The organism is Chloroflexota bacterium (assembly GCA_018829775.1).
GTDB lineage: Bacteria > Chloroflexota > Dehalococcoidia > Dehalococcoidales > RBG-16-60-22 > E44-bin89.
This window is the reverse complement of sequence record JAHJTL010000015.1, coordinates 1-57671: the sequence shown is the minus strand read 5'-3', so window position 1 is coordinate 57671 and position 57671 is coordinate 1. Positions and strand designations below refer to the sequence as shown.

At 48.7% G+C, this 57671-nt stretch carries 55 protein-coding genes; 7 read left to right on the top strand and 48 right to left on the bottom strand.

Annotated elements, in window-relative coordinates:
• Positions 1-191: 191 nt before the first annotated feature.
• Positions 192-1301: an Ldh family oxidoreductase gene (locus tag KKD83_02135; protein MBU2534950.1), complete on the top strand. Its 1110-nt coding sequence runs from the start codon at positions 192-194 to the stop codon at positions 1299-1301.
• A 30-nt stretch (positions 1302-1331) separates the two neighbouring features.
• Here KKD83_02135 and KKD83_02130 read toward each other — a convergent pair whose 3' ends face one another.
• Together KKD83_02130 and KKD83_02125 are read right to left on the bottom strand one after the other, a co-directional pair.
• A complete protein-coding gene (locus tag KKD83_02130) occupies positions 1332-1526 on the bottom strand; it encodes a helix-turn-helix domain-containing protein (GenBank protein MBU2534949.1) in 195 nt (64 codons plus the stop codon).
• A gap of 304 nt (positions 1527-1830) precedes the next feature.
• Positions 1831-3177, bottom strand: coding sequence for an aspartate aminotransferase family protein (locus KKD83_02125; GenBank protein MBU2534948.1), 1347 nt, complete (start codon positions 3175-3177; stop codon positions 1831-1833).
• Positions 3178-3411: 234 nt separating this feature from the next.
• Between KKD83_02125 and KKD83_02120 the strand changes: the two genes are divergently transcribed.
• Positions 3412-4398, top strand: coding sequence for an amidohydrolase family protein (locus KKD83_02120; GenBank protein ID MBU2534947.1), 987 nt, complete (start codon positions 3412-3414; stop codon positions 4396-4398).
• A 69-nt stretch (positions 4399-4467) separates the two neighbouring features.
• On the opposite strand, the gene KKD83_02115 is transcribed toward KKD83_02120, so the two are convergent.
• The 25 genes from KKD83_02115 to KKD83_01995 form a co-directional block, all read right to left on the bottom strand.
• Positions 4468-5286 carry a hypothetical protein gene (locus KKD83_02115; protein ID MBU2534946.1) on the bottom strand — a complete coding sequence of 273 codons (819 nt, stop codon included), beginning with the start codon at positions 5284-5286 and terminating at the stop codon, positions 4468-4470.
• Between the two features lie 107 nt (positions 5287-5393).
• Positions 5394-6485, bottom strand: a complete 1092-nt coding sequence (locus tag KKD83_02110) for an Ldh family oxidoreductase (GenBank protein ID MBU2534945.1) — start codon at positions 6483-6485, stop codon at positions 5394-5396.
• A gap of 48 nt (positions 6486-6533) precedes the next feature.
• A complete protein-coding gene (locus KKD83_02105) occupies positions 6534-7157 on the bottom strand; it encodes a hypothetical protein (GenBank protein ID MBU2534944.1) in 624 nt (207 codons plus the stop codon).
• The gene (locus KKD83_02100; protein MBU2534943.1) at positions 7157-7879 is read right to left on the bottom strand and encodes a 4Fe-4S binding protein; all 723 of its coding nucleotides are present in this window, start codon (positions 7877-7879) and stop codon (positions 7157-7159) included. Before KKD83_02100 ends, KKD83_02105 begins: the two co-directional genes overlap by 1 nt.
• A gap of 119 nt (positions 7880-7998) precedes the next feature.
• Entirely contained in the window at positions 7999-9339 is a 1341-nt protein-coding gene (locus tag KKD83_02095; protein ID MBU2534942.1) for a TRAP transporter large permease subunit, read from the bottom strand.
• Entirely contained in the window at positions 9339-9848 is a 510-nt protein-coding gene (locus KKD83_02090) for a TRAP transporter small permease subunit (protein ID MBU2534941.1), read from the bottom strand. Before KKD83_02090 ends, KKD83_02095 begins: the two co-directional genes overlap by 1 nt.
• An 86-nt stretch (positions 9849-9934) precedes the next feature.
• Positions 9935-10297, bottom strand: coding sequence for a hypothetical protein (locus KKD83_02085; GenBank protein ID MBU2534940.1), 363 nt, complete (start codon positions 10295-10297; stop codon positions 9935-9937).
• 57 nt (positions 10298-10354) lie between these two features.
• Complete coding sequence (locus KKD83_02080) at positions 10355-11128, bottom strand: hypothetical protein (GenBank protein MBU2534939.1); 774 nt, start codon at positions 11126-11128, stop codon at positions 10355-10357.
• Between the two features lie 349 nt (positions 11129-11477).
• A complete protein-coding gene (locus KKD83_02075; protein ID MBU2534938.1) occupies positions 11478-13577 on the bottom strand; it encodes a hydantoinase/oxoprolinase family protein in 2100 nt (699 codons plus the stop codon).
• 18 nt (positions 13578-13595) lie between these two features.
• Positions 13596-15347 (bottom strand): hydantoinase B/oxoprolinase family protein, encoded by a 1752-nt coding sequence (locus KKD83_02070; protein ID MBU2534937.1) that lies wholly within the window; start codon positions 15345-15347, stop codon positions 13596-13598.
• A gap of 535 nt (positions 15348-15882) precedes the next feature.
• Positions 15883-16533, bottom strand: a complete 651-nt coding sequence (locus tag KKD83_02065; GenBank protein ID MBU2534936.1) for a response regulator transcription factor — start codon at positions 16531-16533, stop codon at positions 15883-15885.
• A complete protein-coding gene (locus tag KKD83_02060) occupies positions 16520-18841 on the bottom strand; it encodes a GAF domain-containing protein (protein ID MBU2534935.1) in 2322 nt (773 codons plus the stop codon). Before KKD83_02060 ends, KKD83_02065 begins: the two co-directional genes overlap by 14 nt.
• Before the next feature lie 97 nt (positions 18842-18938).
• Complete coding sequence (locus KKD83_02055; GenBank protein ID MBU2534934.1) at positions 18939-19091, bottom strand: CcmD family protein; 153 nt, start codon at positions 19089-19091, stop codon at positions 18939-18941.
• 30 nt (positions 19092-19121) lie between these two features.
• On the bottom strand, positions 19122-19799 hold the full coding sequence (ccsA, locus tag KKD83_02050; protein MBU2534933.1) for a cytochrome c biogenesis protein CcsA: 678 nt from the start codon (positions 19797-19799) through the stop codon (positions 19122-19124).
• Positions 19800-19811: 12 nt separating this feature from the next.
• Positions 19812-20483, bottom strand: a complete 672-nt coding sequence (locus tag KKD83_02045) for a heme exporter protein CcmB (GenBank protein MBU2534932.1) — start codon at positions 20481-20483, stop codon at positions 19812-19814.
• Entirely contained in the window at positions 20480-21217 is a 738-nt protein-coding gene (gene ccmA / locus KKD83_02040) for a heme ABC exporter ATP-binding protein CcmA (GenBank protein MBU2534931.1), read from the bottom strand. Before ccmA ends, KKD83_02045 begins: the two co-directional genes overlap by 4 nt.
• Positions 21217-22356, bottom strand: a complete 1140-nt coding sequence (locus KKD83_02035) for a DUF2207 domain-containing protein (GenBank protein MBU2534930.1) — start codon at positions 22354-22356, stop codon at positions 21217-21219. Before KKD83_02035 ends, ccmA begins: the two co-directional genes overlap by 1 nt.
• 34 nt (positions 22357-22390) lie before the next feature.
• Positions 22391-24508 (bottom strand): cytochrome c biogenesis protein CcsA, encoded by a 2118-nt coding sequence (gene ccsA / locus KKD83_02030; protein MBU2534929.1) that lies wholly within the window; start codon positions 24506-24508, stop codon positions 22391-22393.
• Positions 24509-24531: 23 nt separating this feature from the next.
• Positions 24532-24927 (bottom strand): cytochrome c maturation protein CcmE, encoded by a 396-nt coding sequence (locus KKD83_02025; GenBank protein MBU2534928.1) that lies wholly within the window; start codon positions 24925-24927, stop codon positions 24532-24534.
• Between the two features lie 86 nt (positions 24928-25013).
• The gene (locus tag KKD83_02020) at positions 25014-25301 is read right to left on the bottom strand and encodes a hypothetical protein (GenBank protein MBU2534927.1); all 288 of its coding nucleotides are present in this window, start codon (positions 25299-25301) and stop codon (positions 25014-25016) included.
• Between the two features lie 117 nt (positions 25302-25418).
• Entirely contained in the window at positions 25419-27713 is a 2295-nt protein-coding gene (locus KKD83_02015) for a hypothetical protein (protein ID MBU2534926.1), read from the bottom strand.
• Between the two features lie 135 nt (positions 27714-27848).
• Entirely contained in the window at positions 27849-28964 is a 1116-nt protein-coding gene (locus tag KKD83_02010) for a NapC/NirT family cytochrome c (protein ID MBU2534925.1), read from the bottom strand.
• Entirely contained in the window at positions 28961-29185 is a 225-nt protein-coding gene (locus KKD83_02005) for a hypothetical protein (protein MBU2534924.1), read from the bottom strand. The genes KKD83_02010 and KKD83_02005 overlap by 4 nt, the downstream gene beginning before the upstream one ends.
• Positions 29182-29913, bottom strand: coding sequence for a cytochrome b/b6 domain-containing protein (locus tag KKD83_02000; GenBank protein MBU2534923.1), 732 nt, complete (start codon positions 29911-29913; stop codon positions 29182-29184). The genes KKD83_02005 and KKD83_02000 overlap by 4 nt, the downstream gene beginning before the upstream one ends.
• A 2-nt stretch (positions 29914-29915) precedes the next feature.
• On the bottom strand, positions 29916-30812 hold the full coding sequence (locus tag KKD83_01995) for a hypothetical protein (protein ID MBU2534922.1): 897 nt from the start codon (positions 30810-30812) through the stop codon (positions 29916-29918).
• 356 nt (positions 30813-31168) lie between these two features.
• Here KKD83_01995 and KKD83_01990 point away from each other — a divergent pair, with 356 nt between their 5' ends.
• Together KKD83_01990 and KKD83_01985 are read left to right on the top strand one after the other, a co-directional pair.
• On the top strand, positions 31169-31819 hold the full coding sequence (locus tag KKD83_01990; protein ID MBU2534921.1) for a response regulator transcription factor: 651 nt from the start codon (positions 31169-31171) through the stop codon (positions 31817-31819).
• Between the two features lie 1652 nt (positions 31820-33471).
• Positions 33472-34179 (top strand): hypothetical protein, encoded by a 708-nt coding sequence (locus KKD83_01985; GenBank protein ID MBU2534920.1) that lies wholly within the window; start codon positions 33472-33474, stop codon positions 34177-34179.
• Positions 34180-34213: 34 nt separating this feature from the next.
• On the opposite strand, the gene KKD83_01980 is transcribed toward KKD83_01985, so the two are convergent.
• From KKD83_01980 to KKD83_01890, 19 genes are all read right to left on the bottom strand, one after another.
• Positions 34214-34876: a DUF1638 domain-containing protein gene (locus KKD83_01980; GenBank protein ID MBU2534919.1), complete on the bottom strand. Its 663-nt coding sequence runs from the start codon at positions 34874-34876 to the stop codon at positions 34214-34216.
• A gap of 103 nt (positions 34877-34979) precedes the next feature.
• Complete coding sequence (locus tag KKD83_01975; GenBank protein ID MBU2534918.1) at positions 34980-36188, bottom strand: homocysteine biosynthesis protein; 1209 nt, start codon at positions 36186-36188, stop codon at positions 34980-34982.
• A 201-nt stretch (positions 36189-36389) separates the two neighbouring features.
• On the bottom strand, positions 36390-37388 hold the full coding sequence (cysK, locus tag KKD83_01970; protein MBU2534917.1) for a cysteine synthase A: 999 nt from the start codon (positions 37386-37388) through the stop codon (positions 36390-36392).
• Between the two features lie 34 nt (positions 37389-37422).
• Entirely contained in the window at positions 37423-38433 is a 1011-nt protein-coding gene (locus KKD83_01965; GenBank protein ID MBU2534916.1) for a ThiF family adenylyltransferase, read from the bottom strand.
• A 48-nt stretch (positions 38434-38481) separates the two neighbouring features.
• The gene (locus tag KKD83_01960) at positions 38482-38925 is read right to left on the bottom strand and encodes an Rrf2 family transcriptional regulator (protein ID MBU2534915.1); all 444 of its coding nucleotides are present in this window, start codon (positions 38923-38925) and stop codon (positions 38482-38484) included.
• Between the two features lie 199 nt (positions 38926-39124).
• Positions 39125-39331, bottom strand: a complete 207-nt coding sequence (locus KKD83_01955; GenBank protein MBU2534914.1) for a 4Fe-4S binding protein — start codon at positions 39329-39331, stop codon at positions 39125-39127.
• Positions 39332-39491: 160 nt separating this feature from the next.
• A complete protein-coding gene (locus KKD83_01950; GenBank protein ID MBU2534913.1) occupies positions 39492-41471 on the bottom strand; it encodes a (Fe-S)-binding protein in 1980 nt (659 codons plus the stop codon).
• 25 nt (positions 41472-41496) lie between these two features.
• A complete protein-coding gene (locus KKD83_01945) occupies positions 41497-42828 on the bottom strand; it encodes an electron transfer flavoprotein subunit alpha (protein ID MBU2534912.1) in 1332 nt (443 codons plus the stop codon).
• Between the two features lie 30 nt (positions 42829-42858).
• The gene (locus KKD83_01940) at positions 42859-43674 is read right to left on the bottom strand and encodes an electron transfer flavoprotein subunit beta/FixA family protein (protein MBU2534911.1); all 816 of its coding nucleotides are present in this window, start codon (positions 43672-43674) and stop codon (positions 42859-42861) included.
• Between the two features lie 48 nt (positions 43675-43722).
• Entirely contained in the window at positions 43723-44001 is a 279-nt protein-coding gene (locus tag KKD83_01935; protein ID MBU2534910.1) for a DUF4342 domain-containing protein, read from the bottom strand.
• Positions 44002-44304: 303 nt separating this feature from the next.
• Complete coding sequence (locus tag KKD83_01930; protein MBU2534909.1) at positions 44305-44520, bottom strand: hypothetical protein; 216 nt, start codon at positions 44518-44520, stop codon at positions 44305-44307.
• A 13-nt stretch (positions 44521-44533) separates the two neighbouring features.
• Entirely contained in the window at positions 44534-45733 is a 1200-nt protein-coding gene (gene nrfD, locus KKD83_01925) for a polysulfide reductase NrfD (protein ID MBU2534908.1), read from the bottom strand.
• A gap of 3 nt (positions 45734-45736) precedes the next feature.
• Positions 45737-46492, bottom strand: coding sequence for a 4Fe-4S dicluster domain-containing protein (locus tag KKD83_01920; protein ID MBU2534907.1), 756 nt, complete (start codon positions 46490-46492; stop codon positions 45737-45739).
• Between the two features lie 52 nt (positions 46493-46544).
• Entirely contained in the window at positions 46545-47171 is a 627-nt protein-coding gene (locus KKD83_01915; protein ID MBU2534906.1) for a hypothetical protein, read from the bottom strand.
• Positions 47172-47223: 52 nt separating this feature from the next.
• Positions 47224-47991, bottom strand: a complete 768-nt coding sequence (locus KKD83_01910; protein ID MBU2534905.1) for a slipin family protein — start codon at positions 47989-47991, stop codon at positions 47224-47226.
• Between the two features lie 35 nt (positions 47992-48026).
• The gene (locus KKD83_01905) at positions 48027-48485 is read right to left on the bottom strand and encodes a response regulator (GenBank protein ID MBU2534904.1); all 459 of its coding nucleotides are present in this window, start codon (positions 48483-48485) and stop codon (positions 48027-48029) included.
• Positions 48486-48633: 148 nt separating this feature from the next.
• Entirely contained in the window at positions 48634-49332 is a 699-nt protein-coding gene (locus KKD83_01900) for a response regulator transcription factor (GenBank protein MBU2534903.1), read from the bottom strand.
• Between the two features lie 21 nt (positions 49333-49353).
• A complete protein-coding gene (locus KKD83_01895; protein MBU2534902.1) occupies positions 49354-50910 on the bottom strand; it encodes a HAMP domain-containing protein in 1557 nt (518 codons plus the stop codon).
• A gap of 39 nt (positions 50911-50949) precedes the next feature.
• Positions 50950-51621, bottom strand: a complete 672-nt coding sequence (locus KKD83_01890; protein MBU2534901.1) for a cache domain-containing protein — start codon at positions 51619-51621, stop codon at positions 50950-50952.
• Between the two features lie 788 nt (positions 51622-52409).
• Here KKD83_01890 and KKD83_01885 point away from each other — a divergent pair.
• Positions 52410-53261, top strand: a complete 852-nt coding sequence (locus KKD83_01885) for a DUF1616 domain-containing protein (GenBank protein MBU2534900.1) — start codon at positions 52410-52412, stop codon at positions 53259-53261.
• A gap of 13 nt (positions 53262-53274) precedes the next feature.
• Positions 53275-54759: a hypothetical protein gene (locus tag KKD83_01880; protein MBU2534899.1), complete on the top strand. Its 1485-nt coding sequence runs from the start codon at positions 53275-53277 to the stop codon at positions 54757-54759.
• Positions 54760-54833: 74 nt separating this feature from the next.
• Here the strand turns inward: KKD83_01880 and KKD83_01875 are convergent, their stop codons facing one another.
• Positions 54834-55343 carry a hypothetical protein gene (locus KKD83_01875; protein ID MBU2534898.1) on the bottom strand — a complete coding sequence of 170 codons (510 nt, stop codon included), beginning with the start codon at positions 55341-55343 and terminating at the stop codon, positions 54834-54836.
• Between the two features lie 270 nt (positions 55344-55613).
• On the opposite strand from KKD83_01875, the gene KKD83_01870 reads away from it, so the two are divergent.
• Positions 55614-57059: a B12-binding domain-containing radical SAM protein gene (locus KKD83_01870; protein ID MBU2534897.1), complete on the top strand. Its 1446-nt coding sequence runs from the start codon at positions 55614-55616 to the stop codon at positions 57057-57059.
• Between the two features lie 90 nt (positions 57060-57149).
• Here the strand turns inward: KKD83_01870 and KKD83_01865 are convergent.
• Positions 57150-57671 (bottom strand): discoidin domain-containing protein (locus tag KKD83_01865; protein MBU2534896.1); only part of this gene is annotated, 522 nt, incomplete at its 5' end.

Below are 57671 nucleotides of genomic sequence, written 5' to 3'. Positions count from 1 at the left end.
GTACGTGAAAGCATTGTTTGTTAGAGTGGGCAACAGATTAGGAAACCGCTGCTCTATCCACCTGAGCTACAGGGGCAAATCAGGCATCACCATTCTAACGGTAAACGTGGTTGATGGCAAATTGGCTTGACTTGCCGAGACCCAGCATCATAAAATCAATCGTACTTTGCACAATAGTTCAAGGAGGTATTATGGCAGAGAGCGAAATGAAGTTAGTGGCCTGGGAACCTCTGAAGGAGTTCGCCAAGGAGGTATTCACCAGGGCCGGTATGCCGCCGGAAGGCGCTGAAGCCGAGGCGGGAGCGCTGATATGGGCCAACCTGCGCGCCGTTGATTCCCATGGGGTGCTGCGCATTCCCTGGTATCTGGATAACGTAGAAAAGGGCGTGATGAATCCAAAGCCCAATATACAGGTTATTAAAGAGACTCCGGCAACAATACTGCTTGATGCTGACCGTGCCCTTGGCCCGGTGGTCACCATCAAGGTGGTGAATATGGTGGTGGAAAAGGCGAAGCAAGTGGGTATTGGCTGGGCGCTGATACGCAACCTGACTCATCAGGGTGCCCTGGGATATTATTCGCAGATGATGGCGGAGAAGGGGATGGCGGGAATTGTGATTGTCTGCAACCCACCGAACATGGCGCCATTCGGTGCTAAAGTTGCCGGTGTGCACAACAGCCCGATTGCCATTTCTGTGCCGGCAAAGCGGCATCGCCCGCTCAATCTGGACATGGCGACCAGCGTGGTCGCGGGTGGGAAGCTCTGGCTTGCCGTGGATAAAAATATGCCTATACCGGAGGGCTGGGCACTGGACAAGGAGGGTAATCCCACCACCGACCCCAGAAATGTCGGCGCCCTGTTGCCCTTCGGTGGTCCCAAGGGCTCGGGTCTGGCGATGATGTTCGAGTGTCTTTCCAGCGTTATGGCGGGGAACCCGGTGCTGGAGCCGGCGCTATTCGGACGTGAAATCGGGCCGCCCGCAGAAGGCAAGAAAGACCAGGCCATAGGTGAGCGACTGAGTTATTTACCCAAACATATTCAGAATAGTGTGGTCGCGGCAATAGACATCAGCACGTTTACCGACCTGGAAAGCTATAAGGAGCATATCGACAACCTTATCGATGGCATAAAAGCACTGCCCAAGGCAGAGGGTTTCAGCGAGATATTTGTTCCCGGTGAACCGGAGGAAAGAGCCTTTATCGAGCGTTCTCGAAGTGGAATTCCTTTACCTGAGGGAACCATCCGCAACCTAAAGGCTATTTCCGAAAAATATGGCGTGGAATTGCCGCCTGGCTTGTGATTTGACGGCTGTCGAAACCACAATTGGCCCTTATGAATTGGGATGTATGCCTTCTCGGCGGAATATCTTCTGAAGCTCGCGGCGAGCCAGCCTGGTTGGCTCGCCGCCTTTTTTCTCCCAGCGTTGCACAGTGGAAAGGCTAACGTTTATCTCCCGTGCCGTATCCTCCTGTGTCCAGCCCTTCTTCTTGCGCAGTACCTTCAGTCTCTCTGAGAGTTCTTCCATATTGACCACTTACATAATAGAAGGTTTCACGTTGTGTAGTACGTGAGAGTATAACATTCGATATGCCCATTTGTCAATACCTGTGACAATTGGCAGGACATATTTTTAGAATTTATTTAGAGGCTCAGAAGTATCAATTCTTGATAAGCAGTAATGGCCGTGAAGACCGTATTAGATGGAAAGCGTTTGATACAAAGCTAGTCAGCTATTAAGGTGTCCGCACCCGGCTTGCCAGCTGTGCACTCAGCCAGTATTTTTAGGCTAGCATAAAGGTTTATAAATTTCGAAGTCGATAATTTTTAAATTAAACTTGAGGGGAGGGGCCGATGAGCTCGGGCCACAGTTCCTCAATCGTTGGCTTGAGTTCAGTCATAACATCGTCAACCGCCTTGACCGCAGTGTCGATTTCCCGCTGAGTCATAGGAGTTGACATAACATATAAACCTCTTGCCGCCGAGAAATAGCCCCTTTCCAGCATCGCTAGGTAGTACAGATGCAGCAGGTCTTTGTTTGTTTCCCTGGCTGACTTGCCGTTAATTACTGGCTGGTCGTGGAAGTGGACGTTCTGTAGCGAGCCAAGTCCGGTCACCTGCCCCTTGATATTAAGTCGCTTGAACACAGCCCGGACGCCATCGGCAAAAGATCCGCCAAGCTGGTTGATATAGTTGATGACATCGGCATTGAGCTGCTCCATTGTAGCAAGGCCGGCAGTGGCGGTGATGGGGTTGGCATTCAGTGTGCCGGCGTGATAGACCTTTCTTATCTCGGGAGAGAACATCTGCATCAGGTCTTCACGTCCGCCGATGGCACCAACCGGATAGCCGCCGCCGATGATTTTGGCCATGGTGGTAAGGTCGGGCTTTATTTTATAAATGCTCTGAGTGCCTCCCCAGGCCAGCCTCAGGCTGATAACCTCATCGAGGATGAACATGACGCCATTATCCTCGGTCACCTTGCGCAGGAGCTCCAGGTAGCCATCGCGGGGTGGAATCATGCCGGCTGCACCCATCGCCCCTTCGACGATGACCGCCGCCAGCCTGTCTTTGTTCTCCACAATGGCTTTCTCCGCAGCCTCCTTGTCATTGTAGGGAACGATGATGGATTCTGCCCGGTTACCTTTCGATAGGCCTGTGGCGTCGGAGGGGAAGACCACGGGGTCGTAGCTGCCGTGGTAGCAGCCATCCGTTTTCAGCAGCAGGTCTTTGCCGCTGAGGCCTCTGGCCAGGCGTATGGCCATCATCACCGCTTCCGTCCCTGAGTTGCCAAACCGTACCTTGTCTACGGAATCGACCATATTGCAGACGAGTTCAGACCAGCGCACCACGGCGGGAATGAGCGCGCCAAAGGCGGTGCCCTTAGCTGCCTGTTCCCTCACTGCCGCCACCACCTTCGGATTGGCATGCCCCAGGATCATTGTGGTGTAACAGTTGTGGAAGTCAATATATTCGTTACCGTCAACGTCGGTAAATCGGCAGCCTTCCGCTTTGTCTATCCAGAAGGGATAGGGGTCGAACCAGATTGAGGTGCGGGTATCACCTCCTGGCATATATCGACGTGCCTTTTCCAGTGTTTCGCTTGATTTCTGCGTTCTTTTTCGATAGGTATCCTCGTATTTCTTGGTAACTTCGGCAAGTAACTGTTCTCGGGACATTTGTTTTCTCCTTTCTGGTTAATCAACCCCGGCTTTTCTCTGTGCTTCAAGACAATGAAATATGTTAACAAATATCTTATAACAAATCATCTTGTCTGACAAATAAAATAACCTGTACCGGGTTTTGCATCATACCCTTTGAATTGCACAGCGAAGGAAATCCTTGACAAAATAGACACGACTGCCTAAAGTGTCCGAAGAACATCTTTATTTTTAACAAACAAGGAGGAACGCATGGCCGAATTCGAAATCATTGACGCTCATATTCACCTGGCGAGAACCCTGGAGGAGGAGAGCAATTACTGGCTTTTTCCGGGGCGCAGGGATTGTGACCGGTATGGTTCGCCGGAGAAAGCCATCGAGTATATGGAGCGGGAGGGCATCTCGAAGATGGCCTTCATGACGCTGATTCCGCGACAATACCGTGGCCCTCTCGTTGAGAAAGTGAAGCTCGCTTCGCTGCCGGAAAAGCAACGACGGGAGGAAGAGAAGAAGATTGGCGAACAGGTAGCGCCCAAAATGCGCGAAATCAATGAATGGGGCTGCGAGGTCGGCAAACGTTTTCCGCAATTGCTGCCTTTCAGCTGCATTTCGCCGGAGCTTGGGGGTGCCGAGGGCATAGTAAAGGAGGTGGAACTGAGGGCAAGTCAGGGGGCGAAGGGAATCAAACTCCATCCCGGCATGTTCGCTTTTTTCCCGGACGATGAGGTAATGTTCCCGGCATATGAGAAATGCCAGGAGCTGGGACTCCCGGTACTGGCCGACTCAGGAGCTTGGCCGACGCCGCATATCCTGGCGGAATATCCTTCTCCGGTGGCAATGGTGGCACAGCAAGCGGCTATTCAATATGGCGAACCGAAGAACTGGTCCAAGGTGGCCGAAGCTTTCCCGCGCCTCAACATCGTCATGGCTCATCTCGGGTCCGCCTGGTGGGACGAGAGGGTGGAACTGGCGCAGAAGTACCCCAATATCTATTTTGATACCTCTCAGGGCTTCTCAGCACCGGACCGCATCCCTTACAGTCCACACAGGGGTCTGGCTGAGGCGGATGTGCCGCGAATCTTCCGCAAAATCGGCATGGATAGAATACTCTTTGGCACTGATTTCCCGGCGCTGGCGCCGCAACCGCAGATAGAACAGATTATGCGCCTGCCCCTGACCGATGAGGAAAAGCAGAAGGTTCTGGCGGAAAACGTCAAACGCGTTTATCGTATTAAGTAATTTTAATCAAGAGAAAGGAGGCAAGGGCGACTTTTCCATAATCCCTTGCCTCCTAGTCTTCTACTAAAGTCAAAGCAGCGACTTCATCTCTGTGATAGCTGTTTTGAGCTTTTCGTAGTTGTTGTCGATAACGTAGCCCAGCATGAAGAGCTGGAAGCCTTCCTTGGCCCATTTGGCCAGCCCCTTGGGGGCAAAACCGCCGATACCCGCCACCTTGCCTGCTTTTTTACAGATACGGGCAATCTCCCGCAGTCTGTCCTCTACTATCGGCGCGCTTGCCGTCTCGGGGCGCAGCATTTTGGGTGGAGTTCCGTAAATATCAAGCACCAGGTCGTTGGTGCCCACAATGGTGCCGGTAACACCATCAAGAGCCAATATGCGGTGCAGGTTGCTTATGCATTCCAAGCTTTCCGTCATGGGGAAAAGCGCGATGTTGTCGTTCACGTATTCGCAGATATCCGAAAACAGCATCTCTGCTAGGTTCTGAGAATCCATTAAATACGGGCTCATGCCGACCCCCGAGCCGCGGTGACCGATGGGCGGGAAGTAACACTGGTTTATGGCGTATATCGTCTCCTCGACGGTGTTCACTCCAGGGACCATAAGCCCGTTGATGCCGGCATCCATGTAGCTCCGGAAGTGGCCGTCTTTATCCTCAGGCCTCATCAGAATGGGCATCTCCAGCTCACGCGAGACGCGAATATACTCAAAGATGGTTTCCTTGTTTACCAGGCTGTGCTCGGTTTCCATCATGATGAAATCGAAGCCGAAATCCTTGAGCGCCTTTACCGTTTTGTCCGGGTCATTCCTCGGCCCGATGGTCTGCCCGAGGACAATCTTGCCTTTCTGCAGTTCCTTTTTGAAGTTGAGCGTAACGTTCAGTGCCATATAAGCCTCCTTCTTCTTTAATCCATACTATGGTATGAATCCAGGCAGCAGTGATATCGGTGGTGCTGCCCTAGCCCATACCAGTGTATTCGCTATCCCGCTGATTTTCAAGTTAGCGGCAGCTTGATGCCAAACCGCTCACCGACTTTACGTAGATTGTCGGCGGTCTTTTCCGGAAGGGGAACGCCGTTCTTGGTGCGCTCTTCATAGGTTCTCCACTCCGGTTCGCCGGGGACGAATATTTCATCGAATCCCTCGGCTTTGGGCAGAGATTTAAGGCCGTCGATCATATTGTCGATGTGTTCTTTGTAACGGTCCACATCTGTGAAGGTGCCGATATCTATGGCGACGACCACACTGTTCTGGATATGCTGGCGGATGCGGTCTGGATTGCCGATCATGCTTCCCATGCCAAAAGGTGGTTCTTTACCCAGAACAACCGGCTCGACCTTGGGGAAATCGACGATGAGGCTGCCCAGGCATTCCAGCATGAGTGACAGCCCGGAACCTTTCGGACCGCCGATGGGCAGCAGAATCCTGGCTTTCCAGGGGTCAGTGGTGGGATTACCTTCTTCGTCCAGCGCCCAGCCCTCCGGTATGGAAGTGCCTTTGTCCTTGGCAACGAGCAATTTTGCCCCGGCGGCAACGCTCGTTGCCATGTCGAGAACAAGCGGGCGGTGGCGTTTTCCAGGTACCGAAATAGCAATGGGATTATTGGCCAGGCCGGGGAATTTGGAGCCGAAGGGCGTCATACTTGTATTGCCGCAGACCCAGGTAAGGCCGGCCATATCGTTCTTCGCCGCCATCAGCGGGTAGTATCCAATAGCTCCCTGGTGGTTTGTCCGGCGAATAAACGCCCAGCCGATGCCCAAATTCCTGGCCTTTTCCATGGCTTTCTTCATGGCGAAGACCGTAACCACGGCACCGAAGGCGTGGTCGGCCTCGATGGAGAGTGCGGCCGGGGTCTCTTTGACAATCTGTATGTTTGGCTTCACTTTCATGTGGCCGATGTCCACGGCTTCAACGTACCAGGGCAGAAGCTGGACCCCGTGTGAGTCCACCCCGCGAAGATTGGCCCAGACAATAACCTCGGCCTCGGTGGCGGCATCCTCCGGCGGCATACCTGCCCGTATTAGTACTTCCCTGGTGAATTCCTGCAATGATTCCCCGGCAATCACTTTGACATTGCTCTGTGCCATAGCACCTCCCTTGATAGCATATGATAAGGTATCTTATCTTCCCGCTACTTACTTGGCCATAGCCGCCAGCAACTTGGCCGCTCGGGCGGGATTGAATACGCCGCAATCGCACTGCTTGGCCAGCTCTTTGGCGGCGTCTTCCGCGCTCTTTCTGCCCGCTCTGACATCATCGGCCACAGAATTTATTCGGGCCGCCGATATCATACCGTGACCGCACATGGTGATGATATCAAGGACATCGTCGGGAGGCAAGTTCTCCGTTTTGCCCCATATCCCCAGTGAGTAGGTGGCGGCGTGGCGATGGATGCCGTTCTTCTGGCACAACCCCTGTACGCGGTCGAAAATGCCGCTGACCACCAGCGATGGCCCCAGGTCAGCTTCCTTGACATCCTTCAGCATATGCGCCGCATCTTCCTCATTGTCGAACACGGCGTGCACTACAGCGCCATCTTTTTTAATATTATTCATAACGTTATCGAGTCCCTTGGCAAACTGGTTCCCATAAAAGGCGTCACCCATGTTCACCGGGTTATGGTGCTGGGCGATCTCCAGGAATTTCCTGAGCTTTGGACCGGAATCAATATTGTTTATGCCGAATGCGGGCATAAAAAGAAATACGAAATCTCCGCCGAGGCTTTCCCTGGTGCCGCTGCGATGTAATGTGTGCGTCATCAATTACCTCCTTTAAACTTGGGACGCCCGAGACCGACGTTGGTCTTCCCGTTGATGCGATAAGGTATGCCCAGTTCATTGAGCATCTTCTCCGCTGGTACCGATTCATCGGGTTCGACGAGGTCGGCCAGGTCCACGCTGCAAACGGTGTCGATTTTCTTGACAGCTTCCTGGAAGGCCTTAAGTACCGCCGGGCCCTTTTCTCTCGGAAACACGCACTCAATTATGGCTGAGAGCGCCTTTTCATTCAGCACATCTTCCCTGATTTTACCCGTCTTGGTGTCTTCCATAAGTGCGGTCACCGGGTTGGCTGGCTCGAATGTAATCCCCACCTTGGCCAGCGCCTGCGCCACCATATCAACGTCGCGAAAGCGGGCGCCGGTTACCGGTCGGCCAAATTCTATGGCGAAGGCAAGCCATCCCGGCTTGAGACGGCCGGTGACCTCGTTGGTCTTTACCTCCTCCGTCCCTCTTCCTGCCAAACCTGTGGACCGGTGAGGCACCGTTGGATTGGAGAACTCGGCGCGTATTTGTCGTGGCCAGGTGGCCGGCTCATCGATAAAGGCATCGACAGAGCAGGACCCTGACCTGAGGCAGATGCCGCACTCCACGCATTCATCCTGGTCGATGACGGCGACATCGTCTTTCATGCTGATGGCGAGCATAGGGCAATATGGAACGCATTCTTCGCAGGCAATGCACAGTTCGGCGTCGATTTTCATTCATAATCCTCCTTTTGAAATTCTGGACTCATCTGATTCCGGTAATAATGCTGGGGAGCCACAAGACCAACTCTGGGAAGATAACGACTATGGTCAACCCCGCCACTAAGACCCTGAACTCACCCGACAATAATGCCGGGAAGCCACAGGACCACCTGTGGCCAGATGGTGATTATAGCTAGCCCCACCAGAATCAGGCAAATATATGGCCAGACACCTCTGATGATATCTTCAACCCTTACCTCTGGCGGAGCCACGCCTTTGAGGTAGAAGATAGCGTGAGCATTGGGCGGGCTTAAGAAACCGGTCTGGTAGCAGACGCAGACGGCGATGGCAAACCAGAGGGGGTCAAAGCCAAGGGACGCGGCCACCGGCGTGAACAGTGGAACGACGATAAATATTGAGCCAATCCATTCGATTAACATGCCCAGGATGAATACTATGAACATCATCACGGCGAAAGAAGCCCACTTGCCTCCGGGCACCGCCGCCAGAACCTGGGTGGCAAACTTGCCACCCCCCAGGTAGGTGAAAACGCTGGTATAGATACTCGCCCCTATAACCAGCAGCATTATGAAGCCGGTTATCCTCATAGTTTCATACGTCGTGCTCTTGAGAACCGGCCAGTTGAATCGGCGGTACATAATGGCCAGGGCGGTGGCGATAAAAGCGCCGACACCGGCGGCCTCGGTGGGGGTGGCTATCCCGGCGAAGATGGTGCCCAGCACTCCCAGGATGAGGAGAATCGGGGGAACCATCTGGAATAACATCCGCAAAATTTTCTGGCTGGTGGGCACGGCCCGTCGCTCCTCCACCGGCAAGGGGGGGCCATCTTGGGGCCTGAACCAGCACCTGATGACAATATAGGTCATATACAGCGCCGAAAGGATAAAACCGGGGACAAAGGCCCCGGCAAATAGCTTGCCCACGGAAATCTCAGCCATAGGCCCATAGATGACTATCATAATGCTGGGGGGTATGAGGATACCCAGGGTGCCGCCGGCGCAGACGGTACCGCAGGCCAGGGACTTGCTATAACCCCGTTGAAGCATGGGGGGCAGAGCAATTATCCCCATGGTGACCACCGAGGCGCCGATGATGCCGGTGCAGGCGGCAAAAATGGTGGCCACAAAGATAGTGGCTATGGCCAGGCCGCCCCTGAGTCCTCCCATGATAAGGTGCATGGTGCCGAAGAGTTTTTCGGCAACTCCGGAATGCCCCAGCATTGTGCCCATAAAGACGAACAGGGGAACCGCCAGAATAACATAGTTGGTCATCGTCTTATAGGTTTGGGCGATAGCCATACCGTAAATCCGGCCTTCTCCCATGAAGAGGAGGCCGAAAACGAAGCCCACTCCGGCCAGTATAAAGGCCAGGGGGAAGCCGGAAAATATGCCTATTGCCAGTATGCCCAGCATCAGGATGGTGACCATCATCGGGCTTATTTCTATGTCTAGCATCACTGCCCCCTGACGATAGTTCTTACGTCGCGAATAAATGTGGTAAACAGTGCCAGTAACAGCAGAGAAAAGGCTACCGGCGTCACCGTCTTGAAGGGATACATAATGTTTCTCCAGGCGCTGACTGAGCTACGCTCGTGGATGGCCCATGACTGCTGGACCCACTCAATCATTGGTGGCATGACCCAAAGCCACAGTGGGAAGACCAGGAGCAAAGTGAGGACGACATCAAGTATCGCCTTACCACGGGGTGAAAAGCGCTGGTAGAACAGGTCCACCCTGACATGGGCCTTCTGGATGAGCACCCAGGCAAACCCCATAATAAACATGGTGCCGCCCAGCTGCATCTCTACCTCCCATGCCCATATCGTTGGCGAATTAAATCCATACCGTAAGACAACTTCGCAAACGACAGCTAATATGAGAAATATCACCAGGAAAGCGGTGAGTTTCCCCGCCCATGTGCAGATAAAGTCAATTCCGTTTAATATGCGTTCCAGAACAGCCATAAAGCACTTTTCCTCTTATATCTACACCCACCCCCACCCCCTACGAGATGGCTTTGGGCGGGGGTGAGTGTCCGAGCATAATCTAGCTACATTTTGGGCGACTGGTACTGTTCAAAGAGCTTCCACGTTTTCTTGAACTCCTCCTGGCTCGCGTACACCTTGTCGAAGAACGGGTCTGCGGCGCGCTCCTTCGCGTACAGGTCATCGGCTATCTCGTAGAATTGCTGCTGCAGTTTATCCGGGAGGACAATAATCTCCAGGCCCGGGTAACTGGCGAAGAACTCGAACGCCTTGGCGTCTTCAATCACCAGGTCGGTGTATGCCATCGGAGCGATGGCGTGGTTGACCGCATCGTAGATTACCTTGAGGTCATCGGGCAGTTTCGCCCACGAATCGGCATTGACCGCCTCCCAGGTTACCGTTGATGGCTGATGTATCCCGGGAACCATGAGGTACTTAGAGATTTCGTAGAAGCCAAGGGCGATATCGGTGGCCGCATTGGAATACTAAAAGGCGTCCAGGATGCCCTTCTCCTGCGCCGCATAAAGCTCGGCACCGGCGATGGTGGTCACCGAGGCGCCAACCCTGGGGTCAGATAGAACATCGGCCCAGAACCCCTTGCAGCGGAATTTCACCCCTTTCCAGGCTTCCAGCGTGCTCATATCAACATTGGACCAGCAGAAATCTTCCGGGGTGGTGACATAGGTATAGCCCGTGTAGCCGAAGTTGAAGGGCTCAAGCACCTCGTACATGTAGTCAAGCCCGCCAGCGTGCTCAAGCCAGGCCACCATTTGCGTGGAGGTAAATCCCATTGGACGGGCGGCGAACAGCGGAGAGGCGGATATTTTGCCAATCCAGGTGTGCATGGTGGAGTTAAGCGCGTCAATGGTGCCGTCGTGGGTGGCATCAAAGGCCTCGTCGCCGTGCATAATGGCGCCAGTCGGGTGAGACTCAATGATAAAGCGACCGTTGCTGGCTGCCTCAAGCATTTCGTTGCGCTTGTAAAGCCATTTCATGTTGTGCATGGGGTCGCTCCACTGAGCTACCTGCACCCATTTAACCACTTTGGCGGGTTGTGCTGGTACTGGGGCTGGGGAGGGAGCTGGTGCCGGTGCTGGAGCTGGTGCTGGCGCAGGCGCTGGAGCTGGTGCTGGGGCAGGCGCTGGAGCTGGTGCTGGTGTTGGTGCCGGTGCCGGTGCTGGGGCAGCACAACTGGCGGCAATTAAACCGCTCATCAATGCTACCACCAGAACCAAAGCTAATATCTGTCTCCTTTTCATTCTCTCCTCCTTAAAAGATTGTGGCTGAATAGAAACCTTCATTGTTGAAAGCTCTCACCCCCTTTATATTTAATATTGGTTATCTCGTCTCAGGGAGATGACATTCAGTCAGCGTGGTCGGTGTGTGGTACAGAGTAGCGTTGAATACAGTGGCTTTCCAGTAGGTCTTCATTATCTGGCTCAATTATGAAACCAGTCCGTTCTAACAAAAATATAGCATTTTACGTTTATTGTCAATACGTTAAATGCCCCATTTCAATTTTTTTTCCATTGGTACAAGTCGTAAGGTTTCTCAAATCATCATCACTGCCCTTTGTGACGGTACCGCGGAAAACTTCGCGGTCTCTCTTTAGATAAGGGTCAGTATCAGGTTTCCGTAACTATCGACTTCAGCCTGGTAGCCCGGATGGATTACCGTGGTCGCGTCTTTGTCTTCCACTATCGCCGGGCCCCTTATAACGTTGCCACACGTCAGCCTGTATCTATCGTAGATAGAGCATTCGGTAAAGCCCTCGATTTCAGTAAAATATACTTTTCTTCTGGTCAATAGCGCCGCTTCAGGGCTCGCCTCTCCTCTCTTTAGCTCCCTGAGCTTGGGTTTGGGTATAAGCCCTGTAGCGGACAGCTTCAGGTTAGCAATCTCCACAGGCTCTTCAGGTGCGCAGTGTCCGTAAGCCCTCTCATGCTCCTTATGGAACAGAGCAGTTATCTCCGCCATATCATTCACGGTTATCTCTTTGCCCGGCACCGGTATCGTCAGTTCATAGGACTGGCCGACATATCTCATATCCATAAACTTCGAGGAAAGCATATCCTCTTCCTTCACACCTTCCTGAATCAGCAGGCCTCTCCCCTGAGCTTCAAAGTCGCTGTAGATTCTGTTCACCTTATCGAGGTCGATTCTATCCACTCGACAAATGTAGGTCATCACGTAATCGTGCCTCAGGTCGGTCATAAGCAGACCCTGCGCGGAAGTTATACCCGGGTTCAGGGGAACAATCACCGTTGGAATCTGAAGCTCTCTAACAATATCGTTGACATGCATAGGCCCGGCCCCGCCGAAAGCTATCAACACATATTCACGAGGGTCGTAGCCTCTTTCCACCGACACAATCCTCAGGGCCCGAATCATGTTAGCGTTGGCTATCTCAACTATACCGGCAGCTGTGGTGACCACATCCTTGCCCAGGGCCTTGGCGCAGTGCTCTTCGAGAGCTTTTTCAGCTGCCGTCTTGTCAAGCTTCATCTCTCCGCCAAGGAAGTAGTCAGGGTCTATTCTGCCCAGGACAACATTGGCATCGGTTACCGTAGGCAGGGTACCGCCGGTCATGTAGCACGCTGGGCCGGGTTCGGCGCCAGCGCTTCGAGGGCCCACCCTCAAAGTGCCACCGGTATCTATCCAGGCGATACTCCCCCCTCCAGCGCCTATTTCAACAAGGTCGATGACGGGAGTTTGCAGCGGGTAACCCGAACCCTTCCTGCCATGGGCATCGGGGGTGATGGCTGCGCTTCCTACCTCATAGTTCGCCGCGAGCTTCGGTCGGCCGCGCTCCACAAGACCGGCTTTAGCCGTGGTACCGCCCATATCGAAGGATATCACTTCTGAATACCCGAGCAGGGTCCCCAAAGCTGATGCTGCGATTACCCCTGCCGCCGGACCTGATTCGACCATTGCAGCGGGCTTATCCCTGGCTACGTTACCCGTCATAACGCCCCCTCCAGACTGCATCACGTAGAGGCCTGATTTGAAGCCTCTCGCAGCGATTTCCTTCTGGAGATTGTCCACATATCTGGCGATTATCGGCATAAGTGCCGCGTTGATGACCGTGGTGCTGGCCCGGAAATACTCCCGAAACTCAGGATTTATCTCCGAGGAGAGGGTCAGATAAACTTCAGGAAACTCCTCTCGAATTATCTCGCCCGTCCTCTTTTCATGTGAAGGATTAATGTATGAATGGAGGAAGCATACCGCTATGGCTTCAACACCGGTTTTCCTGATTTGCTTTACGGTCTGCCTGACCTCCTCTTCATTCAAAGGCTGGAGTACCTCACCCTCAGGCGTCATTCTCTCGGTCACTTCATAGCATAAGTATCTGGGGATAAGCGGTGCCGGCTTGTCGAAGAAGAGGTCATAGAGAGAGGGCCTGATCTGCCTCTGGATTTCCAGAATATCCCTGAAACCTTTCGTGGTGATGAAGGCGCTCTTGGCTACCTTGTTCTCAATAATGGCATTCGTAGCGACAGTAGTCGCATGAACTATCTGTGCTATCTCCTCCGGGTTGATGACGGCTTCAGAAACCAGCCTTTCGATAGCGTGCAGAAAGCCTATCGAAGGGTCCTGTGGCGTGGTTGAAACCTTTGAGGTTCGAAACTCGCCCGTCCCGAGATTCACGAGAACCGCATCGGTAAAGGTTCCGCCTATATCAACACCAAGCCTATACTGTGCCATTATTAGAGCCTCCTGTTATCATCCCGTCTTCCTTAACTTGGATGTCTCCTGTATATCCACCGTCCAGTTCTCTGGATTTATAACAACCCCGTATACCTCGCGAGCCCTGTCCAGCGAAACCTTCTCACATCTTACATCGTCAAGCACGGCTTCAGGGTCTCTTTCAAACGGGTCTCCGTAGCCGCCTCCTCCAGGAGTTTGCATACTGACGATATCGGTAGGGCTGGTGTAGAAGGTCGATTTGGAGCCGACATCCTTGAAGTTCTCACCTTCAGGGTTCAGGAGGTATCTGGCTACTCTGCCGTCCCGGCCTCCAAATATGCCCCGGGCGGGAAACTTGGCGGTATCGGCAAGTATGGTGACGTTAGCTTCGTGGTCCCGGAACCGGTAGTCTCTTCTTAAGCCCAGGCCTCCCCTGAACTTGCCGGCACCCTCAGAATCGGGGAGCAACTCATATCTCAATATAAGGACAGGATACCCGACTTCAAGCTCCTCAATGGGCGAGTTCTCTGCATTTTGAAGGGCTACCTGGACTGCGTCGACTCCATCCTTGGTTGGCCTGCCTCCAAAACCGCCCCCACAGGTCTCCAGAAACACATAATACTCCTTGCTTCGAGGGTCAACCCCACCGAAGGCTATGTGAAGGATGGTCTTTTTGGTTTCGGCGGGGACCCGGTCGGGCATGGCTTTTGAGAGGGCCCTGAGGACCGCTTCGACGGTCTTCTGCGCGACCTCCCACCCCCCTACCACCGCGCTGGGATAATTACAGTCCACTACGGTGCCTTTGGGCGCGATAACCTTAATCATCCTGTAGAAGCCGTCGTTCATGGGCAGGTCGGAGGGAAGAAGGGCCCGGATGGGGTACATTGCAGCGGAATAGGTCATGGCAAAGGTGCAGTTCATTGGCCCCCTGTGCTGAGGGTCCGAGCCTGTCAGGTCGACGGTCACATCTCCCTTTTTGATGACTACTTTAGCCTTGATACATACCGGCTCATCAGTTATACCGTCGTCATCAACATACGCATCGCCCTCAAACACTCCATCAGGAAACTTTTGGAATTCGTGGCGGACTCTGCGCTCAGTGTATTCATGGAGCTGCTCTATCGCCGTGTTCACCACATCCACACCATACTTATCCAGTATCTCCGCTATCCTTCGTATGCCGAGCTTGTTTGATGCCACCTGGGCCCTGAGGTCACCTGCGGACTCTTTCTTACCACGCACATTCGCGGTGAACCATTTCAGCATGTCCTTGTCGATTTCACCGCGCTTTACAAACTTTACCCCCGGCACGATTATACCTTCCTGAAAGATGTCCGTTGTCATAGCTATACTTCCCGGTGCTCTCCCTCCGATATCAACGTGATGGGCAGCGTTGGCCACGTAGCCGAAGACTTCCCCCTGGTAATGGACAGGGGAAATAAGGCATACATCGTTCAAATGAACCAGTCCGCGGTGCGCATCGTTGACCAGTATCCCGTCCCCAGGCTCAAGGTTCTCTACACCATACTCCTTCAGCACTGCTGGAACAGAAAAAACCAGAGCACCGAGGTGAGAAGGCTGGTCAGAAGCCTGGTCTACCATCTTTCCTTTAGCGTCAAAGAAGGTACATGAATGGTCGCGGCGCGTTTTGATGTTTGTAGAGTATGCTGATCTTGCCAGGGCGGCAGCCATCTCCTCTACGAAGGCGTGCATCAGGTTCCGGATAACTTCGAATTTGATAGTGTCAAGGGTCGGGTGCCTGCTTTCAATTGACTCGACTTCGTTCATAAACGCTCCTTATTTTTTAGCCTTTGAGATAAATACGAGGCTTAACTATATATAATACCGAAAATAGCACTGCCTGTAAAAACCTGTTTGCAGCTTATCAAGTTCGACTTTACTGAACCATAATAAAAGTCCAAACGCAGCGGAAAACAGGTATTTACACATAGACATAAAGGATTATATGACTAGCCTGATGGTCTTCTTGAAATCGCTGACTTTTTACACAGCACGGATACCGTGCCGGTTTCCAATGATAACGAAAAGGGAGCGAATCTTAACTAAATACAGGATTCTTTCGCTTAAAATCTAGGTATAAATGCTATTGCGAGTATTCAATGGAACGGTATAGAATTAAGGCTACTTAAGCGCAAGCAGGAAGCAGAGTAATAAGAGAGAAATCTCTTCGGCCAAGCTCCAGGTCGCAAATACCTCCGGCTTCCTGCTTTCGCTATTATATCCCATTCACTGTGTAAACATCACTAGTGTGCTGGCAAGTATTTAACTGTATTGTAAGCAATGACTTTGAGATTTATGCACCCTATGTATCAATATCGACCAGACCTTTGCGCATAGCGTACTTGATAAGCTCAGTCCGGTTGTGCAAATCCAGCTTTTCCATTATCTTGGTGCGGTGGCCCTGCACCGTCTTCTGACTGATATAAAGAGCTTCCGCAATTTCCCGGCTGGTGCGTCCCTCGGCAATAAGTTTGAGTATCTCCCTCTCCCTCTCAGTTAGACTCTCATATATATCAGGCTGTTCCGCCTGCTTCCGATAATCATCAATCAATGTCCTGGCCGCAGAAGGATACAGAAAGGAATCTCCACTGCATACCGCGCGTATCGCAGATACCAGGTCTGACCCCAGCGCTTTCTTCGGTATGTAACCCGCAGCCCCCACCTTTATCGTCGACAAGATATACTCCTTGTTATCGTGCTGCGTGAGAATGATCACCTTCACCTTCGGGTTTCTCTTGGTCAAGCGATGGGTTACCTCCAGGCCGTCCATCCCCGGCATGGATATGTCCATTACTACTACATCCGGGTTCAATTCCCGTGTCATTTCTAATGCTTCTTTTCCCTCGGAAGCTTCGCCTACCACTTCTATGTCATCATAAATGCTCAGCAAAGCCTTTATACCATCTCGCATTATGGCGTGGTCATCTACCAGTAATATTTTAATCTTTCTCATTATCATCTCCTGTGTTCGTAGGTATATCGATATATACTTCCGTACCTCTGCCGTGACCAGATTTCACGGCAAACTTACCCTGAAAACGTTCCACTCTCTCTCTCATGCCCAGCAACCCCAACCCGCGTGGCCTGTCTTTTGCCGCCAGCGCATCTGCAACATTGAATCCTTTGCCATCATCGCGGATGGAAACCACAATCGAGTTTCTTTTGAAAGTTATAATTACGAAAACATTCTTGGATTCGGAATGTTTTATGATATTGGAGATAGCCTCCTGAGTAACCCTGAAGAGTGCTGTTTCTATGGGAGGAGACAGTCGTTTTTTCCTTCCGGCGGATTGGAAATTAGCATTTATTCCTGTAGCTTCCAGAGTGTCCTCCAGCAGCCATCTCGTTGCGGCAACAAGGCCCAGGTCATCGAGCAGGGTTGGGCGAAGCTCATAGATTAATTTGTGGATATCCTCAATCAACGTGATTGACTGTGACTGAGCCTTGCGTATTAGGTCCTTAACCTCTGTAGCGCCGGTTGGTAACAACTTTGAGGCTGCTTCCAACCTGGCATTCAGGCTGGCCAGGACCTGACTCGTCTCGTCGTGAAGCTCTTGAGCTATTCTCTTTCGCTCCTCCTCCTGAATGGAAAACAGCTCATTCAAGAGCTCGCCACGAACCTCTTCTTTGTATTGCACTTCCTGGTGCAGCCTGGCATTTTCTAAAGCTATGGCAACCTGTCTGGCTACCCCTTCCAGGAAATGAACATCTTCACGGGAGAATTTACGAGTATCGCTGCTCGCGATATTCAAAACCCCCAGAAGCTTATCTTTCGAACACAATGGAGTGCTGGCAAATGCCCGCACACCTTTTCCAAGACTTAAGTCGGCGACAGAAACACGCGCATCTCTGGAGATGTCTTTCAGGACAACGGTACGGTTAAGTTCAGCAGCTCTTCCCGAGATGCCTTCACCCAGGCGGCAGCAATCTTGCTTGTCTTTATCCTCAACTGGTTTACTATCCTTCCAGTAACACAGCATTTGTTTTTCTTCATCCCATAAAAGAATGCTCCAACTATTACGTTTAAGTATCTCCAGCGTCTTGTTTAAAGCGTTGGTTACCGCTGTGCCTATATTTGATAAGTCAGAAAGTGTTGTCAGAATTTCAGACACGGAAAGCAGCGAAGATAATTCCTTGGTTCTTTGCTCCAAGTCGTCGTGTGAAAGCTTTAGTTTTGCTCGCATATTATCAAATGTTTGGGCTAAATCGCTTACTTCATCTTTCCCTGTCATCTGGATAGGGGTACCCAGGTCGCCGTCGGCGATATGCTGCGAAGCAATTGACAGAGACCTGAGTCGATTGGTTACACCGTGCGTCACCAGTACAACGGATAATAATATAACTATGACGAGCCCGGCGCCGGAAAGAAACAAGTTCCGACGTAACTCGTATACGGGGAACAATGCCTCTTCCTCAGATTGGCGGATGATGACTCCCCATTTGGCTGCCGAGACAGGAACGAAGGCCAGTACGTCTCTTCTTTCCACCTTTTGAATCGGTTCATGACAGGTGTGACATAATCCGCGGGTTGGCTTTCCGGCTGCAATAAGTTCAGCGAAATGACCACTGTGGTCGCTTTTCTCAAACGGAGCCAGAGTAGGTCCCGGGTCAGTTCTAACCACTACAATTCCATTCTGGTCAACGACTTCGGTATAGCCTGTCTGTCCGAGTCTGATTGGTTGTATAAAACCGCCGATGCTTGACTTGGCTATATCGATGGCAACAATCAGTGCTCTCCTTAGGCTCTGATGGCCTCCATCGACGGGTGCTGTAATGAGGACGACCGGGATTTCGGTATCCGGCGATAGAACGAGACCTGAAACGACTATATCTCCTGTTTGGAAAGCTTCAATAATAGACGGATACATGGAGACGTGGAAACCATCCGTGTTTCCACCACCGGGCCGACTCCATATAACGTCACCGGTATCATCTATAAAATGGATACTGTGGGCATAAACAGACAGCCGGGAAAATAAATCGCTGAGGTCCTCTACGTGTTTAATCGAGTCGCCATTGAACCCGTTGACTTCTATCAGTTCTGCTGTATGTTCTATTTCATTCTTGATGATTTCCAGTGTCTCATCCAGATAATCAGCTACGAGGCTGGCCGTGGTTACACGGTCCTCGAGCATATTCTCAGTGGCTTCGTTAACGGCACCCAGCCCCAGGAAGCTGAACAGCGCGATGCCAAGTAACAGACCCAATATTGTGAAAATAACAGTCTTTTTTATTAGAGTAAGGCGGCTAATAAATCTCATTATTTCGCTCCATCGATTTGTTTACCGTTACTCTAAATGTGGCCTAAAATGCAATTGCTTTAACTGAATAAAGTGACTGGAAACACTGAAGCTGTTTCTACTGCTTAATGCCCTTCTCTTTTAAAGACTTTTCGAGCGTTTCAATCTCTCGGGATATTTTCTTTTGCCTATTAAATATAACGAATAAGTAACCGATAATCCCTATCCATACAATGAGAAAGGCGGCAAATAAATAACCCATATTCTCCATAATTATTTCTTCTCCTATCACAATTATAAGCTAATTGAGGTACTGTTGTAACTTCTTCAGCCGGTTCTCATTATTTTTCAAGGAAATCTGTTGCATCAAGAGAAGAGAATAGAAAAATGTGAAAGCAATTAAACTGGTAATGAGAGTTAATAGCATGGAAGGAGCCAATCCACCCGCAAAAATAATCCCTCCTGGATGCATTCCTCTCCAGAGAGTGGTCGCCAGAGCAATTATAGGTATATCAATAAAACCTACAATTCCGATAACAGCTGCGAAAGTGGCACCTCGTGCTTCGTCGGCCGTAAACGAACGCACCATGAAATAGGCTACATAAAGCATAAATAGAACCAGCGTGGCGGTTAAGCGCGCTTCCCATGTCCACCAGACTCCCCAGACCGGTTTTGCCCAGATGGCACCAATTAACAGAGCTAGGGCGGTAAACAGAATGCCGATGCTTGCGGAGGAGTGAGCCAGTACATCCCACTTGGAATCCTTGTTAATCAGATAAAGAATGCTGCCGATGAATACTATCAAAAAGGAAAGCAGGGCTAACCACCCCATGGGAACCATAAGATAGAATATCTTCTGGACAATCCCCATTTCTTTCTCAACGGGTACATAAAGAAATATCATATACAACGTGAGAATCATTAAAATTGAGCTTATGCCCAGAAATATATTCCTTACTGTGTTACGCTTTCTATTCATGGTATGACTCCTCTATTCTTCAATAACGTGGTTAAAAATCAAATAAGAGAGCGTAATAAAGATAACATCAAAGGATAACAGTATCAATAACCACGAGTACAATTGGCTCCATGGTTCACCAGCAATAGCCAATCCTGATGCTTTCACGGCACTGATGACGACGGGTACAACTACCGGCAGAAATAGAATTGGCAGCACCAGCTCCCTTGCCCTTGTATTTATGGCAATGGCCGAAAACAGGGTTCCCACAGCTACAAAACCAACCGTGGCCAGTATGACAATGGCAATCAGCTGCAGCGAAATAACATTTACATTGAACAGAAGGGTAAATATGGGAAGGGTAACCATCTCAATGATAAGCATAAAGAGAAGACTGGTTACCATCTTGCCAACATATATAACATCTCGACTGATGGGACAGACCATCAATCCTTCAAGGCAGCCCTGTTCTTTCTCGGCGATAAAGGCGCGATTGAGGCTCAGCACTCCGGCGAAGGTGAAAGTAGCCCATAAAATGCCCGGGGCCATGCTCTTTACCAGTTCATAGTTAGCGCTGCAAGCGAAGTTGAATATAACTATCATCAGTATGGTGAAAACCAGTACAGAAGCGACTACCTCTTTCGTGCGTAACTCCGAAATGGTGTCTTTCCGAACGATGGCCAGGACCTTCCCCCAGAACATCATGATGTGACCTCAATAAAGTGCTGGTATGCCTGCGTCAGGTCTGTTAAATCCATGGAGCTTCTTTCCCGGTCAAAGACAATCTCCCCTCTGGCCAGTATGAGCATGCGGTCGCAGGTTTCAAATCCCCGCGCCAGATTATGCGTGGTATGGATAATAGTATATTGCTCCTCTCCCTCCAGGCGAAGAGCATTCCAGAGCAATGCCGTGGCCTGCTGGTCCAGTCCCGTTTCCGGCTCGTCCAGCAGGATTATCCTTGGCTTGGACAGCAGTAAGCGTGCTATGGAAATTCTTTGCTGCGTTCCGCGGGACAAGGTGCCCACGCGATCATGAATGCGGGATGGTATTCCCACTATATTCAGCACCTCGTGAATGCGTTCCCTGCGGTGGGGTACATCAAACATCCGACTGTAAAAGTCCAGATTTTCGTATGCCGTCAGGTTACTGTACAGGAATGTCTGATGTGTGATTACGCCAACAAGACGTCTGATTTCCTCGGTATTTTTTTGAATATCTCGGCCACCCAACCGGATTTTACCCGAGGAAGGTTTGAGAATGGTGGCCAGTATTTTGATTAACGTAGTCTTTCCGGCACCGTTGGGCCCGAAGATGGCAACGGAATTTCCTGCCGTTATACGAAGGTCTATTCCTCTTAAAGCGGTCCGGGGACCAAAGGATTTGGTAAGACCCTGTATTTCAACTGCCCAATTCGAGGAACTGGACTCACGGCTTGCCATTACTGATTGCCAGCGTTTCCTTTAATACTCTTTGCCGATTGCAGTAACTGCGATTTCTTCTCGGCTCGCAACCGGAGATAGGCCTCTTTATCTATTTTACCATCTTCGAAATCGTTGTCCAGTTGGGCCAGTTCCGTTAAAACTTCCTGGTACGCTTTCTCTTTGCTCTCGAGCGGCACTTCGAGTACTAATTTCCTCCGCCGCAGGATAAAAACAAAGAGGAAACCTCCGCAAAGTATCGCCAGGATTAACGCGAGCCATACTATATCTGCGGAATTACGTGTAATTGGAAGGTCAGATAGCTGAACAGATACCTGTTCTCCCTGGGCGATATTATTACCGGTTAGATGGTTGAAAGTGGCGCTTTCGATAGATAACGGCTCGCCAGCAAATAGCTGCTCACTGGAAATATCAATATTATCTCCCTGGATCAGGAGAGTCAGATTTTTTATAGGATAGTTAACGCCTTCTGAAAATACATATTTCTTTGAGTTAGGGTAAATATGATATGAATATACTATTTCTTTCGGTCCGGGCAAGACTGGCATACTATCGACTATGCCGTTTTCAGTAATGATAATACAGCAGTCCATGAGCCCATGGCTTACTTCTAGTTCAGAGGCACCTTTAGGAAGAGAGAATTTTAATGATTCCCGGATGCTTTCATCATTGGAACTTGTCGTACCAACGTAAGCTTTGTCGGATTCATTGATAAATAATAAGTACTCTTCCACGTGTAAAATATCGGGCTCCACGTAGATTATAATGTGTGCCAGTTCTATCTGAATGGCTTCAGGATTCTCGGTAGCATCATAGACAGTAAGTACGATGGACTTAATAAGATTATCATCATCAAAGACAAGACGCTCACTTCTGTATTCAACTTCTTGGTAATGAATTTCTACATCGTTACTGAGACCGGGCTCCGTTGATATCTCTGAAAAGCGAAAGAAGCCATCGCTATCAGTGGTTGTGGATTCCGTCTCCATCTCTTCATCACCGAGATAAGTTGTCAGGATTACTTCTTGACTATCAACACTGCCACCATTTTCCGTGCCGTTTATTATCTGACCTTCTATCGTGCCTGTACCGGTTTCCGCTGCGGATACTGATGCGGGTGATAGAAGCAGTGAGAACATCACTACTAATAAAATTAAGTGTCTGAGCAATGTCTTAATCACCTCTCAGCTTGGCACCACATTGAGAACAGAAACGACTATTCTCCTGATATTTTCCTCCACAATTCGGGCATAAAAAGCTGCGTTTTCGTCTCAGTTCAAGAACCTTCTTTTCTATTTCTGTTTCAATATCACGTTCTGGTTCTGACACAACGCCGGTTCTTGTCGTCATTCTTTGCCGTTTCCTTGTTGGCCAATAGGCGACTACTCCTCCCAAAGCTAACAGACCACCTCCAACCCATATCCAGATAACCATAGGATTGACCAGCACTTTAAAGGCCGCTGTACCATTTGTGTCCCAGCCGGCCAGTATAACGTAAAGGTCTTCAAGAGGGCTGGAACGAATTGCCACTTCTGTTACCGGCTGCTCATAGTTTCGGTGGAAGTATTTTTCCGGTTTCAATACTCCAATGAAATTTTGATTATGTTGAGCCGAAATAGTGGCGGTTACTATCTGTTTGCTGGCAGTTTCGGAGTAGGCTAAATCCTCATAGGTCAAAGTATAGTTTTTGATTGTTATTGATTCTCCCTGTTGAAGCTCGATTTCCTTTTCCATCGCGAGGAATGATGAGCCAATAACACCGGCGGCTATGAAGGCGATGGAAAGGTGAACGATGTATGCACCGAAGTGAGGGCGATTTCCCTGAAGTAGTTTCCAGAATGCTCTGGCATAGTTCTCCGAACTTGACCTGTGTCGGGCCCTTACTTCACGGCCCCATTCTTTCAGGATAATCAGGAAAGTTAAGAAGCACAGTGATAGGAATATGGTAACGTACCATATCACGTCGATGGCTGCAATAAGTATCACGACAAAAAGCACGGTAGCCAGGAAAGGCCAGAAGAATCTCCGGAGCAGGTTAAGGGCTGAATCCTGACGCCAGCTGATGGCTATGCAAATGCCGGCAAGGAGCACCAGAACCAGGAAAATAGGCCCATTTACACGGTTGAAGAAGGACTCTTCGACCACTATTTTAACGCCTCTTACAGCTTCGGACAGGGCCGGGAATATGGTGCCAACGAGTATTATCAGCGTCGCGCCAACAAGAAGCCAGGTAGCCAACTGAAACGCAAATTCCTTGGAAACGAAAGACTGGGTCTGCATTCTGGCTTTAAGCTCATCTTTATAGTAGTAAATTAATCCGAATGAAATGAGAAAGGCGATGCCCAGAAAAACTAAAAAGAAAGGACCCAGACGGGATTCGCCAAAGGTATGAACAGAAGAAAGGACTCCACTTCTGGTAAGGAAGGTGCCGAAAATGGCCAGAAGGAAAGTCAATACTATTAATGACAGATTCCAGGTTTTCATTACGCCTTTTCTGCTCTGCATTACATTGGAATGGAGAAAAGCGGTCGCTGTTAGCCATGGCATTAATCCGGCATTTTCAACGGGGTCCCAGGCCCAATAACCGCCCCAGCCCAGCTCAACATATGCCCACCAGGCACCTATGATATTTCCTACCCCCAATAAGAGCCAGGATAATAATGCCCATTTTCTTGCTTCTGACAACCAGGTCCCACTGAACTGCCTGGTTAATAAAGCGGCGATAACCAGAGCAAACGGAATTGTAAAGCCGACATATCCCGCTAATAGAGCAGGAGGATGTAATATCATGCCGATATTTTCCAGCATGGGGTTAAGTCCTCTTCCATCTGGAGGGGCCACCTGGAGAGTGCGAAATGGATTTGACACTGCTAATAGCAGGATAAGGAAGAACGCCTGAACAAGCATTATGACAGAAGAGGCATGGGGTAACAGTTCTTCGTTTATATCTTTCTTGCGAAGTAGAAAAATTGTCGCGAAGAGGGAAATGAGCCATGCCCAGAACAGCAGAGAGCCGGCGTTACCAGCCCAGAGCCCGCTCAAAAGATAGAAAAAAGAAGTATCACGGCTGGTGTATGAAGCAACATACTCAATCTGGAAATTGTGGGTGAGAATGGCAAACAGTAAAACCGCTACCGATGCCGAAATAAACAAAAATGCGGCTACAAGGCCATCATTGGCACTTACAACAAGTCTGGATAATTTCTTTCTTGTTCCAATCTGATACGCAATAGCCGAATAGACAGAGGCTAATAATGCCCCCCATAGAAGGACATAGCCGGTTACTGCCATGAATTGCTATCCATTGAAGTGCTCTAATCCCCAGGCTCGTATTTGGAAGGACATTTGGTCAAAATTGTATCTGCCTGGAATACTCCCTCTGAATCAAGGTAACCTTCAATTACGATTTCACGTCCCGCGCCGAAGGTATCAGGGACTATCCCTTGGTAAATGACAGGAAAGCTTTCCCCACCTTCTGTAATTATGAACTCTAATGCAGAACTGCCGGTCGAATTGTGTTCCACAGAGTTAACATCAACCTGCCCATTTACGCGAACGTTAGTATTACGAACGGATTCATCTTGCTCTGTGAGTTCGCTGACCGTGTAATAATAAATGGCCGAACTTTCAAAACCAGTATAGGCGAGATAGCTTACGGCAATAAGTATCAAAAGCCCACTGATAAGGAATTTCTTATTTCGTAGCATCATCCACTCCACCCGGCGACTCAGGCGAGTCTGCGGATATTTACCTAATATATATTGTAAATGCCGAGAAAGTTGTATTCAAATTGAGATTACCCTGCTGCTTCATGGCAGGTTAGACAAAGGTCAATAGTACGTCCAGCGTGGTCTTCCGGTATTGCTGAAGCATCTCCTACTCCCGTTTCATGGCACATGAGACAATTGTCGCGGCCTTCCAATGTGTGTGGGGTAGGGGTTGGCCCTGATGGCGAGGTTGTTGTAGGAGCCGGAGCTGGAGCGGGAGCCGGAGCGGGTTCAGGTTTACCACCGCAGGATGAAATCAGCAATATGCTGATTAAGAGCAGGCTGGCTAATATCCAGAGTACCGATATTTTTTTCATTTACTCCTCCTAAAATGAATTAGACTGGCTGAGAAAACTGGCCATCACACGGTGGGCTGGCAGAGCCTTTAATGGTTGACCCCACCAGCCCACCTGTAACCGCGAAATTAATTTCGTCTATTTCAATGCACTGAGAGAAGCGTTAATCACGTTGAGAGTGAAGCTCGGGTTGTGAACGCCTTCACTGGCATCGCCATGTAGCAGGAAGTAGTTCCAGCCTGACTTGGCGATAATCTGACCCCTATCGGAGCTTAGTATGTTAATCTCAAGCTCCTTTCCAGCTGCATCCTTCATCAAGGTATCCGAGATAATCCTGATGTGCTCATACGTGATACCATCCACTGTGATATCCATAGCCTGGCGGCCATGAGACTCAAGAAGTTCTACGTGACTGATTGAGCTAGCAGCGGTGATATCCACATCAGTATCACCTTCTCCGAACCCTACCAACGTCAAGGTGTTACCTGCGTCAACCTGGGTCCTGATTTCAGCTAGAAGTGCTGCCTCGATGGCTTCCTTGAGCTCCTCCATCTTCCCTTCGGTGGCTTCCATGAGGGTGCCGCCATTGAATTCGCCGTGGCAATCAGCGCATATCTCAAGGCTGGGCTCAAAGGAGTGGTTCGTGCCACCCAGGTTATAGCTGAACTCCGCTGGCGGTGGCGAAAGTACCATGTGACACGTGGTGCAGGTGTTCTCGATGTAGGAATGCGGTGACCGGGCCCCCGTGGTCACGAAGTAGGCATTCTCACCCATCAGGACGTCAGCCTGTGCAGCGACATGCGGTGCGCGGTCGTCCTGTGTGGCCATGGCAATGTCGTTACGCTCACCATTGCGGGTGTTGTGGCAGGTCATGCACAGGGCACCCCTGCCCACGCCCAGTGCCTGGAAACCTGACGGCAGCATAGCCGTGTTACCGGTTACACGCAGGTTCACGTCGTTCGGTTCACCCGTTATATTGCCGACGTCATGGGTGTCATGACAGACGGCACAGGTAACCGGCTCCACGGTGTCGGCGGTCCAGGTAACCTCGGCTTTGAGACTGCCCGAATCACCGGAGTTAAGCTGCGGCAGCCAGGCAAGGAAGCCTTGAGCGGTATGGCAGCGGGCACAACTGGCATTGTCGAAGCGCTCCGTGGCCAGTTCGGTGTTGGCGTGGAGACTTTCTTCCCACTGCTGGTAGCGCCCGTGACGTGCCGGTTCACCGTGACACACCCCGCAGACTTCGGACGAGAGACTTACCCTCTCAGCATCAATCTGGCCATTGCCGTGAAGTGCAGAGTTGTTCGGCCCGTGGCAGCTTTCGCACTGGATGTTGGACAGTTGCGCCGTCTCAGGATAGTCGGCCAGTATTTCGGTCCAGAGGCCAACCTCGCCATGTGGTGGCACGACCCAGCCTTCGGCCTCCTTGGCCTCGTCCCAACCGCCGTTAGCCGCGTCCAGGCTGTAGCCGACAGTATGACAAACGGCACAGCTCTCGCTCCAGTGACCACTTGGGTTATTTATATTTTGAGTGAATATTTCGGCGTGCCCGGATTCCCGCCAGGCGGTGAACTGGTCTTCAGCGATGGTTCCATTGTGGCAGATAGTACAATCATCGGATAAGGGACGGCCATCGCTATTCTGGCCGGTTATGGCTCCTGTCCAGGTTCCGGCGTAAACATTAAGATGGGCGCGACTGGTGCTCTCCCAAAGAACATATTTGCCAGCCACGTCAGGAACAAATGAGGGGTTCTGGCTCGAAGCGTCTTCTAGAGCAGCCGCAGAGCCACTGGGCGAAGACACGGTCCAGCTATATGAGCTCTGTTCTTTGCCGTGGAGAAGAACTGTCAGACCTTTGGGTACATTGGAAATGCCCGGGTTCCACACGTAAGGCAAGTCTGCCGCTACGTTAACCGTATCGCTGTACTCCCCGCCACTTGTCTTTACGGTAACTTTAAATGTTGTTACCTCGGCGGCTTCTAAAGAATGCGGGTTGATTGCCTGAACCGTGAAGCGGTCAACTATGCGGAGACCTCCAATCAGTTCTTCTTTATATGCTGCGGAGTCTCCTAATTTAACCATTGCTGTATCAGAGTCACCGCCGCTGATGCTGGCCTTTACTCCCGAGGTCTGGGCCCACGTATAACTTTCTACTGTGGAGCCATCGTTAACTTCAACATTAACTTTCAGGGTAACCGTATCTCCTGGCTCTCCCGCCTGGTCATCTCCAGCGTTAACGGCTACAGCTACCTCAGGCTCAGCGGGTTCTTCGGTTGGTGCAGCTGGTCCCGGTGGTCCGGCTGATCCCGCTGGTCCAGGCGGTCCCGGTGGTCCGGCTGGTCCCTGCGGCGCTCCGCAGGCTATCAGCGACGTGATCATTAGCAATAAGACTACTCCAAACAACAGGCGTACGGTGACACTGCTAAGCTTCATTATTCGCCCCCTTTCAATTAAAAAACACGCTGAATAATATACATAATTAGTTCGTCATTTTATACTAGCAAACCTGGATAAGAGCGTACTATGAGTACTTATACCTATTTCTTCGGGAAAAATACCCTAATTTAATTATTCCAGCTCGAAGTAATGACAAAAGTCGCAATCGGCGTTGATGACTTCGCCTTCCTTTTCGTCACTAATTGCTTCTACCAACTTGCCGTGACATCTAAAACACCCGGGCGATTCCAGATGACTTGAATTATCGATATAGGTTTCCCATGAGACTTTCATGTGAGGAAATGTAGTAAGTCGGGCAATCTCTTTGACCTCCTCCACGGTCTGTTCGATAACGGTTACTTTTTCGTTATAGATTGTTGTGTAATTAGCACGGTAGAATTCTTTGATATCTTCAGCTCTTGCATTTGCTTCAGCCAGGCTCAAACTGGGCGGTTCCAGAGCCTCAAGCGCTTCCCGTTTTATGTAGGGCAATTCTCTGTCTATCTTACCCTGGGCAAGCGCGGCATCTACCAGTTCTTCAGGAGAATTAAATATATGGGTTGCACGATTGTGGCAATCCATGCAATCCATAAGGCGTCTCTCACCTTCAATAAGCTCGGCAGTTATTTCTGAATGTCTTTGTGGGTCAATATACTCCGTTAGTTGCGCATCTGTATCTTCGACACCAACCCACGCGATTTCTTGTCGTTCTCTATCGAGAGGAACGTACCAGACGCGGGCTGCAATATGCCAGTGGATGTCACGGGCGGTCTCTAACTCCCCTCCACCAACCCTGAGTACCCTTGTATCAACTTGCTCCGTATTTGCCTCATCGATATCATACGTGGTGTGGACACGGACAAGGTCACCGGCAAATCTATCCGGGCGATGACACTGTTCACAGGTTTCACGCGCCGGGCGGAGGTTTTCTACCGGAGTTCGTATTGGGCGGTGATAAATTCCGGCAAGGGTGTTAAATAACATAGGAGTGCCGCTAACTTTTGACCTTACCAGATAATCAGCCCCTGAACCGACATGACACTCGGAGCAGGATACTCTGGAATGTGGGGACGCTTGATGTGCCGTATACTCCGGGTACATTACGTCGTGGCAGAGCCTGCCGCAAAAGGCCGTTGAATCGGTAAACTCAAGCAACTGGTACCCGCCGATTACCAGTAAAATAATTCCGATAGCCCCTGCGGTCATAAGGAAAATCAGTTTTTCGCGATATCGTCTGTACTGTTTCAATTTCCACTTCCGGGTCGGATTTTAAGTATTGCCAGAACGAAGATGATGCCTCCACTGATAAAGAGAACTGGCACCATGGAATAGACAATAACACCAAAAAGGGGGTATTTCTCCGGTAAATCGGAGAAGAGGTTAAATAAAACAACCGCTACAATCAGAACAAAGTTGATAGAAGCGGCTCTTGTAAGCCAATCGTCGAAAATCTCTTTGAGGTACGTCAACTCGCTGTTTCCTGTTCCTTATTGAGTAGTCCTTCGTATTCTAAGAGATGCTCTTCACGATACCGCTCTTTGGAGACTTTACCGGTAAATATGGAAGTGTTTATGGGGAATATCTTTGGTTTAAAGTGGTTAAAAAATATGTGTACCAGAAATATCCAGGTTACAGCAAGTATGGCCTCATCGCCATGCGCTATGAGAGCGGAGGGGACTATCCAGCCCGGCAGAAACTTGGTAAAGAATACCGGGTACATCATTATGAAGCCCGAGCCAGCCATCACCGGCATGCCCCAGAATATTGCCCAGTAGTCGAACTTTTCCCTCCAGTTGAAGCGGTCAAATTCAGGTTTCCCTTTTCTGAATCCCAGGAAATAGGAGATTTCATGGAAGAATTTAACGAAGTCCTGTGGAAGAGGAATCATTTTAACCGGGAAAGGTCTTTTAAGAATGACCGTTGAATACAAGATGTATACAAGGTGATAAAGGCAAATGATAATGATTACCCAGGCCGCGAAGCGGTGAGCTGCCCTCAAGACTTCAAATCCCCCCCAAAGACCTACCCACCACTGACTGATTGCCCATTCATTAAATTTCTGTGGCAGTCCCGTTACCGCCAGCAATATAAAGCTGGACATTAAGCCGTAATGCTGAACTATTTGATTAATGTCGAAGCGCCTTATTTGTTCTTCTTCAACCCTTGTCAACGCGACCGCGCTTGTTATTGCCGCCATGCTTATTCCCTCCACCGGTTAATTGAAAACCTTACGATAGCCATAACAACGATAATAACCGCAAAAGCCACGACTGTGACCAGAAGGATAGTAAAGAACCTCTCGGTATAATATGCTGCGCCTACATTCTGAGGTGAAGCTTCTTTGTGACCGAGGAAACTCCTGGCGAATTCAACACCTGCTCCTGGATGACATTGTTCGCAGGTAACGGCCAAATTTTCCAACCCGGCTACCGGGGAGCTGGGGTCTTGAGCGCTCTTGATGTCATGAACCCCGTGACAGTTAGTACAGGTTGCTTTATCAAGCTGAGTTACTTCATATGTACCGAGTTGGATTGCCTTGCCATGGAAGCTCCGCATATAGGATTCATATACCTTTTCTACAATACCGTAGTCCGCCATAAGCTCTTTATTGCTATGGCACGAGGCGCAGGTCTGGGCGATATTCTTCTTGTAAGCCGGTGCATTGTATTCCAATACGCGGATAACGCTATGTGGATTATTAGTTGTACTGTGACAGTCTACACAGGTAGCTACATCCGGGTTGCCTTTAGCCAGCTGCTCCCCATGGATACTGCTTTGGTGTAACTTGTATTCGTATTCATGGCAGGTCCCGCATTTTTCGGCGAGAGAAAGCTTGGTCAATGGTGTGTCAACATCGTGTGGATCAGCGGTGTGGCAGGTTGTGCAATCTATAAATCGGTGAGCCGCAGTATTGACAAGTTCTTCACTGACATACAGCGAAACAGTTTTGCCTTCGCCGTTGGCTTTGGTGAGGTTCTCATTGCCATGACACGTAAGGCAATCATTTTCATCAAGAGCATATGAGGTAGAAGAAAAGACAATTAATATACCGATTACTACTACGCTAATGCCTATAAATAGCAACAGTCTTTTCATATCTACTGATTTAACTTTGAATTACTTGGAATGCAATCAAATAATCAATTATATGTTACGCCACCTACCTACTCCTTGAAATAGTATTTTGGCCTATAATTGGATGGTAAAATATCCCTATTTGACTGGGATAAGACCCTAGATATAATGGCTGCCAATGCTATTAGTAGCTTCGCTGTAACGTGGAAGAACTTTTGGAAATCACTTAACAGTTAAATTTGGCAATAACCAATATAGAATGCCTAGTAAAAAATGAGCTTATTTCTTCATCAAATTAGGCAGTAATGCCGATAGATACTTCGGATAGTTTATGGTACTGATTATGTATATCTGGTTGAACGTAAATTGAGGAATGAATGGACAAGATTAAGATATTACTGGTGGATGACCACGCCATAATGCGAGATGGTATAAAGGCTTTGCTGGGCATTTATGATGACATAGAAGTGATAGGCGAAGCTTCCGCAGGAAGAGAAGCATTAGAAATGACACGGGAATTGAACCCAGATGTGGTAATAATGGACATATCCATACCGGGGATGGACGGCCTGGAGGTAACCCATCGCTTGACTAAGAGAAACCCGAAGGTGAAGGTAATCATTCTCACGCAGCACGATAACAAGGAGTATATATTGTCGACGATAAAGGTGGGAGCTGCGGGTTACATACCGAAGAAAGCGCTGGGGTCCGACCTGGTATCCGCGATACGTGCGGTACGCGGGGGAGATTCTTTTCTGTACCCTTCTGCAGCCAGGGCATTGATTGATGATTATCGGAAGCAGGCGGAACAACCTGATATATATGAGAGTCTAACCGAGAGGGAGAGGGAGATACTCAAACTCATTGCCGAGGGACGCACCAGCCGGGAAATTGCGGAAGCTCTTTATATCAGTCAGAAGACGGTGCAGGGCCACCGCACCAAGATAATGGAAAAGCTGGATTTGCACAACCGGACTGAGCTTATCAAATACGCCATGCGCAAAGGTCTGGTCGATTTAAGCAGATAGAGGGTCGGTGGCCGCTCGACCTTCAGCATGACCTCCAAGATAATAGTTCAATTTGCGTTTATTGCTATTTTTCGACTGAATGTTGAGAAGTCTAACGGTAATGTCTCCGGAATCGTCAAAAAGCCCATCAGATGATGAATACCAGGCTTGCTCAAGATACGCTGCTTCATCACCGGGTGCTTTGGACGCACCAACGTCTTCCTGCGTTGATTACCGCCGCAAAGCAGCTGCGGTTCGTGACACACGGTAGCCACAAAGAACGAGGGAGGCAAAGGCGCCTATAAAAGGCATTACGATGATGTACGCCAGTCCCAGCAGGGGGCCTGTTATAGCCGGAAGGGGCGGAGGGGTGCTACTGCGGTCACACCAACGCTTAATCCAAGAGCGTTTGCTCTTTTCCATCGGCCAAGCTCCAAGCCTTAGAATATTAATTTATCAGCGCGTGCGCCGTTTTTCCTGATTTAAGATGCTTTGTTATAAATTAATAAAGGGTAGCAGCCACCGCCATTTTTTCTGCGGACACTACCACCCTTTTTCATCGCCATACACCCAATCAGCTATTTTGTTTTCAGGTTATCTCACGTCATAAATACCCTGCATTATCAATTATAAACGGATGTAACTTTCTGTCAATACGTAATTAGTTTTTTCTGACCCTGCAGGTATGGTCTACCAGCAAATTTTTTAAAAATAGATTAAGAGGGGGATTCATCTTTTGGTGATGAAAAAGTGTACAGTGAAGCGGCGTACAGAGTAGATACAAACAAGGATGATTAAAGGCACAATAAGTCTGTACAGTATTTACTTTGGGGGCAATTTAGGATAATTTCTCAGGCCGTCTACTGCTTACTGCGGCTGATTGCTGGATTTATTACATTAAGGGCTATGTGGCCGGAACGCACTGGCCGCTCACACACATATACCCAGCAGGGCACTCTGAATCAATAGAGCATGTTAAATCTGGGAGTGCTCGCTTTAAGAAACCTGACCGCTGCCTGCTCTGGTGCAGCGCAACGCCGGCACCTGCCCAGATTAGTAAAGGTGCCATGAGCCCGGCCAGCAACGCTAACATACAATTGCGCAAACCTCTCATTTTTCCGCCTCCATCGCCATATATTTCTTCAATTAACCTGGAGGGCGGGCATAGAGGAAAGTACTGAAAGTACCCTCCAGAACGTCATACTGTGCCACCTTACATTGTCAAAAAAACAATTGATAAGGTAACTTAATGGCAGCTTTATAAGTCGTCTTTAAATTGTGTGCCCTTCCCTCCATGCCCTTTATGTGTTACAAATATACCCCTATATAAAAGAATTGTCATCGGGAATAATACGTGCTTTTTACATAACAAAAGTCTAATTTTACGGGAAATGTTACCTCTTTATCGTTAATAAATTGGTGAAAAATATCTGAGAGCATACCTGTTGCGCTGGTGGAATGTACATGAATGGTCCTTTCATTTTCTACTTAAGAGCAAAGAAAGAGATAAGGAGTGGAATCCATAGCGTAATCGAGTTAATACACGAAATAACGAATGGTTTACCACCCTTCGTCGCTGGCTCCAGTCCGGGCGCGACCGCGAAAGCAGTATTAGAAGAGAACGTTGCTCTTCTTTTATTTTTTACACAGACGATTTATACTAAGGAGCAGGTATGATTCACTATATACCGCTGATTTCTGCCATCGTAAGCTTTGTTTTTGCCCTGGCAGTTCTAGACCAGTTCTTTGCCAGACGAAAGCCCTATCAGCTTATCTGGGCTATAGGTTTGTTCATGTATGCCATTAGCACGTCAACCGAGTTCTGGGTTGGGGCGTGGGGTCTAAATGTCACCGTATATCGGCTCTGGTATCTGTTTGGCGCCATATTTGTAGCTGCCTACCTTGGAATGGGTACTCTCTACTTACTTGTCAGGCAACGCACAGCTCACACTATTATGGCGATTTTATTGGCAGCGTCATTTTACGCCACTTTTCGTGTCTTTGCCGCCAGCATTGACCTGGGCGGTCTTCAAGTTCTTTCAGGCACTGCTATGCCCCAGGGTGTGAGACTTATGACTCCCGTATTTAACACTTTCGGGACAGTCTCCCTCGTAGGGGGGGCCATATATAGTGCCTGGGTTTACTGGCGACGTAAGATAATGCCGCACAGGGTAATATCTAATGTACTTATTGCTGTTGGGGCCATATTGCCAGCCGTGGGCGGGACTCATATGAGGTTGGGAGGCGGCCTGCCACTGTTCTACATCTTCGAGCTGGTAGGGATTATCATTATCTTTACTGGTTTCTTACGAAGCCGGGAAGTATTCGGCTTATACCGTTTCCCGCTCATTCACGGCTTCCGCAGGGTATCGGCTGATTGATGGTATAAGACTGTAAAATCCTGGAAATGCAAATCTAACACAACGATAAGAACATCTTCTGGGTTATTTCTTCTCCGGGCTGGAGTATAAAAAAGTCATCCTTATCCCATTCGTTTCTCATCATCTTCTCAAATATAGACAGAGAGCCTCCAATTTCCTCATAATCAACGCTGAGGAAGGCAGCATTTGCCCGGGCGTGCTCTCTATATTCGGCCGGGTCGTAAGAACCGGTGGCTATCAAGGCAAGGCGCGTATAATTCTTGAACGCTTCCCGCATCACCCATTCTGCCGTCTCGGCACCATAACGTTCCTTGTATTCATCAAACGTTACCATGGGTGAATTCGCTTCTTCGATCCACCCCTTGGTCAAATAATAAGTGCCCGGAGCCTTATTATGTTCCCGCATGTGGTTAGCCACCGAGCCCAACCAGAAGGTAATGCAGTCGTGTGCTTTGGGTATGACTATGGGCACGTTTTCCGCTTTAATACCCAAGGTACCATTGCCGCAGGCCCCATAGCCGAGCATAATGAAGTCGAAGCCGCCATCCACCTGATGTATCTTCTCCTGAATGGCGAGCCTCATCTTGTCCGGGGTTTTGTGAAGCCCCTGCTCCAAGAATTCCAATTGAACCCCGGGTGGGCTTACCGCCTGTAATTCGTTGATAAGCACCCGACACGCAATTATCAATACTTTCAACTTACATCTCCAAGCAAAATATCATGCTACTGACTGTATCGCCGTTATCCGCAGAGGGCCGCCTGCCGGCAGAACCCTCCACGGATATGGCTGCATTGCTCGTTTAACTTTGCCGCTGCGGTCTCTCTTCCAGGTTCTTGAATTTGATTCCTGACTCCGCTCCCGGTATTGATGCCACAGGCTCGGTCAAAGGGAACTCACCCTTCTGTATCCAGTCTTTCAGAATATTGGTGATTTCCACCGCCTTGGAATAGCTGGACAACGAAGCGGTCGGCACTTCCTTCTTATTGACCTCAATCTTGCCGGTCTTGAGCTCGGCGTAGCTTACCTCTCCCAGGACATCCGGGTTTCTCTGTGGATAGGACTCGGAATAATCCACGATAGGTGCCATAACATCGGCATCTGTAACGGTCGTGTAGGCCAGGATTTCTTCGGATAGTACCGGAATCGGCACGCCTATGCCGACGGTTATCGTGCAACCGTAACCGAGAAAGGTGGTTCCGAGGAGCCATTCCGGCTTCATCTGCTTCAAGTCACCAATTACGGCAAGGGTCCCCGACGGTCGTTTTGGCACGCCATTATCGCCGCGAGTAACACCGGGATTATGCTGCGTTCCCTGCCAGGCAACGTAGCCAATACCCCCGCCCAGAAATATCTTGGTGCCGACCCCGATTGTTTTGTAATGCGGGTCGTTCAGCAGTGGTGATAGCTGTCCGGCACTGCAGTAGTTGGCGTTACCAAGATGCGGCTTCAGTATGCCCATATATGTGTATATGGTTCTGTCAGCAAGGTTCACGGCAACATTGTAGTTCTGGTAGGCGTTCCGGATATTGAATAGTACGGCTTCATTGATGTCCTGAAGGTTTATCCAGGTTTCCAGTTTTTTCCTCGGGTAGCAGTCCGTACCATAGGCGCTGGCCTCAAGCCGAATGTCCTTGCCGGCAACAAGTTCCTCAATGACGTGTCCGCCGCCATAGCTGAAGTCGCCCGGGTGTGACCGGTTTCTGGGGTCATCGTCGGGTATGGCCGTGGCGCCGAGGAAGACATCGACCGCTGCCAGTCCGGCGTATACCGGGATATCGTTCAGGTAAACCTTGCCGCCACCCAGTTTAATCCTTGGCTTGGCGTGCCCAACGTTAAAGTAAGCTCCTGATGAACACATAGGGCCAAAAGTACCGGTGGTGACCACGTCTACTTCCTGAGCAGCCTTCGATAAACCCTTATCGGCAACAATGTCGATTATCTCTTCGGCGGTTACAACTACAGCCTGCCCTTTTTTGATTTTATCGTTGATTTCGGCGATAGTTTTCATTTTTTATCTGTTCCTTCCTTTAATTTTACGTTTTTACCGTGTTTGCCCTTTCGGGCCACGCATGACCCATAGCATCACCACCACCCCGCCCTCATTAATCCCTATTCCACCCAATGCCAGTCCCCGGGTAAAAACAATCTGAATATCTTCTCCTAAAATTCTAAACAAGACAGGCCTCTCTATAATGTGAAATTTGTTAATTCAAAGACTATTTTGGAAAAGCCAGGTAGATAAATATCGTTCGCCCGTATCCGGTAGTATGGTGACGATAAGTTTACCTTTATTTTCCGGCCTTTTGGCTACTTCCAGGGCTGCCCAGGTGGCGGCGCCTGAAGATATGCCGGCCAGTATCCCCTCTTCTTTGGCCAGCCTTCTCGCCATGTTACCGGCATCATCATTGGTGACCTTGATAATTTCATCGACCAGGTCGGTTCTCAAGACATCAGGGACAAAGCCGGCGCCGATGCCCTGAATCTTGTGTGGGCCTGGGTTTCCTCCGGAAAGCACCGGGGAATCAACCGGCTCAACGGCGATGGCCTTAAACTCGGGTTTCCTCGGCTTGATGACCTCGGACACCCCGGTAATGGTGCCGCCAGTGCCGACTCCTGAGACCAAAATATCTACCCGGCCCCCGGTGTCACGCCAGATTTCCTCAGCGGTGGTAAGACGGTGTATTTCTGGGTTGGCTGGATTTTTAAACTGCTGTGGAACAAAGGAATTAGGATTTTCTGCGGCCAGCTCTTCCGCCTTTCTTATTGCCCCTTTCATCCCTTCCGCTCCGGGCGTCAGCACCAGTTCTGCGCCAAATATGGCCAGTAACTGCCGGCGCTCTACAGACATCGTATCAGGCATGGTGAGAATCAGTCGGTATCCCCTTGCCGCGCAGACAAAGGCGAGGGAAATGCCGGTATTGCCACTGGTAGGCTCAATGATGGCCGTATCTTTGTTTACCAGACCCTTTGCTTCAGCGTCCAATATCATGGACACTCCAATGCGGTCCTTTACGCTGCCAATAGGATTAAAAGATTCCAGTTTGGCGACAACGTCGGCCAGCACCCCCTTGGTGACTCGATTTAATCTAACCAGAGGTGTATTGCCAATAAGCTCGCTGGAGTCCTTGGCTATGCCTCTGGTTAGCTTCGGTATTTCTATCGTCTTGTACTGGAGTTTTTCCACTTCTTCTAAATTCGTCTTTGCCATCTCAATTATCTCCTGAATCTGATATTGTCATAGCTCAAGCGCCTACGTACTTGACGTAGAGTTCCCTGGCCAGCGGCTCGTCGAAACTGTTACGGAGAATGAGCCGACCGTCCGGGAAAATTACCATTTCGTGACCGTTGACCTTGAAATTTACCGTGTTCTCGTTATAGCTCACTTCACCGGATGCTTTAAGATGTTTCGCCAGTTCAGGCAGAGAGAGCCTTTCCACCTTGGGGTCGAGGACCTGTACCGAGTACTGGCCGCAAAGTACGGTTGTTCTCACGCCGAACTGCCTCTGTAGGAACTCGTAATTGCCCTGACAGGTTGGGCAGTCTGGACGAAAACTCGGCTTGAAACGGTCGAAAACTCCCTGCCAGACATCGACAAATAGAACATCATGGCTGATTTCTTTGGCACCGGTGAGAATCTTCATGGCTTCAACCGATTGAAGAGAGCCTATAATGGAAGGGGCGGGGCTGATTACGCCAGCCCTATCGCAGGTGGGTATCACCCCGGGAGGAGGCACCGAAGTAAAGAGACATCTGAAACAGGGGGTTTGGCCCGGAATTATATTCATGGTCATTCCATAAGTTGCAATGGCCCCGCCATAAATCCACGGGATTCCGTGTTTCAGGGAAACGTCGTTTATGAGAAAACGTGTTTCCGGATTATCCAGCCCGTCCAGTATTAAATCAACTCCGCCGACGAGTTCTTCGATATTGGCGTAATGCACATCGGCGACGATACCTTCAATCTCAATAGAAGAGTTCACTTTTTTCAGATGCCTTTCCGCGGCGATGGCCTTGGGGACCTGATTTTTCACATCTTCCTCATCAAAGAGTATTTGCCGCTGCAGGTTGTGGTACTCGATGAGGTCCCGGTCAATGATTCTTACCTTGCCGACGCCCGCGCGCACCAGAGTATTGGCGATAACCGTTCCCAGCGCTCCACACCCAATGATAACCACGCTGCTGCCAGCCAATTTCTTTTGTCCCTCTTCACCGATAGCTCGGTAAAGAGTCTGTCTTGAGTAACGGTCAATCATGAAAAGCTTATCTCCTCCGGTACTAACGCCAGGGTACGAACGACGAGTTTAGATGTAATACATCGACTTTTCTGGCTGCTTTTTCTGCTTTTGCCTTTCTGCTAAATCATGCAGGGTAGTGGCCTCTAAAACTCCATCTATAGCTGTTTGTAATTCACCCCAGATATCTCTAGTGGCACAAAACTCGGAGCGGTCACATAAGTTAGCGTCATTTATGCAATCCACCAGCGCCAGCGGACCTTCAAGGAGATTGATAACATCGCTTAATTTTATCTCCTCAGTGTGCTTAGCAAGCAAAATCCCGCCTTTTGTTCCTCTGATGCTCCTTATAAGACCCCCGGCTTTCAGCGGGGCCACCAATTGCTCAAGATAGGGAAGTGAGATTTGCTGCCTCTGGGCAATATCCCTAAGCAGCACCGGCTCCTCCTTGCTGTGAAGGGCTAAATCTAAAAGAGCCCTGGTTGCATAACGCGTCCTCGTCGATAGTTTCATCGGTCACATCTCTAATTTCATAAAAATAAATAGTTGACTAAAATAATCAACTTACTATACAATAGCAAAGCTTTAGATTATTGTCAATAGCTGCAATCAAGAAAATCAAGATATTTTGCGAAATTTGTTCCCAGGGGAAGTAAAAAGAGTTGAAATAAGAAACGGAAACCGTGATGGCTGAACAGGCTGGAGAACGCTGCTACCCTTCGATGACTACCTCGAAGGGATACTGTATCGCCCCGGTGGAACAGACCAGCTCACACATCGTGCACCATACTGTGCACAGACGCCGTTCCCTCTTCTCATTAATCTCGACCACATTTCCCACGAGCACCAGCACCTGGCAGGTACACACCTCAACACAAAGCCCGCAACCCGTACACTTATATCGGTCGATTACCAGCATTTCATCATTTATACCTTATCTTCTCCGGACAGCGATAGTCTAATACTCGATTCACCCGGCTGTCAGCGACTTTTGTCTCACTTGCCAATACCGGCGACTTCTCTCATCACCTCCGTACTCTGTAATCACTGTACGGTTGCGCTCTAGCCTTTCCATTCTTTTATTTAAGCACGCTGGCAGCAATCTCGGCCACATCCCGCACCTGTACCCTGTCTTCAAGGCCCTTGTCCTTCAGCCCGTCTTCAAACATCGTCATACAGTAGGGACAGGAGACACAGATTGTATCCGGGTTTTTTTTCAAGGCTTCTTCGGTACGGGCTACGTTAATCAGTTGGCCAATGCTTTCTTCCATCCACATCCGCCCCCCGCCGGCACCGCAACAAAAGGACCTGTCATGATGGCGGTCCATCTCCGTAATTGCATCGCCAGTAACCGAGGCAATAACATTACGCGGGGCTTCGTAAATCTTATTGTGACGCCCCAGATAGCAGGAATCGTGAAAGACCATGTTACCCAATTCTCCAGGCTTATTTAGCTTTAGCCTGCCCGTTTCAATCAGGCTATTAATTAATTCGGTATGATGTACGACTTCCATCTCAATGCCATATTGGCGATAGTCATTCTTCAGGGTACTGTAGCAGTGAGGACATTGGGTAATAACTTTGCTCACACCTCGTTCTTTAAAAAGCTCAATATTCTTTTTAACCATGCTGTCAAAAAGGAATTCATTGCCCAGACGACGCAGGCTATCGGCACAACAGGGTTCATTCCTGCCCAGAATGCCCCAGGAAACACCGCTGGCATCCAGAATCTTGGCTATGGCCTGCGTGGTACGCCTGTTACGAGCGACAAACGCGCCGGCACAGCCGACGAAAAACAGGTATTCAGCCTGACCAGCTTCAAAAGGCTTGATTTCGGTTTCTACGGTCCACTTGATACGTTCTGCAGGAGCAATGCCCCACGGATTACTGCGCTGCTCCATATTCTCAAAAAGGTTTAGTAGCTCTTCCGGGAACTTCGCTTTCATTTCCACCAAGTGCCGGCGCATATCAATAATCCGCGGAAAATGCTCTATAAACACCGGGCACACTTCGACACAACCGCCGCAGGTAGTGCATTCCCAAAGCACCTCTTCGGAAATGCCACCTTCCTCACTGCCCCCGATTAAAGGTAGTTTTATATTTTTACTGTGGGTAAGCAAGGGGCCATTCTTCAGCAAATTCACCTTGATATCATGGATAACCAGACGCGGATTTAGCGGCTTGTTGGTGAAGGTTGCCGGGCAAACATCAGAGCAGCGGCCACACTCGGTGCAGGAGTATGAATCAAGCAAACCTTTCCAGGTGAAATCATTTACCTGGCCCACGCCAAAGGTATTGCCCGTTTTGAATTCTTCGCGAGCCGGGATGGTAACCTTGGCCAGATTGCGGAAGAAAACGTTGGGAATAGCCGTCAGAATATGCATATGCTTGCTGTATGGCAGGTAATTGAGGAAACCGAGCAGCACGACAGCATGAAGCCACCACAGGTATTTAGCGGATACCATCAATCTTTCCACAGAAACACCGGACAAAAAAGTGGCTGCAATAAAATTGGAAATTGGCCTGTAGGCGGCTTCTTTCCCATAAGCAATTTCACTGGCGTGTAAACCAAAAAAGGCAATCATTAAGGCAGCAACCAACCCAAGGATGATAAAGGAGTCGGGGTTTCGCGCTTCCATATAAGAGGGAGGGAAAACCAGGCGACGGACTATGGCAACGCACACCGCTAGAAGCGCAGCCAGTGATACCAGGTCGAAAATGAAAGCCAGAATATGGTAGGCGCCATCCGGTAGCCGTGAGAGGCTGACAAATTCTGGGAAAAGTCCGTTCAGCAGAAATTCGGTATTGGCCAGAAATAGAATCAGGAAACACCAGAAAAGGACGGAGTGGTTTAAACCAAAACGGTAGCCATGGGCAACAGTGCACCGCTGACCGAAAGCATAAAGAAGCACGCTCCAGATACGTTTACCGAAATTATCGAATCGATTTTCAAAGGTCCCCAGGGTCAGTAAACGGAAACGCTTAAAACAACTCCAGCTGAAAAGTACCAGGGCAAGGACAAAGATGATGGAAAATGCAATGACATTATACGATATCATTTACCCTTTTATTTCAGTTCCAATACTATGCTCTTACTTCTTCCTTGGTACGCAATTCTCTAATCCGCTCTGTAAAGGCTGGCACCACCTGCAGGACATCACCGACAATCCCGTAATTAGCCACTTCAAAAATAGGTGCGTGTCGGTCATGGTTGATAGCGATAATCAGGTCCGATTGCTGCATACCAACCAGGTGCTGAATGGCACCGCTGATGCCGCAGGCAATGTAGAGCTTGGGTCTGACCGTCTTGCCTGTCTGGCCGACCTGGCGTTCCGCAGGCATCCACCCCGCCTCTACAGCACCACGAGAACAACCAACGACACCGCCTAACTCGCTGGCTAGATTCTGTAAAATGGCAAAATTCTCCTTGGCGCACAAGCCCCTTCCCCCAGAGACGATAACTTCTGCGGAAGTGATATCCACCATATCTTTACTCGTGTTGATAACCTCCAGCACTTTGACGGCGATATTCTCCTCTTGTACAGGTATGTATTCTCGGATAATCTTTCCGTTCTTAGTACCATTTTTCCTGGGTAAGGCGAATACATGTGGCCGAACGGTGGACATCTGCGGACGAGCGCGTTCGGTTAAAATGGTCGCCATAATATTGCCGCCAAATGCCGGGCGTATCTGCAGCAACGAGCGGTTGTCGCCAATCTCCAGGCCAGTACAATCGGCGGTCAATCCGGTCTGGAGCTTTGTCGCCACAGCCCCGGCCAGATCCCTCCCCAAACCGGTGGCACCCATGAGCAATATTTCCGGTTTATATTTCTCCACCAGATAGCAGATAGCCCGGTAATAAGATTCGGTACGATAATGGTGAAATACGGGATCGTCAATCAGGTATGATTTAATTGCACCATAGGCAAATGATTCCTGGCAGAGTTTCTCCACTTTATGGCCGATGACCACAGAGCACAGTTCAACACCCAGAGTGTTCGCCAGGTCGGCACCTACACCAAGTAATTCCCAGGAAACACTGGCCGGCTCCCCGAACCTCTGCTCAACAAAGACCCAGATACCTTGGTATTCTTTGAGCCTGGCCTGTATTATATCTTTTTCGCGGGCTGCTTCAGCTTCCAGGGCAGCGGCTGACTTTGCTCGTACCTCCATTTCGGCGAGAATCTTCTTCTCCTCCGGACTGTAATAAATCTTCAGCGCATCCGCCGGGCAAGCCTCCAGACATTTGCGGCAGCCACTGCATCTGTCGACCAAGATTACTGGCTCGCCTTTCTCATTCATTTCAATGGCGTCTCTGGGACAAGAACTCTGGCAAAGAGCGCCACAGGCAATACACTTGCCCGGAATGAGTTGGGCTACGCCTCTGGGTCTCTTTATCTTTTTCTCCTCTGCCATATACTGACCTCTAACAAATTCAATTAAAAGCTAAAGATTAATTATATCCTTCTCCACTAACTTACGGATTAGCAAATGAGCTGCTTCTTCAGGGTCATTGAGACCATCGCCTAAAATCTCACCTATGGCTCTTTCGGGAGAGAAGATTTTACTCACTTGCGTTGCGGAACCCTTAAGTCCAACGGTTTCTGTATCCAGCTTCATCTCTTCATTGCTCCACAGTGTTACCTCAGCACCCTCAGCTGTCAGACGCTTCAGCACGGTAGGATATCGTAGACGATTTATCTCCCGCTCCACAGAAATCACGGCAGGCAAAGGTGCCTCCACTAATTCGCTGTATGTACCTAATTTACGTCTAACCCTCACCTTTTTCGCCTGAAGGTCTATGTTCTCGATATTATTGACGAAAGTTAGCTGTGAATATCCCAGGCGAGTAGCAATCCCTGGCCCAACCTGAGCGGTATCTCCATCAATGGTCTGCCGGCCGCAAATTACCACCGCCGCTTTTTCGTTCTGAACCAGTCGTTGGATAGCCGAGGACAGGACGAGACTGGTCGCCAGAGTATCTGCCCCACCAAAAGAACGGTCGCTTAAAAGCACTACTTCATCTGCTCCCAGAGCCAGAGCCCTCCGCAGTATTATCTCGGTGCTGGGAGGGCCCATCGAGATAACCACCACCCTGAATCCATATTTATCCTTAAGCCTGAGGCTTTCTTCCAATGCGTGCGTATCAAATGGATTCATAATGAAAGGAACACCCTCTCTAATTAGGGTGCCGGTTACCGGGTCAACTTTTACCTGGGTGGTGTCTGGTACCTGTTTAATGCATGTTATCGCTACACTCATTCTGCCTATCATAACTTTCGGTAATGTTATGTCTCATGTGGGTTCGTTTTAAAAATCGGGGTATTCATAAGTAAACTTTCTATCTACCAAGTCGATTTCAATAGTGCAGTAATTTATCAGCTCCGTAATTTTACTGACCGCAGCATGCACCGGGATGAGGAATAGTGGTACATCAGATGTAGTATCACGAAGGTCCAGCGAAATATCTATGAGAGGTTTTCCCAGATGCATGATACGAACTTTTTTGACATTTCCCTGGCGTACAAGCTTGTCCACTTTCTCAACGAGACCGCTTCCGGTTATAGATATTCTTTCTCCAACAACCACTTCGCACCTCCTTTAAAGGTTGTGCCCGATTTGTGAACTCCCCAAGGTTCCTCACGTATTTATTGAGACAATATGTGGCTTTAAATTCAATATATGGCAGCATCAGTACTTTCACAATAGAGATAAGAAGGTTATTATTGCAGGACAATATTCCCCTTTTTCGAGGAAAAAGCTTCTGAAACTTACGATAGAAATTCCTGTTTTCAAGGAAAAAGCGACTTATAGACCTAGTCTATGTCATGTCAATGCGTACAACACCGGAAGAGTTAAGCTTAATTGATAGGCACTAACTCATCAATAAGGTTATTTTCGTGATAAAGCTGAGCCGATTATAAAGGCCAGTACTCCAGCCAGAAAAAGAGCTCCCCAGATAACCAGCTGAAAGCTGGTCACAAAGCTACATGCCACGGGTCGGAACAGGAAAAGCAAGCCTGCCGCCAGGCTAACAGCCGCCGTAATGGCTCCGCCTACCCGCAGTACTGTACCTTTTCCATTTACGGTTTCAGTCCAAATTGCCATATTCTTACCCCCCTTATTGCGTTTCTCTGAAAAAACGTGTCTGCAAGCCTATCTTGTTGACTCCCGATGGTTGAACCTCTGCTTGCCAGGGCTGGAAGAGATAACTGATTAAAAAGATAATTACAAATGGTAATAGAAATATTGCACCGGCCACCAGAATACCTGTTTCACCTGTCAACGGCGGGAAATAACTGGTAAATCCTCTCAGGCTTTTGGATAATAATTGCCCGCCAATTACCACGTTCCAGCGCATAGCAAAAACGCCCACGAGAATAAAGACGGCGGAGGTAAATCTCATTATCGTCTTTGTCCGCTCATTCAAGTTCACTATTTCCGCTGTTCCCATGACTAGAATTGGCAGTATAGTTCCCAGAATAAACTGGATGCCAAAGTAGCTGAGCCCTATTTCTTTCGTTATCAGTTGCTGGATAAGGCCCCAGCTCTCTTCGGATTCGTAAAGCATGGTAAGGACCTCCAGGCCTTCAAGAGCCAGAGCCAGGGTGATAAAGCCACCGAGCCAAAGGGCCAATGAATGAACGCACCCGTGGTCCAAAGTGGCTTTCCTGATTTTTGTTGATACAACATACAGCACAATTAATAGCGCTATTCCCGAAACTATGGCAGAGGTCAGAAAAATAATAGGCATTAGCGACGTCGACCACCAGGCATTCGATTTTACTGCTCCAAAAATGAATCCCACATAACCGTGCAATAAACAAGCGGCCGGGATCCCAATCATGGCCAGCACCTTGATAACCTTGTTATCAATTGATTGCGATTCTTCTGATATGTCGAGAATTCCTAATGATAATAATGAGTATATTTTTTGTTTGACACCTTCATTTGACTTCGCATATCTAACGATATCCGGCCTGAATACGAGCCATGTTTCAACAAGCAGCAAAGTCAAGTATATGAACCATATATATCCAAAGCCCGCCATAGCCGAAATCAGATTGGGTCTGAGAAACATCTCAAGGGCTCTTTCCGGACGAGCTAAATGAATGATAAGCGGCAGTGGACAGACCAGAAGAAAGGCGAGCGCCGTAATCAAGGAAAGACGCGCTACTGGTTTAAGGCTATTCAGCCCGAAAACATGATAGAGTGAGGAGACGATGAAAGCGCCCGCCACAAGACCGGTGATATAGGGGTAAAGGACAATTAACAGATCCCATTCAATGCTGGCTTCATTTGGATATACAAAGCCCGACATCCTCTAACGTACTCCTTTTTCAAGTCCGACGTAATACACCATTGGCTCTGAACCCAGATCTGGCTTCAGGACACCTACCGTCTCCGTCTCCAAAATCTGGCTTACCTCGCTTTCAGGGTCACGTATATCTCCGAATTTTCTGGCTCCAACGGGGCAGACTTCCACACAAGCCGGGGGAAATCCTTTGGTTATTCGGTGGTAGCACCAGGTGCATTTATCTACCACTTTTAATCTGGGATCGAGAAACCTCGCTCCGTAGGGACAGGCTTGAATGCAGTATCGACAGCCGATACAGGCCTTTCTATCAACGATGACCACGCCTTCCGGGGTGGAGTAGGTTGCCTCAACGGGGCATACCTGTACACATGGAGGAGATTGGCAATGATTGCAGAGCTTTGGGACAAAGAAACTTTTTCTTATTTTTATATTTTCATACTTGATATTGGCGTGGTCAGCAGAAAAACCATTAATTCCAGCATCAGGAGAATCTACAAAGACCTCCTCGCTATGGGTGACCACATATCTTTCCACCCAGGTTCGGTTGTATTCCGGTTCTTCAGGGACGTCATTCTCTAGCTTGCAGGCTTGAACGCATCTGCCACAGCCGATGCACTTTCTGATGTCAACGATGAATCTCCAGTAATGTTGCTTGATATTGGAGGTGCCGGGTCTCAATTGCGGTTTCACGTTCACCGGAATCAGATCGCGAACTGCACCCGGTATACTGACGGGGACAATTAAACCTCCCAGGAAACCCATGCCGCCAATTTTTAAGAAATCTCGGCGTGAAAGCTCCACTTTATTTTGCAACCTATTTATTGCTCTCATGGCAACTTAAACAACTCTCTTGCTCCCTTCCCTCATGGTCTAGGGGATAGGGTTTCAATCCGCCGGTGTCATGACAGAGAAGGCATTCTTCCCTTCCTTCCAACGTGTGCGGTACTGCTGGTATTGATACTGCTACCCGCTTGTCAGACGATACATCAGATGTTAAGGCTTCTAAAGGGCTATGAGGGTTATGGCATGTAACACAGTTGGATTGCCCACCATGTTCATCCAGATTAACCTGTGGGAACTCGCTTGGTCGAGCGACAACACTGTCATGGCACAGGCCGCAAAACTCCCTGGAATTGTCGATTTCCATTCCTATACCCGTATCTATATGGTCTTTGCCCGGTCCGTGGCAAGTTTCGCAGCTTACCCCACTATGTTCTGCTTCCTTCAAACTGGAGAAATTCTCTTGATGACAGCTGCTACAGCTAACGTTATCCACGTACTTAACCGGCAAGCTTGCCCATTCTTCAGTATTTTCGTCGCTACTCTTTGGATAAAAGCCGTATTCTTCAAATATGGCTGGTGCTGGCACGACCCTCGGCACCACAACAATTACAGCCAGAACAATCAATACTACTAATCCGGCTCTTACCAGGTGTTCCATTTTTAGAACTCACTACTATAGGGAGATTTATCAAGTTCTGGGCAACACCGACCTATTCTTTATGTTGCTGAAGGCTCAACTTGTTCGATAGAGAATTAGCTATGTCTACCGTCAACGGTATAATGGTGCTGTTTCTTTCGCCGGCCATCTCAACAAGAGTCTGAAGGTAGCGTAGCTGAAGGGCAGCGGGCTGACTCTGTATTATTTTTGCCGCATCGGCAAGGGTTTGTGCTGCCTGATATTCACCTTTTGCATGGATAACTTTGGCCCTCTTCTCTCGCTCGGCTTCAGCTTGCTTGGCCATGGACCGCTGCATTGTTTCCGGGAGAAGTACATCTTTTACTTCTACCAGCGTTACCCTTACTCCCCATGGGTCCTCGGTCTGCTCATCGATTATTTGCCGCAAACGGAGATTTATCTGGTCACGGTGCGCGAGCAATTCATCCAGTTCTGATTGGCCGAGAACGCTTCTGATAGTCGTCAGAGCAAGTTGGATGGTGGCCTGTCGATAGTCCTCAACATTAATTATTGCCTTCGCTGAATCAATCACCATGAAGTACACCACAGCATCCACCCGGACGGTTACATTATCTCTGGTGATAACTTCCTGAGGTTCCAAGACAGTAGTTTTAACACGGAGGCTGACTTTACTCATACGATCAACAAATGGGATAATCAGGTTGAAACCCGGATTTCTTATCCCGACTAAGCGTCCAAAGCGAAGAACCACACCTCGTTCGTACTGTTTTACGATTCTGACACTGTAGACCAGGATAACTAAGGCCGCAATCGCAATCAGGAAGATAATCCAAGCATCCATTTTTCACCTCTCTCCTTCCGTATTAAAGATTTTGTTCAAGCGCTGACCCTTCTCCTAATTTTGATACCTACAGGAACGGGCAACATTTCCCGTGTAGTTGAAACGCCCCGTGAATTGATTAATTTGGAAACACGTGAAATCAGGTCGCGCATATCAAAAGGCTTCTGAATATAATCATCGGGGCCAAATCTCTCAATTAAACCTGAACCGGGGGCATTTGCCGATACGATTATTACTGGCATCTCGCTCGTTGAATCCGTTAGCCTAAGGAGGCTGAGGATACCCCAACCACTGAAGTCTGGCAGCCCAACATCTAAAAGCAAGAGATCAGCCTTTGCCTGGCTTAGCAGCTTAATGCAATCCAGCCCCGTCTGCGCTTCAGAAACCCGAGCACCTGATTTCTCCAGGTTATACCGAATCAACCGACTGGTAGTCTGGTCGTCTTCAGCCACGATAATAGATGACTTATGGTTGTTCCTAATCTTGTTCCGCATTTTTATTCAGTCCAGCTACAGGCATAATATTCCAGAAGAGATAAAAAAGGCGTGAAAATTTGGTCTGCAGAATGAATAATTTGTGAAAAAAGTAAATGGGGAAAGACATTGCGTGAGGTGAATTAGTATCGTGGAGAGTCGCTTGTCTCTATATCGCCTTGGTAAATATATAGCCGATACCGGGTTTGGATAAAATATACTTGGGATGGTGTGGGTCGTCTTCTATCTTGCGGCGGAGGTGACGTATATATGCTCTGAGATATTCCAGCTCATTTATGTACTCCGGGCCCCAGACTTTCGTCAGTAGTTCACCGTGGAACATCATTCGCCCCGCATTGGTCACCAGTTGAGATAGAAGTTTGTATTCCGTCAATGTCAGTGCTACTTCCTGCCCCTTAACGGTTACTCTACGTTGCATAAAGTCAACCGTGACGTCTCCGCAAGTGAAGCTGCGTAGAGCCGTGGCTTCTTCAGAAGGTTTGGCACGACGAAGCACTGCTTCAATTCTGGCCAGCAGTTCTTCTACATTGAAGGGTTTGGTGATGTAGTCATCGGCACCCAGTTTTAGCCCCTTTACTTTATCCGCATCTTCCACCTTAGCAGTTAGCATAACTATTGGTATGTCCGTAAATTCTCTGATGCGCTGACAAAGACCGTAACCGTCTATTCCAGGAAGCATAATATCAAGTATGACCATGTCTGGCATTTCCCTATCGATAATATCAATAGCAGAAAGAGCGTCCATAGCTAACAGGACTTCGTAACCAACTGTTTTTAGGTTAGAATTTACTAGTTTAATCAACTGTGGGTCATCGTCGACAAGTAATATTTTAGGTTTCCTGGTCATCTCACCCCTCTTAGCGAATTATTAATCCTCTTCATAGCCCTCGCTCAAGGGCAAACTGAAATAGAAAGTGCTCCCTTTACCCACGGCGCTCTTGAACCAGACCTCACCGCCGTGAGCTTCAACATGTGCCTTAACAATAGAGAGCCCGAGCCCGCTTCCGGTAGTACCACGGGTCAAATTACTGTCCACACGGTAGAACCTTTCGAAGATTTTATCATGGTATTCTTGAGGAATACCCGTTCCGTTATCCTTTATTTCGACAATTACCCTATCCCGTATTACCTTGCCGGATATCTTAGCTACTCCGCCGTCTGGGGAATATTTTACAGCATTTTCCAGAAGATTCCTTAATACCTGTTCTATACATCTGACATCGGCTTCGACAACCGGGAAGCTCGGCGCAAAAGACAGGTCGAACTCATGCTTCTTGGCTCGCGTTGAAATCTCTTCTACCACTTTTTCAGCCAGCCGAGGTATGAGCAGCGGCTCTTTTTCCAATTTCACCGCACCGGCTTCCAATTTGGCTGACTGTAAGATTTTATCAATTAGGTCACGCAGCTCATCAGTCTTCTCGTCTATAATCTGAAGGAATTCACGCTGCGTCTCTCTTTCCCAGGAAGCATCCTTACGGAGTAGTGAGGTGGAATAACCCTTTATGAGCGTTAGCGGTGTGCGTAGCTCATGCGAAACCGAAGAAATGAATTGGGACCTCAGACGGTCCGCTTCATGCAGCGCCCTCGCCTCCTCGGCTTCATTGGCCAGCTGAGCTCTCTCGATAGTGATACCAATGCCATCGGCTATGGCCTGAAGTAAGCGGTAATCTGATTCTGAGAACACTTCCTTATCATTAAAATTAACTAGAACGAGACCTCCTATAACTCGGTTCCGCTCAAACACCTTGCCGCAGATAAAACTTTGCGCTTTAGACTGAAAAGGTTCCGAGCGAAGAAAAGTATCAATTGCTTCTTCCACGGCACTTGTTTCTTTTGTCGCCTCACCTTCTGACTTTGAAACCAAATCGGAACCAGGTGCACTACCAGGAGCAGTATTAATATCAGGAAAAGCGTCCTTATTCATACCGATTATACATCGTAGCACTAAGGCACCATGTGCATCGCTATCTAAGAGCAATAGACCACCGTCGGCATTGGGCACGACCTCCACTGCCTTTACGACAACGGCATCAAGAACGGGCGACAAGTCGATTGCAGATGATAATATCTCAGAAACAGAAAGCAGTGAGGACAGTTCCTGCGTTTTTTGCTTTAACTCTCCGTAAGAAGTTTTTAGCTTTCGTCTCATGTCATCGAGTGTCTGGCTCAATACGCCGACCTCATCTCTGCCCAGATTAGCGACCTGACCATCCAGGTCTCCCTCAGCTATTTTTTTAGAGGCGACAGTAAGCAGCCTAATCCGACTGCCAACATCTCTTGTAGTTATAACAACAAAAAGAAGAGCAACAGTAACCAATACTATTCCAAATAGAATCAAATTTTGACGGAGTTCACGAGTAGGGGCGAGCGCCTCGTCTTCCGACTGACGAATAACTACCCCCCAGTTTGCCTTTGAGAGTGGCATGAAAGCTAATACGTCTTTTCTATCAACCCTTTGCTCGGCCTAGTGACAGGTATGACAGACGCCCTGGGTTGGATTTCCTGCTCGTATCAGGTCAGCAAAGCGACCACTGTGGTCACTCTTTTCAAAGGGCGACAATTCAGGGCCAGGCTCGGTTCTGACAACGACAATCCCGTTCTGGTCGATAATTTCAATATAGCCCGTTTCTCCCAGCCTCACCGGGTACACAAATCCCCCGATGCTTGATTTGGCCGGCGCGGTAGTAAGACCTGAAACACTGGCTTCTTTCATCTTAATAGTCTGGATAAAGCTGCTTAAGTGAAAAGATTCGCCACCATCGGTCCAAGCGATATCCGGCTTACTCCAGCGGATTTCTCCTGCTCCATCGATGAGATAGATGCTATGTATAGGAATTGACAAGCGTGAATAAGTCGTCTCAAGAGATTCTATATGAGCTTGGAAGTTGTCCTTTGTATCATCGATGTCAATCATCCGCGCCGTATTCTCCAGTTCAGACAGAGCGCGCTCTAATGCTTCGTCTACGTAGTCAGCTACTAAACCAGCTGTGGTCAGGCGGTCTTCGAGCATCGTTTCCGTGGCTCGATTCACTGCTCTCATTCCCAGGGAGCTAAATACTATTACTCCAACGAGTAGACCCATGGTGGTTAGCAGGGGGATTTTTTTGCCAAGTGTTAGGTTAGTTAAAAATTTCATGGAATATTATCCTGTTTAATCACTTATCCTTCCCGTAAGCGACCGGGTACCTGCTCCCGTGAAAGATTCCTGCACTGAGGCAGGAAGTTCATCCGATATCTCAGAAGAATAGCTAGCGCTTTCAGCAAACCTCTCTTCCAACGGGGAAATTGAACATTGCTCCCGGAGTTGAAGCCACCAGGTTATATTTTTCCTAACGGCTTGCTTTATATCTTCCGATGTCATTTTCTGGGTATCGTTACTCTGGAAGGACGCCGTTTCTTAACCCTCCCCAAATCCAAGTTTATCCAAGGCCAATGTGTTATTCCAAAATTATTCGTGTATTAAGGTTGCATCTTTTTTTTACGATTTTCAATGTGCTATTCTACCTATTTATGTGACCGTGAATACCTCATTTTTGAAAATCAAGGGTGGATTGGCGTGCACACATCATTTGTCCATGTGGAGGTAACAAAACAAGCGATTGTATAGTCAGAACGCCCGGAATCAAAATCAAAAATAAAAAGTCTGCCAGAGACATATGAAAGATATTCGCTAAGGCAAACGTTTCACAGAAAATGCATAGTGTGGCCGTATTTTGAACGTACTCGCTATCCAATATGCATATTGCCTTTGCTTCGGCCACTTCAATATCTATTGTATCTGATATTTCTCTCTTATTCTTTGTTCTATGAATTGCTTTTATACATTGCACATTCTACAATCTCTAATATGTTACGGCATCAAATAAATGATAAATGTAATACCCGTATATATTTGGTAGTTCGGTTTTCAAGAGTGCATAGGACATGAATAGAAAAAGGGTCGAAATCGACCTACTAATGATAAATATATTAATCGGCATATTCTTAGCGATTGTGTTTACCGATAGCCTGTCATGGCTTCGAGTGATTTTGGGAATTCCTCTGATTATCCTGTTCCCCGGCTATGTGTTTATCGGTGTGCTTTACCCTAGAAAAGATAGCATTAGCCACGTCAATCGGATAGCCTTAAGTCTAGGATTATCTATTGTTGTTATCGTCCTAATCGGGCTGGTACTCAATTATCTTCCCTGGGGCATTGGACTCTATTCAATCACTATATCAATCTCTATCTTAATTTCACTTCTGTCAGCAATAACCTGGTACATTCGCGGGCGATATCATCCAGAGGAGCGGTACGGTTTTACTATTAAGCTACCGAGCGGGAATTTAATTGATTACTCCAGGTCTTTGAACCGGGTTCACCTCAGCCTGATTATTCTAATTATATGTTCAATTATTGGCTTTGCCGTTTTTCTCAGCTACACGCTGGCCAAACCTCCAGAGAGGGAGCCTTTTACCGAGTTCTACATACTGGGAATTGAAAACCGCGCCGATAGTTATCCACTGGAACTAAAGCTGGGAGAGAGGGGAGAAGTAACGGTTGGCATTGTAAGCCGTGAATATGAAGCGATTAATTATCGAATAGAAGTTGTTGTTGAAGATAACAAAACGTATGAGTTATTTCCGATAGTGCTGGCGCCGGAAGAGAAATGGCATGGGGAATTGGAGTTTACTCCAGAGCCGGTTGTTAAAAGACAGAAAGTCGAGTTCCGGCTTTATAAAGATGCAGGCTGGTCAGGTGAAGTCAGGTATCTCTGGGTAAATGTAAAAGCATGATGGTGAAAATAACGTGAATAACAGCGTGGATTTGCCACTGAAGCGGCAAAACAATGTCATAGAAGGGTTGCTGCTGGTATTGATATTGCTGCTGGCCGTTTTCATGGCCGGTATCCCCCATCTGGATTATATATACCCACTGCACATCGATGAATGGTGGCGCTACGGGGATTCACAAAGCCTGGTAGCCAACGGTCATTTCCCTTATCCTGACCCTTTTAATTCAGGACAGGTCCTGGCGGAAGATATTGAAGCGGGCTACCACCTTCTGCTGGGTGTAATAAGGCTGATTACAGATATTTCATGGCTCAATTTATTTCGTTTTTTACCCGGCTTTATTTTTGCTATGTTAGCCTTTCAGGCTTATGCGTTTGGCAGGAGGAGGGGATTTGGCCTGGGAGCCGCTTTCTTGGTTTGCCTTATCCCTACTACTATCAGGTTCCTGGGTCCGGCCTTTCTGGTACCGGTTTCTCTGGGGCTTGCCTTCATTCCGCTGGCTCTTTTTATCCTGCACCGGCTGATGAATGATATCCGGGGGCCAGTTCTTCTTTTCCTGCTGCTCTTTGCGCTGCTTTTTCTCCATCCCCCAACTATGGCTGTTATTTCAGCGATTGTGGTTATTCATCTGGTTTTTTCGCTGTTCGACAAGCAGAAAGTGCAGAGTCGCATACGGAAGGTAGCCATAGTTCTTAGCTTTATTATGATAATTTGCACTTTGATGTTTTTCTGGGCACCGGATTCGTTTGGCTTCGTCGTGAAAGAAGCATTAGATCCGGAGCGACATCTGCCACTGCCCCCCATTGTCAATGCCCTGCCCGGATATGGCTATATTCCGATCGTACTATTTATAATTGGAGTAGGTATCCTTTTCCATAAGCATAGGCGGGAAGATTTAGCCCTTATTACAGCGGTACTTGCTTTACTTGCTTTTCAACAGCTATATCCGCATTTCTACATTGGACTTGACATTATCTATGAAAGAGGCTGGCTGTACACATTTGTCTTGATGGCACTGGTTGGTGGGGTGGCGCTGCCCGCAGTTTGGGGATGGATAAAATCAGGAATGGGAAAATGGCCACGCCTGGCGCTTGTCGTTGCCTTTACTGTGCTTGGTATCTTATTGGCTTCAGCTTTAATGTTAAGTCTGCGCAGCCATCTTTCGGGAGATTATTATCACGTGATTGATGACGAGATGTATCAGGAATTCTTATGGATTGGGGAGTATGTGCCGCCGTCGTACCGGATTGGTATTCTGGACACTCACGAGGCCTGGCCATTTGCGGCGATAACGAAAAAATTTGCTTACACTGCTGAGGTGGCTCCCAACTTCCATGCCAAAGGTCGCTCGGCAATGGAATTCTTGGAAACCGGGTCTAAAGACACTTCATGGTTACTAAAAGAGGGAATAACCATAATATATACATCTGAAGCAGTGGAAAACAATGACCTGATAAAAGTCAATAACAGGACTTATCTATTAATCAATAAAGGAGCATAATTCTTACCGGCTATGGTGAAATCAACTGAGTACTGCTGGGGGGGTAACCTTTTAATCTTGATCACCAATCTGGGTTATCTGGTTTTCGACCGGTCTTGGCGACCAAACATAGATTCAAGAACCGATTGATAATGTAATTCAGGGCGTAATCCCTGTCTTTTCATGCGACGCCACCTGACAAAGTATTCAATGATTGAGAGGGCCCTCTTGAACAGTTGACCATGCCGGTACATATAAAACAAGTCAAGTAACATATGCAATAGTATCCCTCCCAGCATGGCTATCAGCCACGTCCAGCCGGTTATTGCCGCTGCAACCGACATTAAGAGGATGAACTCTGCAGTGTGCATCAGGTTGAGACTCAGGAAGTCAGGCTCCTTTCCTCTCTCGGAGAGAAGATCATGGAATTCAAACATACGCTTTATACTATAGTCCTTAAAACCGTTACGGTAGACGTAATCTACGTAATGGTCACCATCAATGAGAACTGAGGAAACCCAGAAGACAGCGCTGTTCACACCGAGTGCCGGTGTAAGGGCCAGGGCAACTGTGCCGCCAATTAAGGCATGATGTTGAGGTTTCATAATTGAATAATTAGTCTATTGGCCAGTATAGATTGGGTATATTCGATATTATAAGCGAGGATTAACCATCTTTTGCAAGACATCATGGCTTTTCTCTATTCTACCGATAAGTCAGGTGATTGTGAAGGGATAACAAGCGGGCATTTTGTATTATATGAGTTAGACTTTTTAAAATGTTAATTTGAAATTTTCTGGATGCCAATTGGTTGATAAAATGTCAAAAGTCATTTAAAATTTAAGTATGTTTTCTGTTTGGATTGAAAGTGCACCATGAACATATTACTTACCAATATTCCACAAGAGTTTGAGACAAAGGAATATACTACACCGGATTACATCAAGAGTTTTGAGCGGTATCCCCCCCTTGGGTTGATGGCTATTGCTGCCGATGTGGACTCCATGCACACCATCAAGATTTTAGATGTAAGTGTCCCGGCACTCTCTGTTGAAGAGACCATTGAGTACATCAGGGAATACCATCCTGATGTTCTTGGTATTTCTGTAACTTCGAGGCTACTCTATGCTATGAATGTAATTACCCATCGTGTTAAAGATGTCCTTCCGGATACCAAGATTGTAGTTGGCGGGGCGCACGTGACTTACTTCCCTCGAGAAACAATGGAGCTGGGAGCGATAGACTACGCCCTGCCGGGCTTCGGTGAAAAGACCTTTCCTCTCCTTATTGAGGCCATAGCGGCTGGCGAAAAACCGGAGGCATTAGCAATTATCCCTAACCTGTATTATAGAGCTGCTGGTAAGCAAATTAAGTCGAATCCTTATGACGAACCTCCTATTGTGCTGGATCCTATTCCGTTTCCGAATCGGCGCCTGATAAATCTTGATGACTATTATAGCGTCATTTCCAAGGGAAGGATGACAACTCTCTACACCTCGAGAGGTTGCCCCTTCCACTGTATCTTTTGTGATATCCAGGATAAGAAATTTCGTTATCGCACCGCTAAATGTGTCGTTGACGAGTTTGAAGAAATCGCAAATCTCGGTATCAAAGAACTCCTTATCCTTGATGATACTTTCAACGCCAACCGGAAGAGGGTCATCGATATCTGCAACGAGATTATAAGGCGGGGTCTCAAGATAAGCTGGGGGGCACGGGCCCGACTTTATCCCTTTGATGAAGAGATAATTAGCTTGCTCAAAAAAGCAGGTTGCAACCGGCTGCATGTGGGAGTAGAGAGTCTGGACCGGGATATTCTCCGCTACATGCGGAAAGGTATCACGCCCGAGCATATCAGCCAGTTTTTCAGATTATGCAAGGAATATGATATGGAGACTCTAGCCTATTTTATACTGGGCTTCCCTAATGAGACCCGTGAGTATAGGGCTGGCCTTATGAAGGAACTGGACAAGCTGAACATCAACTTCTTATTTTTCAATGTTCTTTACCCGCTGGCGAAGACCCAGTATTACCAGGAGCTGCTGGATGGAGGCATCTATAAGCGCGATTACTGGGCCGATTTCAATAGGAACCCGACCAAGTACTTCGAATTGCCGCTCCCCCGCAGCCCGGAGTTGCAGCAGGAACTGCTGGAGACAGCAGACCGGCTCACCAGCGGATTTTATTTAAGGCCGAAGTTCATCTGGCAGGAGTTCAAGCGGTCTTTCCGGTCACCGCGGGCACTCTGGGAAGCGGCCAAAGTAGCGGTTAGCTTATTTCGCCTGAGATGGCTAAGGCGATCCACCGTGAGGGAGCAATAAGAAGTTGTTCCAACGTTAGCCTACCAATCCGTAGACAAAAGACAGGCGATGCTCATTGTTTCACGAAAAGTGCTTCATTTAGGCAGGTTTCTAGCGGAATCGGTAAAGCTCCATCCTGGCCATAGAGAAAAAATATATATCCCACACTGAGAGGCGATAGTAGCGGTAAGGCTGCAAATTACCGACCAGAAAATACAACCAATCGTCGGTGAGGTTCGTTTGATGGACACCGAGTACAGCCAGTGGTGTCCAGTTCTGTTTATCATTACTGGCCTCCAGCTCTGCTGTATATCCAAACCACATCTGTTCAGCGAAGTCCGTTCGTGGTTTTACTCGCAGGAGCGGGACCGCCTGCTCAGTCCCTAAATCCACGAGCACCCAGGCCCTTTCTTCTTGTCGCGGACGCTGTATATGCCAGAAGCCCTCCGTACCGGATTTTACCAGGTAGTCCTTGTACCAGGGGTCACTAAAACTACTGACCTGCAGTTGAGACTCTGTTAGTGGTATCTTATCGTAGGGAGAAAGGTCGAACTGCTGGACTCCCAATATAAGAAGGGGCTGGTGGTAGCCGGTTGCGGTCGATGGTGAGTGTTTGTGGTTTGTGATATCGGG

What these genes read in the sequence shown, in the direction of transcription:
- KKD83_02135 (MBU2534950.1), top strand. Translation starts at nt 192, where the DNA reads ATGGCAGAGAGCGAAATGAAGTTAGTGGCCTGGGAACCTCTGAAGGAG.
- KKD83_02130 (MBU2534949.1), bottom strand. Translation starts at nt 1,526, where the DNA reads ATGGAAGAACTCTCAGAGAGACTGAAGGTACTGCGCAAGAAGAAGGGC.
- KKD83_02125 (MBU2534948.1), bottom strand. Translation starts at nt 3,177, where the DNA reads ATGTCCCGAGAACAGTTACTTGCCGAAGTTACCAAGAAATACGAGGAT.
- KKD83_02120 (MBU2534947.1), top strand. Translation starts at nt 3,412, where the DNA reads ATGGCCGAATTCGAAATCATTGACGCTCATATTCACCTGGCGAGAACC.
- KKD83_02115 (MBU2534946.1), bottom strand. Translation starts at nt 5,286, where the DNA reads ATGGCACTGAACGTTACGCTCAACTTCAAAAAGGAACTGCAGAAAGGC.
- KKD83_02110 (MBU2534945.1), bottom strand. Translation starts at nt 6,485, where the DNA reads ATGGCACAGAGCAATGTCAAAGTGATTGCCGGGGAATCATTGCAGGAA.
- KKD83_02105 (MBU2534944.1), bottom strand. Translation starts at nt 7,157, where the DNA reads ATGACGCACACATTACATCGCAGCGGCACCAGGGAAAGCCTCGGCGGA.
- KKD83_02100 (MBU2534943.1), bottom strand. Translation starts at nt 7,879, where the DNA reads ATGAAAATCGACGCCGAACTGTGCATTGCCTGCGAAGAATGCGTTCCA.
- KKD83_02095 (MBU2534942.1), bottom strand. Translation starts at nt 9,339, where the DNA reads ATGCTAGACATAGAAATAAGCCCGATGATGGTCACCATCCTGATGCTG.
- KKD83_02090 (MBU2534941.1), bottom strand. Translation starts at nt 9,848, where the DNA reads ATGGCTGTTCTGGAACGCATATTAAACGGAATTGACTTTATCTGCACA.
- KKD83_02085 (MBU2534940.1), bottom strand. Translation starts at nt 10,297, where the DNA reads ATGGTTCCCGGGATACATCAGCCATCAACGGTAACCTGGGAGGCGGTC.
- KKD83_02080 (MBU2534939.1), bottom strand. Translation starts at nt 11,128, where the DNA reads ATGAAAAGGAGACAGATATTAGCTTTGGTTCTGGTGGTAGCATTGATG.
- KKD83_02075 (MBU2534938.1), bottom strand. Translation starts at nt 13,577, where the DNA reads ATGGCACAGTATAGGCTTGGTGTTGATATAGGCGGAACCTTTACCGAT.
- KKD83_02070 (MBU2534937.1), bottom strand. Translation starts at nt 15,347, where the DNA reads ATGAACGAAGTCGAGTCAATTGAAAGCAGGCACCCGACCCTTGACACT.
- KKD83_02065 (MBU2534936.1), bottom strand. Translation starts at nt 16,533, where the DNA reads ATGAGAAAGATTAAAATATTACTGGTAGATGACCACGCCATAATGCGA.
- KKD83_02060 (MBU2534935.1), bottom strand. Translation starts at nt 18,841, where the DNA reads ATGAGATTTATTAGCCGCCTTACTCTAATAAAAAAGACTGTTATTTTC.
- KKD83_02055 (MBU2534934.1), bottom strand. Translation starts at nt 19,091, where the DNA reads ATGGAGAATATGGGTTATTTATTTGCCGCCTTTCTCATTGTATGGATA.
- ccsA (MBU2534933.1), bottom strand. Translation starts at nt 19,799, where the DNA reads ATGAATAGAAAGCGTAACACAGTAAGGAATATATTTCTGGGCATAAGC.
- KKD83_02045 (MBU2534932.1), bottom strand. Translation starts at nt 20,483, where the DNA reads ATGATGTTCTGGGGGAAGGTCCTGGCCATCGTTCGGAAAGACACCATT.
- ccmA (MBU2534931.1), bottom strand. Translation starts at nt 21,217, where the DNA reads ATGGCAAGCCGTGAGTCCAGTTCCTCGAATTGGGCAGTTGAAATACAG.
- KKD83_02035 (MBU2534930.1), bottom strand. Translation starts at nt 22,356, where the DNA reads ATGTTCTCACTGCTTCTATCACCCGCATCAGTATCCGCAGCGGAAACC.
- ccsA (MBU2534929.1), bottom strand. Translation starts at nt 24,508, where the DNA reads ATGGCAGTAACCGGCTATGTCCTTCTATGGGGGGCATTATTAGCCTCT.
- KKD83_02025 (MBU2534928.1), bottom strand. Translation starts at nt 24,927, where the DNA reads ATGATGCTACGAAATAAGAAATTCCTTATCAGTGGGCTTTTGATACTT.
- KKD83_02020 (MBU2534927.1), bottom strand. Translation starts at nt 25,301, where the DNA reads ATGAAAAAAATATCGGTACTCTGGATATTAGCCAGCCTGCTCTTAATC.
- KKD83_02015 (MBU2534926.1), bottom strand. Translation starts at nt 27,713, where the DNA reads ATGAAGCTTAGCAGTGTCACCGTACGCCTGTTGTTTGGAGTAGTCTTA.
- KKD83_02000 (MBU2534923.1), bottom strand. Translation starts at nt 29,913, where the DNA reads ATGGCGGCAATAACAAGCGCGGTCGCGTTGACAAGGGTTGAAGAAGAA.
- KKD83_01995 (MBU2534922.1), bottom strand. Translation starts at nt 30,812, where the DNA reads ATGAAAAGACTGTTGCTATTTATAGGCATTAGCGTAGTAGTAATCGGT.
- KKD83_01990 (MBU2534921.1), top strand. Translation starts at nt 31,169, where the DNA reads ATGGACAAGATTAAGATATTACTGGTGGATGACCACGCCATAATGCGA.
- KKD83_01985 (MBU2534920.1), top strand. Translation starts at nt 33,472, where the DNA reads ATGATTCACTATATACCGCTGATTTCTGCCATCGTAAGCTTTGTTTTT.
- KKD83_01975 (MBU2534918.1), bottom strand. Translation starts at nt 36,188, where the DNA reads ATGAAAACTATCGCCGAAATCAACGATAAAATCAAAAAAGGGCAGGCT.
- cysK (MBU2534917.1), bottom strand. Translation starts at nt 37,388, where the DNA reads ATGGCAAAGACGAATTTAGAAGAAGTGGAAAAACTCCAGTACAAGACG.
- KKD83_01965 (MBU2534916.1), bottom strand. Translation starts at nt 38,433, where the DNA reads ATGATTGACCGTTACTCAAGACAGACTCTTTACCGAGCTATCGGTGAA.
- KKD83_01960 (MBU2534915.1), bottom strand. Translation starts at nt 38,925, where the DNA reads ATGAAACTATCGACGAGGACGCGTTATGCAACCAGGGCTCTTTTAGAT.
- KKD83_01955 (MBU2534914.1), bottom strand. Translation starts at nt 39,331, where the DNA reads ATGCTGGTAATCGACCGATATAAGTGTACGGGTTGCGGGCTTTGTGTT.
- KKD83_01950 (MBU2534913.1), bottom strand. Translation starts at nt 41,471, where the DNA reads ATGATATCGTATAATGTCATTGCATTTTCCATCATCTTTGTCCTTGCC.
- KKD83_01945 (MBU2534912.1), bottom strand. Translation starts at nt 42,828, where the DNA reads ATGGCAGAGGAGAAAAAGATAAAGAGACCCAGAGGCGTAGCCCAACTC.
- KKD83_01940 (MBU2534911.1), bottom strand. Translation starts at nt 43,674, where the DNA reads ATGAGTGTAGCGATAACATGCATTAAACAGGTACCAGACACCACCCAG.
- KKD83_01930 (MBU2534909.1), bottom strand. Translation starts at nt 44,520, where the DNA reads ATGGCAATTTGGACTGAAACCGTAAATGGAAAAGGTACAGTACTGCGG.
- nrfD (MBU2534908.1), bottom strand. Translation starts at nt 45,733, where the DNA reads ATGTCGGGCTTTGTATATCCAAATGAAGCCAGCATTGAATGGGATCTG.
- KKD83_01920 (MBU2534907.1), bottom strand. Translation starts at nt 46,492, where the DNA reads ATGGGTTTCCTGGGAGGTTTAATTGTCCCCGTCAGTATACCGGGTGCA.
- KKD83_01915 (MBU2534906.1), bottom strand. Translation starts at nt 47,171, where the DNA reads ATGGAACACCTGGTAAGAGCCGGATTAGTAGTATTGATTGTTCTGGCT.
- KKD83_01910 (MBU2534905.1), bottom strand. Translation starts at nt 47,991, where the DNA reads ATGGATGCTTGGATTATCTTCCTGATTGCGATTGCGGCCTTAGTTATC.
- KKD83_01905 (MBU2534904.1), bottom strand. Translation starts at nt 48,485, where the DNA reads ATGCGGAACAAGATTAGGAACAACCATAAGTCATCTATTATCGTGGCT.
- KKD83_01900 (MBU2534903.1), bottom strand. Translation starts at nt 49,332, where the DNA reads ATGACCAGGAAACCTAAAATATTACTTGTCGACGATGACCCACAGTTG.
- KKD83_01895 (MBU2534902.1), bottom strand. Translation starts at nt 50,910, where the DNA reads ATGCCACTCTCAAAGGCAAACTGGGGGGTAGTTATTCGTCAGTCGGAA.
- KKD83_01890 (MBU2534901.1), bottom strand. Translation starts at nt 51,621, where the DNA reads ATGAAATTTTTAACTAACCTAACACTTGGCAAAAAAATCCCCCTGCTA.
- KKD83_01885 (MBU2534900.1), top strand. Translation starts at nt 52,410, where the DNA reads ATGAATAGAAAAAGGGTCGAAATCGACCTACTAATGATAAATATATTA.
- KKD83_01875 (MBU2534898.1), bottom strand. Translation starts at nt 55,343, where the DNA reads ATGAAACCTCAACATCATGCCTTAATTGGCGGCACAGTTGCCCTGGCC.
- KKD83_01870 (MBU2534897.1), top strand. Translation starts at nt 55,614, where the DNA reads ATGAACATATTACTTACCAATATTCCACAAGAGTTTGAGACAAAGGAA.